At 63.0% G+C, this 56367-nt stretch carries 55 protein-coding genes (1 of these 55 only partly in view); 36 read left to right on the forward strand and 19 right to left on the reverse strand.

The features are described from left to right. Nucleotides 1-75: 75 nt before the first annotated feature. Entirely contained in the window at nt 76-2295 is a 2220-nt protein-coding gene (locus tag QRN51_RS20840) for an NADP-dependent isocitrate dehydrogenase (RefSeq protein ID WP_059388022.1), read from the reverse strand. 210 nt (nt 2296-2505) lie between these two features. On the opposite strand from QRN51_RS20840, the gene QRN51_RS20845 reads away from it, so the two are divergent. Both QRN51_RS20845 and QRN51_RS20850 read left to right on the forward strand, forming a co-directional pair. Continuing rightward, nucleotides 2506-3489, forward strand: coding sequence for a trypsin-like serine peptidase (locus tag QRN51_RS20845; protein ID WP_059388023.1), 984 nt, complete (start codon nt 2506-2508; stop codon nt 3487-3489). A 172-nt stretch (nt 3490-3661) separates the two neighbouring features. Continuing rightward, a complete protein-coding gene (locus QRN51_RS20850; RefSeq protein WP_284991727.1) occupies nt 3662-4693 on the forward strand; it encodes a trypsin-like serine peptidase in 1032 nt (343 codons plus the stop codon). 175 nt (nt 4694-4868) lie between these two features. Here QRN51_RS20850 and purH read toward each other — a convergent pair whose 3' ends face one another. Further along, nucleotides 4869-6539: a bifunctional phosphoribosylaminoimidazolecarboxamide formyltransferase/IMP cyclohydrolase gene (gene purH / locus QRN51_RS20855; RefSeq protein ID WP_284991728.1), complete on the reverse strand. Its 1671-nt coding sequence runs from the start codon at nt 6537-6539 to the stop codon at nt 4869-4871. A 120-nt stretch (nt 6540-6659) separates the two neighbouring features. Between purH and QRN51_RS20860 the strand changes: the two genes are divergently transcribed. Genes QRN51_RS20860 through QRN51_RS20870 form a run of 3 tightly spaced genes read left to right on the forward strand, consistent with a single transcriptional unit; the run spans nt 6660 to nt 9928 of the window. Continuing rightward, complete coding sequence (locus QRN51_RS20860) at nt 6660-7598, forward strand: N-acetylglucosamine kinase (RefSeq protein ID WP_284991729.1); 939 nt, start codon at nt 6660-6662, stop codon at nt 7596-7598. Continuing rightward, on the forward strand, nt 7582-8556 hold the full coding sequence (gene murQ, locus QRN51_RS20865) for an N-acetylmuramic acid 6-phosphate etherase (protein ID WP_284991730.1): 975 nt from the start codon (nt 7582-7584) through the stop codon (nt 8554-8556). The genes QRN51_RS20860 and murQ overlap by 17 nt, the downstream gene beginning before the upstream one ends. 19 nt (nt 8557-8575) lie before the next feature. Further along, nucleotides 8576-9928, forward strand: a complete 1353-nt coding sequence (locus tag QRN51_RS20870; protein WP_284991731.1) for an MFS transporter — start codon at nt 8576-8578, stop codon at nt 9926-9928. A gap of 99 nt (nt 9929-10027) precedes the next feature. Here the strand turns inward: QRN51_RS20870 and purN are convergent, their stop codons facing one another. Further along, nucleotides 10028-10600: a phosphoribosylglycinamide formyltransferase gene (gene purN, locus QRN51_RS20875; protein ID WP_284991732.1), complete on the reverse strand. Its 573-nt coding sequence runs from the start codon at nt 10598-10600 to the stop codon at nt 10028-10030. Between the two features lie 38 nt (nt 10601-10638). Between purN and QRN51_RS20880 the strand changes: the two genes are divergently transcribed. Beyond that, nucleotides 10639-11061, forward strand: a complete 423-nt coding sequence (locus QRN51_RS20880) for a hypothetical protein (protein WP_253257189.1) — start codon at nt 10639-10641, stop codon at nt 11059-11061. Between the two features lie 30 nt (nt 11062-11091). Here QRN51_RS20880 and QRN51_RS20885 read toward each other — a convergent pair whose 3' ends face one another. After that, nucleotides 11092-12423 (reverse strand): cell division protein PerM, encoded by a 1332-nt coding sequence (locus tag QRN51_RS20885; protein ID WP_284991733.1) that lies wholly within the window; start codon nt 12421-12423, stop codon nt 11092-11094. Nucleotides 12424-12836: 413 nt separating this feature from the next. On the opposite strand from QRN51_RS20885, the gene QRN51_RS20890 reads away from it, so the two are divergent. Then, nucleotides 12837-13301, forward strand: coding sequence for a DUF4383 domain-containing protein (locus tag QRN51_RS20890; RefSeq protein WP_284991734.1), 465 nt, complete (start codon nt 12837-12839; stop codon nt 13299-13301). A 155-nt stretch (nt 13302-13456) separates the two neighbouring features. Here the strand turns inward: QRN51_RS20890 and QRN51_RS20895 are convergent, their stop codons facing one another. The 4 genes from QRN51_RS20895 to QRN51_RS20910 form a co-directional block, all read right to left on the reverse strand. Next, nucleotides 13457-14188: a maleylpyruvate isomerase family mycothiol-dependent enzyme gene (locus QRN51_RS20895; protein WP_284991735.1), complete on the reverse strand. Its 732-nt coding sequence runs from the start codon at nt 14186-14188 to the stop codon at nt 13457-13459. After that, nucleotides 14188-15024, reverse strand: a complete 837-nt coding sequence (locus QRN51_RS20900; RefSeq protein ID WP_284991736.1) for a fumarylacetoacetate hydrolase family protein — start codon at nt 15022-15024, stop codon at nt 14188-14190. Before QRN51_RS20900 ends, QRN51_RS20895 begins: the two co-directional genes overlap by 1 nt. Then, nucleotides 15021-16151, reverse strand: coding sequence for a cupin domain-containing protein (locus QRN51_RS20905; RefSeq protein WP_284991737.1), 1131 nt, complete (start codon nt 16149-16151; stop codon nt 15021-15023). Before QRN51_RS20905 ends, QRN51_RS20900 begins: the two co-directional genes overlap by 4 nt. Nucleotides 16152-16374: 223 nt before the next feature. Next, nucleotides 16375-17175, reverse strand: a complete 801-nt coding sequence (locus QRN51_RS20910; protein ID WP_059388029.1) for an IclR family transcriptional regulator — start codon at nt 17173-17175, stop codon at nt 16375-16377. Between the two features lie 48 nt (nt 17176-17223). Between QRN51_RS20910 and QRN51_RS20915 the strand changes: the two genes are divergently transcribed. The 4 genes from QRN51_RS20915 to QRN51_RS20930 all read left to right on the forward strand — a co-directional run bounded on the left by QRN51_RS20915 (nt 17224) and on the right by QRN51_RS20930 (nt 21625). Then, nucleotides 17224-18564: an MFS transporter gene (locus tag QRN51_RS20915; protein ID WP_284991738.1), complete on the forward strand. Its 1341-nt coding sequence runs from the start codon at nt 17224-17226 to the stop codon at nt 18562-18564. Continuing rightward, on the forward strand, nt 18557-19828 hold the full coding sequence (locus QRN51_RS20920) for an FAD-dependent oxidoreductase (protein ID WP_284991739.1): 1272 nt from the start codon (nt 18557-18559) through the stop codon (nt 19826-19828). Before QRN51_RS20915 ends, QRN51_RS20920 begins: the two co-directional genes overlap by 8 nt. A gap of 109 nt (nt 19829-19937) precedes the next feature. Continuing rightward, nucleotides 19938-21374, forward strand: a complete 1437-nt coding sequence (locus tag QRN51_RS20925; RefSeq protein ID WP_284991740.1) for a flotillin family protein — start codon at nt 19938-19940, stop codon at nt 21372-21374. A gap of 8 nt (nt 21375-21382) precedes the next feature. Continuing rightward, a complete protein-coding gene (locus tag QRN51_RS20930) occupies nt 21383-21625 on the forward strand; it encodes an NfeD C-terminal domain-containing protein (protein ID WP_284991741.1) in 243 nt (80 codons plus the stop codon). A 90-nt stretch (nt 21626-21715) separates the two neighbouring features. Here the strand turns inward: QRN51_RS20930 and QRN51_RS20935 are convergent, their stop codons facing one another. Beyond that, nucleotides 21716-23608: a polysaccharide deacetylase family protein gene (locus QRN51_RS20935; protein WP_284991742.1), complete on the reverse strand. Its 1893-nt coding sequence runs from the start codon at nt 23606-23608 to the stop codon at nt 21716-21718. Nucleotides 23609-23980: 372 nt separating this feature from the next. On the opposite strand from QRN51_RS20935, the gene QRN51_RS20940 reads away from it, so the two are divergent. Next, nucleotides 23981-25219, forward strand: a complete 1239-nt coding sequence (locus tag QRN51_RS20940) for a glycosyltransferase family 4 protein (RefSeq protein ID WP_284991743.1) — start codon at nt 23981-23983, stop codon at nt 25217-25219. Next, the gene (locus tag QRN51_RS20945) at nt 25216-26655 is read left to right on the forward strand and encodes a UDP-glucose dehydrogenase family protein (protein WP_284991744.1); all 1440 of its coding nucleotides are present in this window, start codon (nt 25216-25218) and stop codon (nt 26653-26655) included. Before QRN51_RS20940 ends, QRN51_RS20945 begins: the two co-directional genes overlap by 4 nt. Nucleotides 26656-26664: 9 nt before the next feature. On the opposite strand, the gene QRN51_RS20950 is transcribed toward QRN51_RS20945, so the two are convergent. Then, on the reverse strand, nt 26665-27918 hold the full coding sequence (locus QRN51_RS20950; protein WP_284991745.1) for a beta-ketoacyl-[acyl-carrier-protein] synthase family protein: 1254 nt from the start codon (nt 27916-27918) through the stop codon (nt 26665-26667). Between the two features lie 67 nt (nt 27919-27985). On the opposite strand from QRN51_RS20950, the gene QRN51_RS20955 reads away from it, so the two are divergent. The 7 genes from QRN51_RS20955 to QRN51_RS20985 all read left to right on the forward strand — a co-directional run bounded on the left by QRN51_RS20955 (nt 27986) and on the right by QRN51_RS20985 (nt 32898). Then, complete coding sequence (locus QRN51_RS20955; protein WP_284991746.1) at nt 27986-28600, forward strand: TetR/AcrR family transcriptional regulator; 615 nt, start codon at nt 27986-27988, stop codon at nt 28598-28600. Between the two features lie 271 nt (nt 28601-28871). Continuing rightward, complete coding sequence (locus QRN51_RS20960; protein ID WP_059388033.1) at nt 28872-29138, forward strand: uberolysin/carnocyclin family circular bacteriocin; 267 nt, start codon at nt 28872-28874, stop codon at nt 29136-29138. Between the two features lie 4 nt (nt 29139-29142). Further along, nucleotides 29143-29703: a stage II sporulation protein M gene (locus QRN51_RS20965; RefSeq protein ID WP_284991747.1), complete on the forward strand. Its 561-nt coding sequence runs from the start codon at nt 29143-29145 to the stop codon at nt 29701-29703. Nucleotides 29704-29713: 10 nt separating this feature from the next. Further along, complete coding sequence (locus QRN51_RS20970) at nt 29714-30322, forward strand: hypothetical protein (RefSeq protein ID WP_059388035.1); 609 nt, start codon at nt 29714-29716, stop codon at nt 30320-30322. Between the two features lie 36 nt (nt 30323-30358). Beyond that, entirely contained in the window at nt 30359-30766 is a 408-nt protein-coding gene (locus tag QRN51_RS20975) for a hypothetical protein (protein ID WP_284991748.1), read from the forward strand. Between the two features lie 6 nt (nt 30767-30772). Then, nucleotides 30773-32302, forward strand: coding sequence for a hypothetical protein (locus QRN51_RS20980; RefSeq protein WP_284991749.1), 1530 nt, complete (start codon nt 30773-30775; stop codon nt 32300-32302). Then, complete coding sequence (locus tag QRN51_RS20985; RefSeq protein WP_172465515.1) at nt 32254-32898, forward strand: ABC transporter ATP-binding protein; 645 nt, start codon at nt 32254-32256, stop codon at nt 32896-32898. The genes QRN51_RS20980 and QRN51_RS20985 overlap by 49 nt, the downstream gene beginning before the upstream one ends. 20 nt (nt 32899-32918) lie before the next feature. Here the strand turns inward: QRN51_RS20985 and QRN51_RS20990 are convergent, their stop codons facing one another. Then, nucleotides 32919-35279, reverse strand: coding sequence for a helix-turn-helix transcriptional regulator (locus tag QRN51_RS20990; RefSeq protein WP_284991750.1), 2361 nt, complete (start codon nt 35277-35279; stop codon nt 32919-32921). Nucleotides 35280-36444: 1165 nt separating this feature from the next. Between QRN51_RS20990 and QRN51_RS23495 the strand changes: the two genes are divergently transcribed. Next, entirely contained in the window at nt 36445-36849 is a 405-nt protein-coding gene (locus QRN51_RS23495; protein WP_502870889.1) for a hypothetical protein, read from the forward strand. Between the two features lie 328 nt (nt 36850-37177). On the opposite strand, the gene cspE is transcribed toward QRN51_RS23495, so the two are convergent. Then, nucleotides 37178-37381: a transcription antiterminator/RNA stability regulator CspE gene (cspE, locus tag QRN51_RS21000; protein WP_028266315.1), complete on the reverse strand. Its 204-nt coding sequence runs from the start codon at nt 37379-37381 to the stop codon at nt 37178-37180. 364 nt (nt 37382-37745) lie between these two features. Between cspE and QRN51_RS21005 the strand changes: the two genes are divergently transcribed. From QRN51_RS21005 to QRN51_RS21015, 3 genes are all read left to right on the forward strand, one after another. Next, complete coding sequence (locus QRN51_RS21005; protein ID WP_284991751.1) at nt 37746-38510, forward strand: alpha/beta fold hydrolase; 765 nt, start codon at nt 37746-37748, stop codon at nt 38508-38510. A 106-nt stretch (nt 38511-38616) separates the two neighbouring features. Next, a complete protein-coding gene (locus QRN51_RS21010) occupies nt 38617-39405 on the forward strand; it encodes an ABC transporter ATP-binding protein (protein ID WP_084784388.1) in 789 nt (262 codons plus the stop codon). Next, complete coding sequence (locus tag QRN51_RS21015) at nt 39398-40174, forward strand: ABC transporter permease (RefSeq protein ID WP_059388042.1); 777 nt, start codon at nt 39398-39400, stop codon at nt 40172-40174. The genes QRN51_RS21010 and QRN51_RS21015 overlap by 8 nt, the downstream gene beginning before the upstream one ends. 43 nt (nt 40175-40217) lie before the next feature. Here the strand turns inward: QRN51_RS21015 and QRN51_RS21020 are convergent, their stop codons facing one another. After that, nucleotides 40218-40829, reverse strand: coding sequence for a VOC family protein (locus QRN51_RS21020; RefSeq protein WP_284991752.1), 612 nt, complete (start codon nt 40827-40829; stop codon nt 40218-40220). A 642-nt stretch (nt 40830-41471) separates the two neighbouring features. On the opposite strand from QRN51_RS21020, the gene QRN51_RS23445 reads away from it, so the two are divergent. After that, nucleotides 41472-42020: a pentapeptide repeat-containing protein gene (locus QRN51_RS23445; RefSeq protein WP_350225011.1), complete on the forward strand. Its 549-nt coding sequence runs from the start codon at nt 41472-41474 to the stop codon at nt 42018-42020. A gap of 21 nt (nt 42021-42041) precedes the next feature. Here the strand turns inward: QRN51_RS23445 and QRN51_RS21030 are convergent, their stop codons facing one another. Together QRN51_RS21030 and QRN51_RS21035 are read right to left on the reverse strand one after the other, a co-directional pair. Then, on the reverse strand, nt 42042-42401 hold the full coding sequence (locus QRN51_RS21030) for a VOC family protein (protein WP_059388050.1): 360 nt from the start codon (nt 42399-42401) through the stop codon (nt 42042-42044). A gap of 64 nt (nt 42402-42465) precedes the next feature. Beyond that, nucleotides 42466-42744: a hypothetical protein gene (locus tag QRN51_RS21035; RefSeq protein ID WP_284991754.1), complete on the reverse strand. Its 279-nt coding sequence runs from the start codon at nt 42742-42744 to the stop codon at nt 42466-42468. Between QRN51_RS21035 and QRN51_RS21040 the strand changes: the two genes are divergently transcribed. Next, entirely contained in the window at nt 42743-44038 is a 1296-nt protein-coding gene (locus QRN51_RS21040; RefSeq protein ID WP_284991755.1) for a flavin-containing monooxygenase, read from the forward strand. The genes QRN51_RS21035 and QRN51_RS21040 overlap by 2 nt on opposite strands. Nucleotides 44039-44040: 2 nt before the next feature. On the opposite strand, the gene QRN51_RS21045 is transcribed toward QRN51_RS21040, so the two are convergent. Both QRN51_RS21045 and QRN51_RS21050 read right to left on the reverse strand, forming a co-directional pair. After that, nucleotides 44041-44706, reverse strand: a complete 666-nt coding sequence (locus QRN51_RS21045; RefSeq protein WP_284991756.1) for a hypothetical protein — start codon at nt 44704-44706, stop codon at nt 44041-44043. Between the two features lie 38 nt (nt 44707-44744). After that, nucleotides 44745-45335, reverse strand: coding sequence for a hypothetical protein (locus QRN51_RS21050; protein ID WP_284991757.1), 591 nt, complete (start codon nt 45333-45335; stop codon nt 44745-44747). A gap of 900 nt (nt 45336-46235) precedes the next feature. On the opposite strand from QRN51_RS21050, the gene QRN51_RS21055 reads away from it, so the two are divergent. The 9 genes from QRN51_RS21055 to QRN51_RS21095 all read left to right on the forward strand — a co-directional run bounded on the left by QRN51_RS21055 (nt 46236) and on the right by QRN51_RS21095 (nt 54865). After that, nucleotides 46236-46793 carry a hypothetical protein gene (locus QRN51_RS21055; RefSeq protein WP_284991758.1) on the forward strand — a complete coding sequence of 186 codons (558 nt, stop codon included), beginning with the start codon at nt 46236-46238 and terminating at the stop codon, nt 46791-46793. Nucleotides 46794-46824: 31 nt separating this feature from the next. Then, entirely contained in the window at nt 46825-47397 is a 573-nt protein-coding gene (locus QRN51_RS21060) for a hypothetical protein (protein WP_284991759.1), read from the forward strand. Nucleotides 47398-47955: 558 nt separating this feature from the next. Beyond that, nucleotides 47956-48666 (forward strand): hypothetical protein, encoded by a 711-nt coding sequence (locus QRN51_RS21065; protein ID WP_284991760.1) that lies wholly within the window; start codon nt 47956-47958, stop codon nt 48664-48666. 758 nt (nt 48667-49424) lie between these two features. Then, nucleotides 49425-50834, forward strand: coding sequence for an MFS transporter (locus tag QRN51_RS21070; RefSeq protein ID WP_059388057.1), 1410 nt, complete (start codon nt 49425-49427; stop codon nt 50832-50834). Nucleotides 50835-51066: 232 nt separating this feature from the next. Beyond that, nucleotides 51067-51486 carry a YciI family protein gene (locus QRN51_RS21075; protein ID WP_284991761.1) on the forward strand — a complete coding sequence of 140 codons (420 nt, stop codon included), beginning with the start codon at nt 51067-51069 and terminating at the stop codon, nt 51484-51486. A gap of 7 nt (nt 51487-51493) precedes the next feature. Beyond that, the gene (locus QRN51_RS21080; RefSeq protein WP_284991762.1) at nt 51494-52747 is read left to right on the forward strand and encodes an RNA polymerase sigma factor; all 1254 of its coding nucleotides are present in this window, start codon (nt 51494-51496) and stop codon (nt 52745-52747) included. 67 nt (nt 52748-52814) lie between these two features. Beyond that, entirely contained in the window at nt 52815-53957 is a 1143-nt protein-coding gene (locus tag QRN51_RS21085; RefSeq protein WP_284991763.1) for an FAD-dependent oxidoreductase, read from the forward strand. Between the two features lie 83 nt (nt 53958-54040). Beyond that, nucleotides 54041-54331 (forward strand): antibiotic biosynthesis monooxygenase family protein, encoded by a 291-nt coding sequence (locus tag QRN51_RS21090; protein WP_059388060.1) that lies wholly within the window; start codon nt 54041-54043, stop codon nt 54329-54331. A gap of 36 nt (nt 54332-54367) precedes the next feature. Continuing rightward, nucleotides 54368-54865 carry a MepB family protein gene (locus QRN51_RS21095; RefSeq protein ID WP_284991764.1) on the forward strand — a complete coding sequence of 166 codons (498 nt, stop codon included), beginning with the start codon at nt 54368-54370 and terminating at the stop codon, nt 54863-54865. Here QRN51_RS21095 and QRN51_RS21100 read toward each other — a convergent pair. Together QRN51_RS21100 and QRN51_RS21105 are read right to left on the reverse strand one after the other, a co-directional pair. Beyond that, on the reverse strand, nt 54837-55115 hold the full coding sequence (locus QRN51_RS21100; RefSeq protein ID WP_284991765.1) for a DNA gyrase subunit A: 279 nt from the start codon (nt 55113-55115) through the stop codon (nt 54837-54839). The two genes, QRN51_RS21095 and QRN51_RS21100, sit on opposite strands and share 29 nt — an antisense overlap. Nucleotides 55116-55190: 75 nt before the next feature. Beyond that, nucleotides 55191-55940 carry a GAF and ANTAR domain-containing protein gene (locus tag QRN51_RS21105; RefSeq protein WP_284991766.1) on the reverse strand — a complete coding sequence of 250 codons (750 nt, stop codon included), beginning with the start codon at nt 55938-55940 and terminating at the stop codon, nt 55191-55193. 122 nt (nt 55941-56062) lie between these two features. On the opposite strand from QRN51_RS21105, the gene QRN51_RS21110 reads away from it, so the two are divergent. Next, nucleotides 56063-56367, forward strand: partial view of a TfoX/Sxy family protein gene (locus QRN51_RS21110; protein ID WP_284991767.1) — the 5' portion only. It continues 61 nt past the right edge of the window; the window shows 305 of its 366 coding nt (coding positions 1-305); the start codon lies at nt 56063-56065; the stop codon falls past the right edge of the window.

Raw genomic sequence — 56367 nt, forward strand, 5'->3', positions numbered from 1 at the left:
CAAGCCCAGCCCCCTGCAACGCTTGACAACTATAGAAGGGTCAACAACTGCGAGTTAGTTGGGTGGGCGGGGCGCCTAGTTCAGGGTGGCGACAACCTCGTTGAGCTTTGCTGAAGGTCGCATCACGGCCTCCGCCTTGGCGGCGTCGGGGCGGTAGTAGCCGCCGATGTCGGCAGGCGAACCCTGGACTCCGAGCATCTCGGCAATGATGGTGTCCTCGTTGGCCGTCAGGGCCTCGGCGACGGCGGAGAACGCGGCGGCGAGCTCCGTATCGTCGCTCTGCTGGGCCAGTTCCTGTGCCCAGTACTTCGCGAGGTAGTAGTGGCTGCCTCGGTTGTCGAGTTCGCCCACCCTGCGCTTCGGGGACTTGTTGTCGAGCAGGAACGTGCCGGTGGCGCGGTCGAGCGTGTCCGCGAGGACCTGTGCCCGGGCGTTGCCGGTGGTGGTGGCGAGGTGCTCGAAACTGACGGCCAGGGCAAGGAATTCGCCCAGGCTGTCCCAGCGCAGGTGGTTTTCCTGCAGGAGCTGCTGGACGTGCTTCGGAGCCGAGCCGCCGGCACCGGTCTCGAAAAGGCCGCCGCCGTTGATCAGCGGGACCACGGAGAGCATCTTGGCGCTGGTGCCAAGCTCGAGGATCGGGAACAGGTCGGTGAGGTAGTCACGCAACACGTTGCCGGTCACCGAGATGGTGTCTTCGCCCTTGCGGATCCGCTCCAGCGTGAACGCGGTGGCCTTCTCCGGGGACATGATCTCGATCTGCAGGCCCTCGGTGTCGTGGTCCTTCAGGTATTCCTTGACCTTGGCGATCAGCTGGGCGTCGTGGGCGCGGGTTTCATCGAGCCAGAAGACAGCCGGCATCTTGGAGGCGCGGGCACGGGTGACGGCCAGCTTGACCCAGTCGCGGATCGGCACGTCCTTGGTCTGGCAGGCGCGCCAGATGTCGCCCGGGGAGACCTGGTGTTCGATCAACACGGTTCCGGAAGAATCCACAACCTGCATGGTTCCGGCGTACTCAACCTCGAAGGTCTTGTTGTGGCTGCCGTATTCCTCAGCCGCTTGTGCCATCAGGCCGACGTTCGGAACCGTACCCATGGTGGTGGGATCGAAGGCGCCGTGGGCACGGCAGTCATCGATGACCACCTGGTAGACATCTGCATAGCAGCTGTCCGGGATGACCGCGAGAGTGTCGGCTTCCTTGCCGTCCGGTCCCCACATGTGGCCGGAGCTGCGGATCATCGCCGGCATCGAAGCGTCAACAATGATGTCACTGGGAACGTGGAGGTTGGTGATGCCCTTGTCCGAATCGACCATGGCCAGCGCCGGTCCGTCTTCCAGGCCCTTCTTGATGGCCGCCTTGATGCCTTCGCGGACGTCTTCCGGGAGTTCATCGAGGCCGTTCAGGATGGAGGCGAGGCCGTTGTTGGCGCTCAGGCCGGCAGCAGCGATCTGCTTGCCGTAGGTGTCGAAAAGCTCAGAGAAATACGCCTTGACAACGTGGCCGAAGATGATCGGATCGGAGATCTTCATCATGGTGGCCTTCAGGTGTGCCGAGAACAGCACGCCTTCTTCCTTGGCGCGGACCACCTGGGCAGCCAGGAACTCGTCCAGGGCAGCGGCGCGCAGCACGGTGCCGTCCACTACTTCACCGGCGAGGACGGGGAAGGCCGGCTTGAGGACCTTGACGGTGCCGTCTTCGCGGACGATCTGGATCTTGATGGTGTCGTCGGCCGGGATGACCACGGACTTCTCGTTGGAGCGGAAGTCGTTCTCCGTCATGTGCGCAACGTTGGTCTTGGAGTCGGCGCTCCAGGCACCCATGGAGTGCGGATTCTGGCGGGCGTAGTTCTTCACCGACAGGGGCGCGCGGCGGTCCGAGTTGCCTTCACGCAGGACCGGGTTCACGGCCGAGCCCTTGATCTTGTCGTAACGCGAGCGGATGTCCGTCTCTTCGTCGGAGGAGGGGTTGTCCGGGTAGTCCGGAAGCGCGTAGCCCTGACCCTGCAGTTCGGCAATGGCTGCCTTCAGCTGAGGGACGGACGCGCTGATGTTGGGGAGCTTGATGATGTTCGCTTCGGGCTTCTTTGCCAGTTCGCCCAGTTCAGCCAGTGCGTCACTGATCCGCTGCTCTTCAGTCAGGTAGTCACCGAAGACGGCGATGATTCGGCCGGCCAGCGAAATGTCGCGGGTCTCGACCTCCACGCCGGCCGTTGAGGCGAAAGCTTCCACAATCGGCAGGAACGAGTACGTCGCCAGCATCGGCGCTTCGTCAGTGTGGGTATAGATAATCTTTGCCATTGGCGGGGCATCTCCCTGAAAGTCTGCAGATTTCAACATCTCTAACTTACCTGAGGGGGCCGGATTGGCGCGTACCGGGACGGCCTCAAGCGCGCTGTGCAACGTCATACCGGGCCGAACCTTATGTACCTCCGCACCAAATCGGAGTAGGTTCATTGGGTCAAACTGTGGCCGACGACACGTGGCCGCCAAACGATTGGCAGGACAATCATGACAAAGAAATCACTCCCCATCACTGGTCTCCTGAGCCTCATTACCTCCGCCGTTTTGACCCTCTGTGCCGCTGGAGGGGCGGCAGCCGCAACGCCTACTGCGGTTTCGAGCTTCGCAGCGCCTGGGACGCAGCAGCTCGTCAGCCTGGCGACAACAAACACCGACCCCACGGGGTACTGGACTCCCGAACGGATGCAAGCAGCCATCCCGGGCGATGTCCTCGCCCGCAAAGCCCTCGCACGAGGTGGCGCCACCGCCAGCGGCACGGTCGAAACCGGCCCGCCAGTGAAAATCGCCAGCGCCAAGGGCAGCAGCTCGAGCCTGCACCAAGACGAAGACCCTATTGACCACGTCGGCAAGGTCTTCTTCACCATGGGCGCCTTCGCTTACGTCTGCTCCGGCAACGTCGTCGTGTCGGACAACGACAGCACAGTGGCGACCGCGGGCCACTGCGTCAACGAAGGTCCCGGAGCCTTTGTCCAGAACTTCGTGTTCGTTCCGGCCTATCTCAACGGCAATGCTCCTTACGGCATCTGGCCGGCCAAGGCCCTCTACACCACGCCCCAGTGGCGCACCGCCGGCGACATCCGCTATGACACCGGTTTCGCAGTTACTGCTACGGTGAAAGGCAAGCACTTGGCCGACGTCGTTGGCGCGTCCGGCGTGGAATTCAACCAGGACCGGGGACTGAGCTACCAAGCCTTTGGCTACCCTGCCGCCCCGCCGTTCGACGGACAATCGCTGAAGAGCTGTTCGGGTGACGCCACCAAGGACCCCATCAATCCACAGTTCAAGGCGCAGGGCATTCCCTGCGATATGACCGGTGGGTCATCGGGCGGACCCTGGATGGTCGACTCGGGCCGGGATTCCTACCAAAACTCCATTACGAGCTACGGCTACCCTGGTGGCCCGGCTGTGATCTACGGGCCTTATTGGGGCTCCGTCATCCGGGATGCCTACGATACGGCGTCCACATCCTAGGTCTTTCGGCCAGTTGGAAACTAGGCAGAACTCGCATCTTGTCAAACGAAAGTCAAATCTCACAAAACTTGAACAATTTCTTTACATGCTTGTCACGGCTTCGGTAGTTTCGGTTCCGTCAGTCGGCGGCCTCCACAAACCGGCCGCCGTCCGCTCGATATCTAGGACAACTGTGACGAGAACCAAGACCTTGGCCACAAGCCTGCTCGGCCTCACTGCCGCCGCCTTACTCGCGCTGGGCGCCGGCAGCGGGGCCACCGCGGCCCCGTCCATAAGCGATGGCACCGATGCGTCGACCGTGAGCAGCAATTCGGCGTCAGACGCGAACACCGCTGACTATTGGACTCCTGAACGGATGAAGAACGCCGTCTCCGGTGACCTTCTGGTCACCAAGGCACTGACCCGGACACAGGCCGCGGTTGGCCTTTCGGACATACCAACTTCTCCCGATCAGGTTTTTCCCGGGCTTGGCCGCGCACTGACAATCGAAGGCCAGAATGCCACCAGCACTGCAGCGCCGTCCCCCGCCGTGGATCGTAAAGCCAACGCAGGTGAGTCTCCCGTTTCACACATCGGAAAAGTGTTCTTCACACTCGGCGGGGTGAACTATGTCTGCTCCGGCAACTCCGTCACCTCCGCCAACCAGAGCACCGTGTCCACCGCCGGCCACTGCCTCAACGAAGGCCCCGGGGCGTTCGCGGGCAACTTCACGTTCGTTCCCGCCTACCAGGACGGCGCCGCGCCCTACGGAAAGTGGACGGCCAAGGCGCTCTACACAACCAGCCAGTGGTCCTCAAGTGGAAACATCCAGTACGACACCGGATTTGCCGTCATGAACACCCTCAATGGCCAAAAGCTCGCAGCCGTGGTGGGCGCCTCAGGCGTCCAGTTCAACGCTGCCCGAGGACTGGCGTACAAGTCGTTCGGCTACCCCGCGGCATCGCCCTTCACCGGGGAATCGCTCAAGAGCTGCTCAGGCACTGCCACAAACGATCCCAACAACCCTCAGTTCAACACCGAGGGGATCCCCTGCAACATGACGGGTGGCTCCTCCGGTGGCCCATGGTTCCTTGGAAGCAGCGCCAGCGGATACCAGAACTCGGTGAACAGCTACGGCTACGGAAGCAACTCCACCACGATGTACGGCCCGTACTGGGGCACGGTCATCCAAGGCACGTACCAGACAGCGTCCACAGCCCCGTAACCTCCCCGGCGCAGCAGGGACATGCCCCCTGTTCGCTCCCAGGGTTGGACATATTGCGAATATGCCCAGCGCCGACCACCAAAAATGGACATGTCCTCCCGGGAAGGGAGGACATGTCCATTTTTTGGTGCCGCGAGTGGACCCGGTGCGGAGCGCCCGCACCTAGGGAAAGGACCTAGTGGAAGAAGTGCCTTGCGCCCGTGAAGTACATCGTGATGCCGGCGGCGTTGGCCGCAGCAATGACTTCCTCGTCGCGCACCGAACCGCCAGGCTGGACGACGGCGCGCACACCGGCGTCGATCAGGATCTGGAGGCCATCGGCGAACGGGAAGAACGCGTCGGAAGCGGCCACGGCACCGCGGGCGCGCTCGGGTGCGCCAGTCGCGACGGCGTTGGAGGCACCGCCGGCACCGTCGACGTCGGACTCCACCTGGACGCCCAGGGTGTTGGCGCGCTCAACGGCCAGTTTGCACGAGTCGAGGCGGTTGACTTGGCCCATGCCGATGCCGACTGCCGCCCCGTTGTTGGCGAGGAGGATCGCGTTGGATTTGGCGGCGCGGCAAGCAGTCCACGCGAACGCGAGGTCGGCCAGCGTGGCGTCGTCGGCGGCAACGCCTGCGGCGAGGGTCCAGTTGGCGGGGTTGTCGCCGTCGGCGTCCACCTTGTCGGCCTGCTGGACGAGGACGCCGCCCGAGACCTGGCGGAGTTCCGTCGGGTAGCGGCCGTAACCGTCCGGCAGCGCCAGAAGGCGGATGTTCTTCTTCTTGGACAGGATGTCAACGGCTTCCGGCTCGAAGCCCGGGGCGATGACAACCTCGGTGAAGATCCCGGCCACGGTCTTGGCCATACCGGCCGTGACAATGCTGTTGGCCGCGATGACGCCTCCGAAAGCGGATACCGGATCGCAAGCGTGGGCCTTGGCGTGGGCGTCGGCAATGGGGTCGGCGGCATCGGCCGAACCCACGGCCACACCGCACGGGTTGGCGTGCTTGATGATGGCGACGGCCGGCTCGGAGAAGTCGAACGCGGCGCGGAGGGCGGCGTCGGCGTCGACGAAGTTGTTGTAGCTCATGGCCTTGCCGTGCAACTGGTCTGCCTGGGCGATGCCGGCGGGGGCCGCCTTGTCCACGTACAGCGCGGCCTGCTGGTGCGGGTTTTCGCCGTAGCGCAGCACCTCGGAGCGCTCAAGGGCGAGGCCGGCGTAGGCGGGCCAATCGATGACGCCGTCACCGTCTTCGTCGAGGAACTGGCTGGCGGTCCAGGTGGCAACGGCGGTGTCGTACGTTGCGGTGTGGGCGAATGCCTTCGCGGCGAGGCGGCGGCGCGTCTTCAGGTCGAAGCCACCCGCGGCGGCGGCTTCCACGACGGCGCCGTAGAAGTTCGGGTCAACAACGATCGCGACGGCGGCATGGTTCTTGGCGGCCGAACGCACCATGGCGGGGCCTCCGATGTCGATCTGCTCGACGACGTCGTCCTGCGCAGCGCCGGAGCGGACGGTCTCCACGAAGGGGTAGAGGTTGACCACAACGAGGTCGAAAGGCTCGATCTCCATCTTGGCCAGCGTTTCCATGTGGGCAGGAACGCGGCGGTCGGCCAGGATACCGCCGTGCACGCGCGGGTGCAGGGTCTTGACCCGGCCGTCGAGCATCTCCGGGGAACCGGTGACTTCTTCGACTTCCTTGACCGGAATACCGGCTGCGGCGATCTTCTTCGCGGTGGAACCGGTGGAGACGATGGCGACTCCTGCTGCATGCAGGCCCTTCGCGAGCTCCTCCAGCCCCGTCTTGTCGTAAACCGAGATCAGTGCACGGCGGATGGGAACACGGTCAAGCTGCGTCAAGCTCACAAAAGTCTCCGTCTTATATCGCGGGATTCCGCGGTTGCTGGGGATATGGACGAGTTTATCGTGTTGTGGCTCCTCTTCGTTTTTCGAGACGTGGCCGCGTCCGCAACATATGGTTGGGCCATGGATTCCGAGGATGTGATTTTGGTAGCCGACGTCGGCAAGAGCCGATGCCGGGTTGAACTCAGGCAAGGCGATGAGGTGGTGGGCTCGGCGGACCAGCAGGGCTTCCCCGGCCTCGGCATGGACAACGGCGCCCGGCGCGCTTTCGAGCTGCTAGTGGACACCGCGGCCATGCTGCCGCGGGGGCTTCCGGCAGCATTCCCGGAAGGTTCGTTGCTTGGAATCGGCGCCGCTGTGGCCGGGGTCGAGGCCTCAGCGGCGAACTCCCACGAACTCGCCGTCCTCCTTTCCGAGCGCTTCAAGGTCCCGGCCGCGGTTCTCTCGGACGCCACCGCGGCCCAGCTCGGCGCCCTGCACGGCGCACCCGGAACGGTGCTGATTGTTGGCACCGGGGCTGTTGCCTTCCGCTTCGACGACGCCGGAACCCTCCACCGTGCCGACGGTTGGGGACCGCTCTTGGGCGATCGCGGAAGCGGCCGCTGGATCGGCCAGCAGGGCCTTCAGGCCGCACTACAAGCTCACGACGGCGGCCCTGCCACGTCGTTGCTCGGCTCGGCTGCCGCGCTTGTAGGCTCGCCCGCGCAACTTCCGGCGTGGCTCGCCGAATCCGACAACCCGGCACGGACGATGGCGCGTTTCACGCCCGCGGTGCTGAAAGAAGCGGAGGCGGGGGACGCCGTCGCACGCGGCATTGTGGACGAAGCCTGCAGGCTTCTCGTGAACACCGTGGCCCTTGCCGCGGGCGACACGAAGCAGGTGGCGCTCCTTGGCGGCGTCGTGAAATCGGAGTTCTTCGGCGGGCTCTTGCACAACGCCCTCGCTTCGGCTGGGATTGAGGTGGTTGCGGCTCTCGGCGATGGCTTGGACGGGGCCGCCCTCGCAGCGAACCGCCGCGGGCTCCTCCAGGAAAGGTACATTCACCGTGACGGAACAGCCTGACGCTTCTTCCCCCGGTACCCCGGACTCCCCCGACGGCGACGGGCTCGAGGAACTCCGTTCGGAGCTCGCGGGCCTGCAAACCGAAGCCGCGTTGCCCGCGCTCAGTGAGTTGGACACCATGGGCACGGCCGAACTCGTCGCGGCCATGAATGAGCAGAACCGCGGCGTCCCGGCCGCCGTCGAACAAGCCAGCGGGGAAATCGCCGCAGTGGTCGACGCCGTTGCGGAGCGCCTCGCCCGCGGCGGCCGGTTGCTCTACGTCGGCGCCGGAACGGCCGGGCGGCTCGGGGTTTTGGACGCGAGCGAATGCCCGCCCACGTTCGGCACTCCCCCGGGGCTCGTCGTCGGGATCATCGCGGGCGGCACCCAAGCCATCCAGAAGCCAGTGGAGTACGCCGAGGACAACGCCACTGCCGGAGCCCGGGACCTGCACGACATCAGCGTGACCGAGGCGGACGCCGTCGTCGGAATCTCGGCTTCGGGACGCACACCGTACGTGATCGGCGCCCTTGAGGAGGCCCGCAGCCGAGGCGCTTTCACCGCCTCGATCGCTTGCAACCACGCTTCGCCCATCAGCAAACTGGCGGACGTGGCGATCGACGTCGTGGTTGGTCCCGAGTTCGTTGCCGGTTCAACGCGGCTGAAGGCCGGCACGGCGCAGAAACTCGTCCTCAACATGATCAGCACGCTCGCGATGGTCAAGCTCGGGAAGACCTACGGAAACCTGATGGTCGATCTGCGGGCAACCAACAACAAGCTCCTCGCAAGGTCCCAACGGACCATCCAACACGCCACCGGAGTGGACGCAGAGACGGCGATTCGCGCGCTGGATTCCGTGGGCGGATCGGTCAAGGCAGCCATCCTGGTAGTGCTGACGGGGATCGATCCGGGGCAGGCCAAGAGCGCTTTGGACGAGGCCGGCGGCTTCCTGCGAAAGGCGATCGAGAAGCACGGATAGAGTTTCCCCAGGAGGGGAAATGAATACTTACACGACCGTCCCGAGCGGCGAACAGGTTGTCCAGGAGCTGCCGTGGCGGTGGAAGGTCCAGGGCAGGATCTTCCTGATCGGGGGCCTCGGCTTCATGTTCGATGCCTGGGACGTCACCCTCAACGGCATCCTCATTCCGCTGCTTTCCAAGCACTGGTCCCTCCAGCCCGCCGACGCCGGATGGATCGGCACCGCAAACCTGATCGGCATGGCCTTGGGCGCCTTCGCCTGGGGCACCATCGCGGACACCATCGGCCGGAAACGGGCCTTCACGACCACCCTGCTGATCTTCTCCATCTTTACTGTGTTGGGAGCTTTCGCGCCGGACTTCGTGTGGTTCTGCATCTTCCGCTTTATGGCCGGCTTCGGGCTGGGAGGCTGCATTCCCGTGGATTACGCACTCGTCGGTGAATTCACGCCACGGAAGCATCGCGGCAAGGTGCTTACCGCTATGGATGGTTGGTGGCCCGTAGGGGCCGCCCTGTGCGGCTTCATTTCGGCCGGACTTGTTGCGGCCTTTGCCGATTGGCGCCTCACCATGCTCGTGATGGTGTTGCCTGCCTTGCTGGTGTTCTGGGTCAGGCGGAGCGTGCCCGAATCCCCGCTCTTCCTCATCCGCAGGGGCCGGCGCCAAGAAGCCGCCGACGTCATCGACAGCCTCGTCCTGGCCACGGGAGCCGAGCCGCGCGCCTACAGCCTGCCCGCGCCACAAGATGCTCCGCGCCTCTCCGCCGGCAGCGCGTGGCAGCAACTGCGACGGATCTGGCAGTTCAACTGGAAGATCACGACGGCGGCCTGGGCCCTGTTTTTCAGCATCCTTCTGGTCTACTACTTGAGCTTGACGTGGATGCCGCGGATTCTGATCGGCGCCGGGTTCGAGGAGTACAAGGCCTTCGTGACGACAGCCGGGATGGCCGGCGTCGGGCTCCTGGGCGTGGCGGTCGCGGCAGTGCTGGTGGAGCGGGTGGGCCGCAAGTGGATCCTGGCCATCACCGCGCCGCTGTCCGCGTTGGCCCTGGTGATCGTGTCATTGGTGGTGGACATTCCGGACGCGGCGGTGTTCTGGCTCCTGGCGTTCGGCTTCGTCATCCAGGTGGCCATCCCGGTGCTCTACACCTACGTGTCGGAGCTCTACCCCACGGAGCTTCGGGGTTCCGGCTTCGGCTGGGCCTCGACCTTCTCACGCGTTGGTGCCGGGATCGGGCCACTCGTGTTCGCTTCGTATTTCTGGCCCGAGTTCGGCTTGGCCACGTCCTTCGCCCTAGCCGGCGGGCTCATCGTGGTGGCGGTGCTGTGGATGGCGTTGTTTGCGCCGGAGACCAAGCAGCTCGAGCTCGACTGAGCATGCCCCACGGGGGTGCCCAACTGACTCGCATTTGTTGTCGTTATGAGCCGCCAAAACGACATCTAATGCGAGCTAGTTGGGTCGGGCGCCCTGGACTTAGGCGTGCTTTCCCGCCGCGAGCTCTGCGAGCGTCCGGACCAGGAGCCTACGCTCCACCACCTTGATGCGTTCGTGCAGGGTGTCCTCGGTGTCGTCCGGGGCGATGTCCACCGCTTCCTGGGCGATGATGGGCCCGGTGTCCACGCCGGCGTCGGCCCAGTGGACAGTGCAGCCGGTCACTTTCACACCATAGGCCATGGCATCGCGGACTCCATGGGCTCCCGGGAAAGCGGGAAGCAGCGCGGGGTGGGTGTTGAGGTACTTGCCTTCGAAGGCATCGATGAACTCCGGACTCACAATCCGCATGAACCCGGACGAGACCACCACGTCCGGATCGTACGAGGCAACGGCTTTGGTAAGTGCCGCGTTCCAATCGGCCCTGTCCGCGTAGTCCTTGAAGTCCACCACGAAGGTGTCCAGTCCGGCTTCGGCAGAGCGTTCCACGCCGTAGGTACCCGGCCGGTCGGCTCCCACGGCTGCGATCTCAATGTCCAGCTCGCCCGCCTTCACGGCGTCGATTACTGCTTGGAGGTTGGAACCGGTGCCGGAGACGAGGACAACAATACGCATTGCACTAGCTTATGGCTGGCTCGCGTAGGCTGGAAAACATGAATTCCGGCGTTGGACCCACCCCGCAGCATCAGCCTCAGAGCGAGGCTGCCAAATCAGCGCTTGCCGTTACCCACACGCTGTTCAGGACTTTCCTGCTGACCGTGCTTGGCGCCCTGTTCGTCTATATCCTGAACATCAGCTACGTCTGGCTCAGTGGAATCCTCACCGTCATCGCCGCGGTGCTTGGAGTGGTGGTCCTCGTGCGGGCGATCCGGTTCAAGCAGCCGCGCATCGTTCTGTTCGGCACCATTTCCGGGCTCGTGGTCACGGCCATCATGTGCCTGCTGGTGCTCACCGCAGTCGTCTTCTTCCAACAGGTCACCACCTTGGAGAACTGTGCACGAGGCGCACTGACGCTCCACGCCCAGAACTCGTGCCAGGTGGATTTCCAGAATTCCCTTCCCTCCGGATTGCGCTAGCCGGGGCGCAAGCCAGGTGAGGCAGGCACCTTAGCGGCGGTCGCCGTCGTACACGGAATCGTCGAGATCCGCTTCGCGGAGCTTCTGCCGCCTCTCGAGCCAGGGCCCCACCCAATAACCGATCACGACGCCGATCCCCACCTCCGCGGCGATCCAGACTGCCGTCCACCGCGGGTCCGGGCCGATCTCGGTGAGACGCCCGATCCCGGCGGAACCGCGCGCCAGCCAGGCGAGGCCTCCGGCCAAAGCCCCTGCGACGGCCCCGATGAGCGCGCCGAGGATCAGCGTGGAAACAGGAGCCGTGAACCAGCGCGCCTTGATCTTGATGGAGAGCCATTCGTCGAAGTGGTTCTCCCCCGCCCGCAGGAACCACCAGCCCGCCAACACACCGGCGATCACCGGCAGGGCGAGGGCCGCGGCGCCGAAGTCGAGCTGCCCGGTGGGCAGTGCGCCGAAGACGGGGATCGCGGGCAGCGGCCCGACGGCGGTGCCCAGCGGCCCGACGTGTGAGCCGATGCCGAGGGAGAACCCTGCGCCAGAGGACCAAGCCAAAGCGAATACCGCCAGATTGGGGAGGTAGCCGAGCTGGGCGATGGTCAGGACGCCACCGCCGAGGGCGCCGGCTTTCAGGCCTTCGTAGACGGCGATGATGTCCGTCCAGTGGATGACAAGGTCGACGGCGAGCAGCGTCGCTGAGAGTGTCAGGGCTGCCATGATCGCGACGAATCCGGCCTTGATGGCGGAGCCGAAGTAGGAACCGGCCCAGCGGGAATGTTGGCTTGTGCGTGCAAGCCAATCGACGGCGTCGACCCCAATGAGCCTGCTCCACGAGCCCGACTCACGCCGGGCACCCACCACCATGCCGAGACCGAACGGGATTAGCGGAAGTAAGGCAGCGAACCAGATGTTGATGACGACGTCCTGCGTCCGGCACACGAATCCGGTGGCCGCGCCGAACGCCCCGTAGACAAGCAACGCTCCGAAGAAGGCCTGCCACAGCTGGTCCGTGTAGGAAGCCCTGGCCAGCCGGCGGCCCGCGCGCCACGCCAAAAGGAAGGGGACCAGCGTCAGTCCGAGCGGGATAAGGGACAACATCCCGGAACCCGGTAGACCCGCGGTTCCCATGTTCACAGTAGCAAGTTGCAGCGGAACGCCGTGGACCAGCAACCAGGCTTGGCCAGCCAGGCGTGCCAGGAAATCGACGGTGTGGTTCTGGAATCCGTCAGTTGCCCAGACACCGATCAGCGGCAGGACCACCACGAGCGCGGAGATGATGGCGGCCTGGGCCGACTCAAGGGCACCCTGCAGCCACAAAGGCATGGGCAGGCCATGGTTACCAGTCTGATCAGCGCGCAGTTTCATCGTGTTCTATCGTGCCACGGCGTGCCCCGCTCCCCCGGCAGGCGCCCGCACGGCCCGCCAATCCCCCAACGCCCGCTCACTTATGAGGCTTTCCGGGCGGACGCTCGCTCACCAATGAGGTTTTCCGGGCCAACGCGCGCTCACCAATGAGGCACGCCGGGCCAACGCGCGCTCACTCCGGCCGTACCGCCGTCGTCGTATATGTGCGCGAGCGTTGGCAGGAAACCCGACATACGTGAGCGAGCGTCGGGGAAAAACCCACCATAGGTGAGCGAGCGTCCGGGGCGCGCAGTGCCTGTTGGGGCCGCCGGGCACGCCGCCGCCAGGCCGGCCGGACGCCGCCGCTCCAAGCGCTTTTTGCATAAGTCAGACGTAAAATTGGATTGTTCGCAATAGGTGGATGGAGGGCATAAATGACTACCGCAACCCCACATGCACATGGTGTTCACTTTGGACGGACGGACATCCAGAACATCGGCATGGGTGTAGGTATTCTGATGGCGCTGGTGGGCCTTCTCGGATTCATTCCGGGAATCACCATGCGGTACGGGGAATTGCAGTTCTTCGGGCCAAATTCGCACGCAATGCTCCTGGGTGTGTTCCAAGTGTCGCTGCTGCTCAACATTGTGCAGCTCCTCATCGGTGGAACCAGCTGGGCGATGTCCCGCTCGGGCGGCCATAGCGCACGCAATATCCTGATGAGCTTCGGCGCCTTGTACATCGTGTTCAGTGTGTACGGACTGAGTGTCGGGGTTGATTCGGCGGCCAACTTCCTGTCGCTGAACACGCTCGACAATTGGACGTTCATGGTCTTGGGCATCCTGATGATTGCCGCTGGCTGGATGTTTTCACGGCATCTGGCTGACGACGCAAAGTAGCCCTATTCAAAGCCCGGATTGAGTTAGCCCGGGATTACAGGAGCCGCCGATGGGTAGGATCTACAGCTAAATCTGAATAGTCATACAAGCGGTTGGTGCAGTTCCTGCGGTGAAGAAGCCGGGAGCTGTGCCAACCTTCTTTGTGCCCGACGCCGTCAGATCCACTTGGGTGCCGCCGGCACGGGCCCAGCGCCCGCGGTCACCCCGCCGGCCCCGCGTCCGGTGGCCCATTGCACGACGCCGGCGAGAGGCCCGGCGACCACGACGGCGGCGTCCGGATCGCCGAACGTGAGGTCCGTGCCAGCGACGCTGACCAACAACCCGGCGTCGGTGCCCCGGGCGGCCCACGAACCGGCAATATCACGCAGCAGCCGTTCCAGTACCGACGCCGGGATGTCACCGAACGATGCTCCGTTGTAGAGGTCGACGGCGTGCACCCAGACTTCGCGGGTGCGCATCCAGACCGTTTCCGACGCCGGGACTTCCCTGCCCAGGATGGTCCGGACCGTGTGGTGCCAGGCGTCCTCGGGCAGATCCCGCCATTCCACGCTCAGGTGCACGGCGGAGTGGTCAAACAGGTTCCGCAACGCGATGGGAGACAGGGTGGCGCCGAAGTTGATCTCCTCATCCCGCACTGCAATTGAGGGATACATCGGAGTCTCCACGCCGGTCGACGCCCACTCCACGAGGCGGGCGATGGCCCGGGCGTTGTAGCCCACGTGTGCTACAACGTGGCGGCGGCTCCAGCCGGGAAGCAGCGAATCGCCGTCGAGCTCTGCATCGGTGAGTTCGTTGAGCTTGCGGGCGAAGAACGCGGTCCCCCGCCGGGCCTGCAGGAGCTGTTCCTGCAGGCCCGGATCGGTGGTGAGGTCGTGGCGGGCGACCATCAGGCTTCCTTGACCACGCGGTTGCTCAGCTGGCCCAGTCCCTCGATGGTGGTGACCAGGAGCTGACCCTCCTGGAGGTAGCGCTTCGGGTTCTGGGCATGGCCCACTCCGCCGGGCGTTCCGGTCGCGATGACGTCGCCCGGGTTCAGCGTGATGATGGTGGAGATGTAGGACACCAGGAATTCGGGGGTGAACACGAGGTCCCCGGTGGGTGTCTGCTGCTGGATCTCGCCGTCCACTGCGGAGGTCATCAGCGGCCCGGCCTCGAACTCGTCCTTGGTGACCAGGGCGGGCCCGAACGGGGTGGACTTCTCCCAGGTCTTGCCTTGCAGCCATTGGATGGTGCGGAACTGGTAGTCGCGCATGCTGATGTCGTTCAGCACCGAGTACCCGGCTATGTGGTCGGCCGCGTCGGCTTCGCTGATGCGGCGCCCCTTCTTGCCGATCACGACGGCGAGCTCGGCCTCCCAGTCAACCGTGTCCGATTCCTGCGGCAACGCCAGGTCGTCGTTGGGACCGATCAGCGATTCCTGGTACTTCGCGAACAGGGTGGGGTACTCGGGGATTTCCCGGCCCATCTCCTTGATGTGGTTGCGGTAGTTGTGCCCGACGCAGATGATCTTCCCCGGTGAGGGCACGACGGCGGCGAGGTCGGCGCCGTCGTACGCGTGAGTTGCGCCGTTGGCCGCCTCAGCGATGGCCGTCCAGGCGGGGTCCTGCAGGAGGGCGCCAACGTCGGAGAACCCGTCGATCTCGGTCAGGGTGTCGCCGTCCTGGCGGACGGCCACGGTGCCGGTTCCGGTTCCGTCAGAAATGCGGAGGGTGAGGAGTCTCATTTGTTGCGTCCTTCGATGTACGTGCGGTTGAAATTCAGTCGTTCGAAAATGGGGGCGTCGCTGAAGCGGAACAGATCGAACTCACTCTCGGCGTGGAGCGACCATTCCTGCCAGGACGGCACGACAAAGAGGTCGCCCTTTTCCAGGACCTTGGACTCCCCGTTCAGCACCACGGTGCCGCGGCCTTCGAAGACCTGCCAGACACTGGAACCGACTTCGCGCACGGCTTCGGTGGAAGCGCCGGCCCGCAGGCGGTGGAATTCGGCGCGGATGGTGGGCATGACGTCCCCGCCGGTGGTCGGGTTGGTGTAACGCACGGCGGCGTGGCCCTGGGACACCGTGGCCGGGTGGCCCTCGTCCTCGAGAAGCAATTGTTCGCGCAGGGCGGCGTCGGTGTGTTCCCAACGGTAGGCCGCGATCGGGGAATTCACCGTGTCCTGCAGCCCGGAAAGGGGACGGAGGCCGGGGTGAGCCCAGAGCCGCTCGGATCGCGAAACGTCCGGGGTGGCTTCGTCAGTGACACGTTCGGTGCCGAATTCGAAGAACCCGGCGTCCGCGTAGTGCACGAACGGGATGTCCAATCCGTCGATCCACGCCATCGGCTGGTCCGTGTCGTTGTGGTGGCCATGGAAGTTCCAGCCCGGCGTCAGCAGGAAGTCCCCGCGGCGCATCGCCACCGGATCCCCGTTGACGACCGTCCAGACGCCCTCACCTTCGACGACGAAGCGGAAGGCGTTCTGCGAGTGGCGGTGCTCCGGAGCTGTTTCGTGCGCGCCCAGATACTGGATGGCAGCCCACAGGGTGGGTGTGGCATACGGAGTACCGGCGAGGCCCGGGTTTGCCAGGGCGATGGCACGGCGTTCCCCGCCACGGCCAACAGGCACCAGGTCCCCGGCACGGGCCGCCAATGGGTACAAATCGTTCCAGCGCCACACGTAAGGCACGGCCTTCGGGGACGGCACCATCGGCATCAGGTCCGCGATCTCGGTCCAGAGCGGAATCAGGTTCCCGGCCTCGAAATCCTGATACAGCTGCTCCAGCTGGGCGGCTTCCTCGGGAGTCGGTTCCGGAACAGCGTTCTCGGCGGCAACTGATTCGTGGGTTGTGCTATCGGCGCTGATGGACACAGAGGCCTCCTCGGGGGTACGGGACAGTTTTGGCGTACTCCAGACCCTAGGGAAGCCCCCAAGTGATCTCCAGCATATTCTGATAGACAGAATCTTCTGGCCCACCTGACGGACCCGCCGACCCAACTGACTAGCAATAGATGTCGTTATGGGCCCTCAAAACGACATCAACTGCGAGTCAGTTGGGTGGGTCACGGCTTGGGTGGGTCACGGCTTGGGTGGGTCACGGCTGGGACTCGGCCGGATTGGCCGCGATATCGATCTCCAATTGGCGCTGGGTTTCCCGCATGATACCCACAAGACCAGCATCGAAGAGCCTGCGGAACCGTGCCACGGGAGTAGCTACGCTCAGCGCGCCCACGGCGACGCCCCGCCCGTTGTGGAGAGCCACCCCCAAGGCGCTGATCCCTTCCTCGGTGCCTTCGAAATTCGCCGCGAATCCGTTGCTCCGGATCGTCTCAAGCTCGCGCAGGAAAGCCGGATATTCGGCGTCGGGAATGTTGTCGCCGCCGATCTCCGCATTGTGGCTGCGGAACAATTGCTCGATCATGGCGGGCTCCAGCTCTGCCAACAGCGCCTTGCCGCCCGAGGCTTTGTTCGCGGGCAGGACGGTTCCCTGCCTGTCGCCTACCCGCAGGGCGTTGGTCCCCTCCACCGTGGCCAGGAACCTCACCTTGGTTCCCACGCGAACCATGAGATTGACGGTCTCATTGATCCGCCCACTCAGGAGTTCCATGTGCGGCTGCGCCACCGTGCGAAGCAGCCGGCTCCAACTGAGTCCTGCCGGTCCAACCCCCATGGCCGGCCCGGGCACGTAGCGGCGGGTCTCGTCCTGGACCGCGAACCCCCGGTAGACCAGCATGGCCAACAGCCGGTGGGCTGTGGAGGGAGCAACACCCAGCTCCGCGGCGGCGTCCTTGAGTCGCAGGCTGCCGCCGTCGCGCAGGAGCTGAAGGAGATGCAGGGCGTTGTCCACGGCTTCAATGGAATAGGCCGGTTTTTTGCGGGCTGGAAGATTCTGCACGACAGAATTCTATTGGGCTGCATAACCAAACGGCCACACAGTGGTGGGATGAATCACACACCATCCGCTGCAGCGCCGGAGCGGACCCAAGACGGCGTTCACCACCTCCCCAGGGCCTCTGCCCGGTTCTCCAAGCGTTCCGCCGCCGCTGTCCTGGTCTGCTGGTTGCTGGTGGTTTTCGACGGCTACGACCTCATCGTCTACGGCACCGTCCAGAGCGCCCTCATCACCGACACCGGCTGGGGGCTCACGAAAGCCACCGCCGGCACGGTCGGCTCGATGGCGTTCCTCGGCATGATGATCGGGGCCATCTTCGCCGGGAGGATGTCGGACAGCTGGGGGCGCCGCCGGACCATCATCGCCTGCGCCGCACTGTTTTCACTCTTCACCATCTTGTGTGCGTTCTCCCCGAACGCGTTCGTCTTCGGGGGTCTGCGCTTGCTGGCGGGCATCGGCCTGGGCGGACTTGTTCCCTCAGCCAATGCCTTGGTCGCGGAACTGGTCCCCGCCAAATGGCGGTCCACCATCGCCACGCTGATGATGTCCGGAGTGCCGATCGGCGGCTCGATCGCCGCGGTGGCCGGCATTCCGCTCATTCCCGCTTTCGGCTGGCCGGTCATGTTCCTGGTGGCCGCCGTGGCGCTCCTCGTGGTGGTTCCGCTGGGCATGCGCTTCCTCCCGGAGACGCTCCCAGCGACACTCGAAGAACCCCTCCCGGCCGCCAAGAACGCGAACCAAACAGGCGGCTTCAAGTCCCTACTCCGTGCCCCGTACCTCGGCATGAGTCTCCTGTTCGCGGTCTCCACCCTCGTCACGCTCTTTGCTTGGTACGGCCTGGGCACCTGGCTGCCGAACCTGATGCAACTGGCCTGCTACAACCTCGGGTCAGCCCTGACCTTCGCGCTGGCACTCAACCTCGGTGCCGTCGTCGGCTCGGTGGCCACTGCGTGGGCGGGAACCCGCTTCGGTCCGATCCCGACGGCGATCGCGGCAGCCGCCGTCGCCGCCGTCGCGCTGGCCGTACTGGTGGCGGGTCCGCCCGTGGGGCTTGTCTACGTCATGTTGGTCCTGGCGGGGGTCGGCACCCACGGAACCCAATGCCTCATCATCGCGGCGGTGGCCAGCCATTACCCGGCGCATTTGCGGGGCACAGCGCTTGGCTGGGCCCTCGGCGTCGGGCGCATCGGCGCGGTCGCGGCACCCCAGGTAGGCGGGCTGCTGCTCGCGGCCGGCCTGGGCGTCAACTCGAACTTCCTGGCATTTGCCGGGGCCGCCGCCGTCGCGGCCATCCTGCTCGGCGCCATCGGCACCAAGATCAAGACCGCGAAGATCACGGCCGCCAAAAACCAACCCACAAACACCACCTCTGTAGGAGCTAGCAATGTCTGACCGCAAAACGTCCACCGAAGTCCTCGTCGTCGGCGGAGGGATGGCCGGCCTTGCCGGCGCCCTGGCCCTGCGCGCAAACGGCGCCGAGGTGACATTGGTTGAGCGGGCGCCCGAATTCGGCGAGGTCGGAGCGGGACTGCAGATGGCCCCCAACGCCTCCCGCGTCCTGAAGCGTTGGGGCCTCCTCGGGAAGGCGCTCGAGATCGGCGTCCGCCCCAAGCACTTGGTGTTCCGCGACGCCCTCACCGGTGAGGAACTCACCCGGCAGACCCTCGGTGGCGAGTTCGAAGAGCGCTACGGCGCCCCGTACGTGGTGATCCACCGCAGCGACCTGCACCGGATCCTGTTGGAGGCCTGCCAGGATGCCGGCGTGCGCCTCGCGAACGACGTCGTCGTCGAGAAAGTCGAGACCGTGAACCACCGCGGCGTGGCGCACACGTCCAGCGGCGATATTTACGAGGCCGACGTCGTGATCGGCGCCGACGGCCTCAAGTCCACGCTCCGCGCCGCCGTCGCGCAGGACGGGCCGGTGTCGTCGTCGTACGTCGCCTACCGCGGAACCGTGCCCATCACGCCGGAGACCCCGGCCGCCGATCTCGAGGACGTCGTCGTCTACCTCGGTCCGGACTGCCACGTCGTGCAGTACCCGCTGCGCAAAGGCGAGCTGCTCAACACCGTGGCTGTTTTCAAGTCGCCCTCGTTCGAGCGCGGTGAGGAGCAGTATGGCGGCGTCGACGAACTCGAGGCGGCTTACAAGGACTGCATTCCGGCGGTACAGCTTGCGCTGCGGAACCTTGCGACAGGCATCCGCTGGCCCATGTACGATCGCGATCCCATCGAGAACTGGATCCACGGCCGCCTGGTCCTGATGGGCGATGCCGCACACCCCATGCTCCAGTACTTGGCCCAGGGAGCCTGCCAGGCGCTTGAAGACGCCGCGGTCCTCCAGGACTCCACCGTCGGCTCCGTGTTCAACGACGACGGCGTGGACACCGCTGCTTGGGATCGCGCCATCAGCGATTTCAACTCAGCCCGCGCCGCGCGGACGGCCCGCGTCCAACGCACGGCGCGCGTCTGGGGAGAGTCGTGGCACGTGTCCGGCGTCGCACGCGTCTTGCGGAACCTGCTGTTCAAGAGCCGCAAGGACGGCGACTTCCAGTACAACGACTGGCTCTACGGCCAAGAGGACGACGGCGTTCCGGCGGTCCCAGCCGACGGCACCGGCGAGATGAGGACAGTATCGCTCGCGGGAACGCACGCCTAGCAGAATCCGTTGTGTCAATTGTAGGTAAACAAATTGCTGGACTCCTGGAGCAGACCGAAGCAGACTGACTACACGAGCCGCTTGGGTGCTTGCCGTTGAAAGGACAGTCATGTTCGACCTCGTTGCTTATCTCCCGATTCTTGTCACCGTATTGGGGGTAGTTGTCGCCGTTACCGTTATAAGGCTTCTCATCAAATTGATGTGGAAGGTGGCTGAACCAAACGAGGCATTGATCATTTCCGGCCTGACTCGGGGAAGTTTGGACACCAGGGACGGAATGGATTTCAAAATCGTCACGGGAAAGGGCGCCTTGGTGGTTCCCGGGCTCCAAACCGTGAGGACGTTGTCCCTGACGCTGAATGAAACAGAGCTCCAGGTCAACTGCGTGACCTCGCAAGGCATCCAAGTGATCGTGGAGGGCGTGGTGATCTACAAAATCGGTGACGCTGCGCCGTTTATTGCGAACGCCGCAAGGAGGTTTCTCGGCCAACAGCCCAAAATGGAAAGCCAGGTCTACAACGTTTTTGAAGGGCATTTGCGCTCGATCATTGGCAGCATGACCATGGAAGAAATCATCCGCGAGCGCGACAAACTCGCCTCGTTGGTCCGCAGCGCAAGCGGCATCGAAATGGAAAAGCTTGGCTTGGTAGTTGATTCCCTCCAAATCAAGGACCTCCAGGACCCCACGGGCTACATCCAGAACCTGGCCAAACCGCACATTGCGCAGGTCAAAATGGAGGCCCGCATCGCAGAAGCCACCAGGAACCGCGAGGCCGCGGAGAAGGAGGCCGAGGCAGCCGCCCAGATCGCGGATGCCCAGAGCATTTCGGCGATCAAGCAATCAGCGGCCCAAGCCAATGCCGAAACCGCGAGGGCCAACGCCGCGCAGGCCGGTCCGTTGGCCGACGCCACAGCGCGCCAGCAAGTGGTGGTCCAGGAAACCGAGGTGGCCAAGCTGGAAGCGGACCGCGAAGAGCAAAAGCTCCAGACGTCCATCCGGAAGCCCGCCGATGCAAAGGCGTACGCCCAACGCACCGAGGCGGAAGCCCAAAAGGCCGCCGACATCAGTGCGTCCGAGGCGCGGGCACGGCGGACGGAACTCGAAGCTCAAGCGAACGCCCGCAAGGTGGAAGTCGAAGCCCAGGCCAACGCCACGGCGGCCGCCGCCATCGCGGGAGCCACGAAGATCACGGGTGAAGCCGAAGCCGCGGCCACCCGGGCCCGCGGCGACGCGGCAGCCTCGGCCATCAAGGCCAAATCCTTGGCGGAAGCGGACGGCATCAAGGCCCGCGCCGAGGCTCTCGGAACCAACCAAGAGGCCGTCATCTCCCAACAGCTCGCGGAGAACATGCCGGCGATCGTGGCAGCCGCGGCTGAACCCTTTGCCCACGTGGGCAACCTGACCGTCCTCAACGGCGGCGAGGGCCTCAACAGCATGGTGGGTGGGATCCTGTCCCAAGTGGGCAACTACCTGCCATCGATCACAGCTGCGCTCAAGAACGGCAAGGAACCGCCCAAGCGGCCCACCAAAACCCCTGATGCATAGGGACACCGATGCACAAAGAGGTTGATCGGAGCCTGACGGGCAAAATCGGCAGGGTCACGGGTCGTATCGGGCCAGGCACTGTGGGGGAAGTGATGCTGCCGTTCCACGGCGGTACGAGCGCCTTCCACGCGCATCCCTTCGACAAGAGCAGTGTTTTCAACGTGGGTGACGAGGTGCTTGTCATCTATTACGAGCCGCCCGGGACCGTATTCGTTGACGAGTTGCCGGACGTCCTGAAGGCTGCCAGATAGCGCGACCGCCAGCCGGCGCAATAGAGAACCCGACAAAAAGCTGAGGGCGGCTAGTCAGCCGCCCTCAGCTTTTTGTCACTGATCGATTGCTCAGCCCAGCGGCGGAGCTCCTACGCTGTCGTACATCGCGTAATCGTCGGTGGTGACCGATCCGTTGCTGAACAAGCTCAACCCGAAACTGATGGCCGTGGCCCCGGCGGGTAGTGCCGGCGTCGTGAAGCTTGCCTGTGTGTAGGTAGTCGCGGTATTCAGCCACGGTCCGGAGGTCCAGTACACCCAGTTGTTTGAGGCGTCACGGTAATACAAGGCGAACTGTGTGACGGCTGTAGAGGTGTACCAAACACGCACCGAATAGGTGTGTCCGGCGACGGCCGCAGGTGGGCAGGTACTGGTGTCCATTGTTGGAAGCAGTTTCGCGTCACCACTGGAGTATCCCGTGATGGTGAGTTTCTCCGCTTTGGTACCGGTGTGCGCGGTAGCAACCGTGCTGAACGTCGCGGTGTTGGTGCCGTATCCGCCGGCCTGCCAGCACTGCGGGAACGAGCCCGTACCGGCCGTTTCAAGGCTGGGGTTCTGTACCAGGTTGCCGCCGGCTGGTGGCGGCGGAGGAGGCGGTGGCGGGGTGCCGACGTCGAACATCTCGTAGTCGTCGGTGGTGAGCGTGCCGTTGCTGAACAGGTTCAACCCGAAGCTGATGCCGCTGGCGCCCGTGGGTAGTGGAGGCGTTGTCCAGGTGGCCTTTTGGAAGGTCGTGGCCGCTGAGAACCAGGGGCTTGATGTCCAATACTTCCAGGAGCCTACGCCGATCCGGTAGTAGAGCTCGAATTGGGTGCTTGTGGTCGATTTATACCAGGCACCGATTGAATAGGAGTTCCCGGGTGTCGCCGTGGGCGAGCACCCGCCTAGGTCAAGGGTAGGCAACAGCTTGGCGTCGCCGTCGACATAGTTGGTGACCACGAGCTGTTCGGCGACTTTTCCGGTGTGTGCCTGCCTGACGGTGGAAAAAGCTGCCGTGTTGGTGCCATAGCCTGCTGCGGCCCAGCACTGCGGAGCCCCGCTGACCAAGGTTTCAAGGCTTGGGTTCTTGATCAGGTTGCCCGTGCCCTCCGGTGGTGCCGGCGGTCCCGAGACAAGCGGCTTGACGGTTCCGCCGATCACTTGGGCCACCGTCTTGACCGTGGTGGTTGCGGGCCTGGACTTGAGCCACGTGGCGAACTGGTTGAACAGGGTCGGGGTGATGTTCAGCGGATCCGTGCTGGTAGCTGAAATATGGTGGAAGGTGAGCTGGACCCACCCGCCTGCGGGCTCCGCCTGGGTGACCGACTTTTGCAGGTCCGCCAGGGTCCAGGTGTTGTCCACTTCATCCGGGGCCGCCGTGTTGTACGGGTTGGCAGGAGGGATGGTCTCCGCGAGCGGGCACCCCGCGCAGCTGAACCGCGTCTTGATGTCACCAAGGTTGCGGGCGCTATTGAGCCCGCAGTTCTTGACGACGGTTTCGAGGGATGCGTTCTCGGCAGCGAACGGATACGCGAAGTCAGTGATCGTGAATCCAAGGTTTGTGAGGTTGACCCTGTCGTTGCAAATCTGGCGTGTTGCCTCATCCAACGTCACGGTGGTCAGGTCCGGGTGGGTAACAGTATGGCCGGCAATCTCATTGCCGTTTGCCACAAGGCCCTGCATGTCGCTTGTCGTCAGGTAATTGGGGTTGTTGATGAATCCGGACGGCGTGAAGAAAGTACCCACCAGGCCCAGGCTCTGCATGGTCTGCGCGGCGTTGAGTTGGTCGGCATTTGCGTCGTCAAAGGTCAAGGTGACGACGGTTGGATTAGCGGCTTGGGCTGCGGGTGCGGTGATGCCGGCGGTGACGCCGGTGAAAGCAAATACCACCACAACGGTGGAGAACCACGTAAACCATTTACCGGGGATCGTCCCTTTAAACGTCCGGTGCTGGTCAACCTGGTCAGTACGGTTGAAGAGTTTCATAGGGTCTGGCTCGATTCTAGACAACGGCCTGGCCGGACATACGGGCGGCGCAGGGTGAATCACCCAACGTTGTTCAGCATGTGAGGGCGCGCCGCCCAGTCATCGCCCGCTTGCCGAAATACCCCGGTGCCCGGGACAAGCCCCAGTCATGGCCACGAGGTTCACTACCGTTGTCACCGTAAGGCGGGCCGACATGGGGGAATAAGAGTAAGTCCTACCCGTCTTTGAGCTGCGCAATTACCTAGATTTGCGCATGTTCGGTCGCTACGGATCCTCCACTCGGGGAAGCAACGTCAATTTGTTAACCAAACCTTCCCCTTGCGGTCACGCCCATTCCCCCGCTTCGCCAACCGCCGAGCACACCGTGGAGGGGTGAGGATCGCTATCGTTGCCGAATCATTCCTGCCGCTCATGAACGGGGTCACGCACTCCATCCTGCGGGTGCTCGAGCATCTGCAAGAGCGCGGCGACGAAGTGATGGTGATTGCGCCGTCGACGTCGGACACTGCTGTCTCGGACGTCGTGAACGGCGCCTTTGTCCACCGCCTCCCCTCCGTGCCCTTGGCCGGATACACCAATGTGCGGGTGGCGTTGGGCGGTGTGAGCCGGGTCAAGAGAATCCTTGCCGACTACGCACCGGACGTTGTCCACCTCGCATCTCCCTTCGTCCTCGGGTGGCGGGCTGTGCAAGCTGCGCACCAGCTCGGCATTCCGACGGTTGCCATCTACCAAACCGAGGTCCCCAGCTACGCCGCCCGCTATGGGCTCCCCATGCTGGAGAACTGGGCATGGAACCGGGTGGACAACATCCATCTTCGTGCAGACCGGACACTGGTCCCGTCCACGTTCGCGCTCAACCAGTTGCGCGGCCGCGGGATCCTCAGGGTGGGAATGTGGCGGCGCGGTGTGGATACCGCGCGCTTCTCCCCCACCAAGCGCTCGACGGCGTGGCGCACCTCCGTTGCGCCCCACGGCGAGCGCATCATCGGCTACGTCGGCCGCCTCGCGATCGAGAAACAAGTGGAGGACCTCGCCGTGCTGGCGGACCTGCCGGGAACCAGGCTTGTCATTGTGGGCGACGGTCCGCAACGCGCCGCCCTGGAAGCAGCGCTGCCGAATGCCTTCTTCACCGGGTTCCTCGGCGGCGACGAATTGGCCCGAGTCGTGGCGGGCTTCGACCTCTTCGTCCATCCCGGAGAGTTCGAAACGTTTTGCCAGACCATCCAGGAGGCCATGGCCTCCGGCGTTCCCGTCGTGGCCACCGGCCGGGGCGGTCCCCTCGATCTCGTGGAAAACTCGCGCACCGGCTGGCTTTACGAGCCAGGAGACCTCGCGCAGTTACGGGCCTACGTGCAGGACTTGGTGGGCGACGACGCCAAGCGCCGTGCGTTCGGAACGGCGGCACTCGCTTCGGTCCAAGGCCGGACCTGGCCGGTGCTGAGTGCCCAACTCGTCGAGCATTACGAGGCGGTAATCGCGGGGGAAGCGCTCGTAGAACCGGCCGCCGCTCCCAGCCACCCGGTTCAGGCAGCCGAACTTCAGGCGTCCGAACTTCACGCGGCAAAGCCTGCCACCATTTCCGTGACTTCCAGCAAAGGACTCCCAGCATGAAAATCTCCGTTGTAGGCTGCGGCTATCTTGGCGCAGTACACGCCGCCACGCTCGCGTCGATGGGCCACACCGTGGTGGGCATCGACGTCGACGCCCAGAAGGTGGCCCACCTGAACAAGGGTTTCGCGCCTTTCCACGAACCCGGCCTCGACGAACTTCTCCGCGACGGCTTCGCTACCAAGCGGCTCACGTTCTCCACCGATTTCGCCGACGCCGCCGGCGCCCAGACGCACTTCCTCTGCGTGGGCACTCCGCAATCCAAGACCTCCGATACGGCGGACCTCTCCTACGTGATCGCAGCCACGAAGAGCCTGCTTCCGCACCTGGCGAGGGGCGCCGCCGTCGTCGGCAAATCCACCGTTCCCGTGGGAACGGTGGACATGCTCCGCGGCATCCTTGCCCGCAGGCCGGATGTCCTGCTCGGCTGGAACCCCGAATTCCTGCGCCAAGGTACGGCAGTGAAGGACTCATTGGTCCCGGATCGTTTGGTGTACGGCGTGCCGGGCGGCAAGGACTCTGCCGCGGGCGCCCCTGTCACGGCTGCGCTCGACGCCGTCTACGAACCTCTGATTTCGGCCGGGATCCCGCGGCTGGTCTGCAACTTCGCGACCGCCGAGCTCATCAAGTCCGCCTCCAATGCGTACCTCGCCACGAAGCTCAGCTTCATCAACGCCATCGCCGAGCTTTGCGACGCTTCAGGGGCCGACGTTACCGAGCTCAGTGAGGCGATGGGGCTGGATCCGCGCATCGGCAACCGGTACCTCCACGCTGGACTGGGTTTCGGCGGCGGCTGCTTGCCGAAGGACATCCGCTCGTTCCGCGCACAGGCACAAGCGCTGTCCGTGCCTTCCCTCGACGAGTGGATGGGTGTGGTCGATTCCATCAACCTGGGTCAGCGCGCCCGCGCCGTGGACGTCGCCCGTGACATGTGCAAGGGCTTCCTGTCCGGCCGCACCGTCACCGTGCTGGGCGCGGCGTTCAAACCGGACACCGACGACATCCGTGACTCGCCCTCCCTCGACGTCGCACTCCAACTCGCCGCGGCCGGCGCCCACGTTACGGTGACGGATCCCAAGGCGATCAACAATGCCTGGATGCGCTATCCGCAGCTCCGCTTCGAAGCGTCCACCACGCGCGCTCTCGAAGGCGCCGAGTTGGTGCTGCTGCTCACCGAATGGGACGAATACCGCGCCCTCTCACCCGCCGCCGTCGGCTCGCTCGTACGACGCCGGATGGTCCTGGACGCGCGGAACGTCCTGGATGCTCGAGCATGGCGGGCGCAAGGCTGGACGGTTCGCGGGCTCGGAACCGGCTCCCACGATGAGACTTCGGAGCCGCTTACCGAAGCCAAACCTCCCGTCGTTCCCGTCGAACCGCTCAACACACGCCCGTTCATTGTCGGTCCGCCGGCCAAGGCACCCTCCACGCGACGGTAGTCGCGTGGTTCATCGTGTATTCGGGGCTTTGGGGTGCAGTGCATCGGTGATGACGAGGGAGACGTTCTGCCCACCGAAACCGAACGAGTTGCTGAGCACAGCCTGCTGAGGGACGTTCCGTCGTTGGATGCCGACGTCGAGGTTGATGTCGGGATCGACGGCGGTCGGGGTGAGGTTGCGGGTCGGCGGAATGACGTCGTGCTTCACGCTGAGGACCGCTATGAGAGCCTCGATCGCCCCTGCAGCCCCGAAGAGATGGCCGAGCGCCGCCTTGGGCGCCGTCACGGTCGCGTGCCCGAAAACCTCCCTGATGGCACGGGACTCGGCAGCATCTCCCACCGGCGTCCCAGTAGCATGGGCATTGATGTGCCCGATCTGCTCGGGAGCAAGTCCAGCTTGCGCGAGAGCCTTCCGCATTGCCGATATCTGACCGCTGCCTCCGGGAGCGGGGGCGGTGATGTGGTGCGCGTCGGCCGCGATGCCGGCTCCGGCGAGCACTGCGTGGACCCGTGCACCACGGGCGGCGGCGTGTTCCGCACTCTCTAGCACCAAGACTGCGGCTCCTTCTGCCAGGACAAATCCGCTGCGGTCCGCGGCAAACGGTCGAGACGCTGAGGCTGGCTCCGCGGTGTGGCGCGACAGCGCCTGGGTCTGCTTGAAACCGGCGACTGTGACCGGGGTAATCGCCGCCTCCGTTCCGCCCGCGATGACCACGTCTGCTTCGCCGGCACGGATGAGCCTGGCCCCTAGCGCAATCGCCTCGGCGCCGGATGAGCAGGCGGAGACCGGCGTGTATACCCCGGCGCGCGCACCGTAGGCGATGCTGATCAGCGCGGCAGCGGCGTTGGGCATGAGCATGGGTACGGTTCGTGGCGAGACACGGCGGGCACCCGACAGTTCAAGAACGTCGTCTTGCTCCAACAGGGTCTGCACGCCGCCGATTCCGGTGCCGATCGCCGAGGCAAGTCGCTCCGGGTCGACCTCAGGGGCGCCGGCGTCAGCCCAAGCCTCGGCCGCCGCGACAAGAGCTGCCTGCTGCGAGCGGTCCAGGCGTCTGGCTTGCACCGGCGACAAGTACGTGGCCGGGTCGATCGCCATTGTCCCGGCCACGGTGCCGGCCAGTTCGCCGTCCTCATGGCCGGGTAGAACCTTTCCTCGGATGCCGGACTCACCAGCCAGCAGGGCTTCCCAAGTCGATCTGACGTCGCCTCCGAGTGGCGTGATCGCGCCAAGCCCGGTCACTACAACCTCATTCCATCCCATAACCTTCAAGTTCCTCTCTTGTATGTCATACAACTGACCGTACTTTTGTATCACATACAATCGAGAGGTGATTCAGAAGCGAACCGAACCCGAGGCGCAGACCTCGACGCTCGAGCGCGGACGCGCGACCCGGAGGCGACTCATCGAGACCACGGCGCGACTCGGCAAGGAGCGCCACGGAGCCCAGCTGAGCGTCGCGGAGATCGCAGACGCGGCAGGAGTGTTCCCCAACCAGATCACCTACTACTTCGGTTCCAAGGACTCATTACTCGTGCACGCCGCATTCCTTGGTCTGCTCCACGACACCCGGCGGATCGAGCGGATCGGCCGCCAGGCCCCCGACGCTGCGACCTTCCGGCGCAACATCGCCCGTGCGGTCCTCGCCCTGCCCTCCCTCCCTTCGGTCGCGGGAGCACTCGCGACCGGAATCGCCAAGGCCGAGCTCGCCCCCGTGGTCGACGAGCACCTCCAACTGCTGTTCCGCCAATCGGAGCGCTTCGTGACCCAGCTTGTCGGCAGCCGGGGTTGGAGCCTCAAGCGACCCGTCGACGTCGAAGCCAGGACATTCTGGAGCGCCGCACTTGGTGCCGCACTCCTCGCACACGCCGGGGCGCACGGCACCGGCGCAGACCTCGACCTCGCCGGGACATTGACGGTCCACGACCAGACCGGCCACGTCTAAGTTCCTTAGCGTTCCCAGGCCGAGAACGGCTCTCAGTGTTTTTGCCCGGATTACACGTAGACGGGCCACCGCGCACACGGAGATCCGGCTTATTCACACTGAGAAACGGCCTTTTGCACACGGATTTTTCCGTTTTTTACACGGAGACGCCAATTTCACCGAGAGAATCTGAATCGTGGATGGCCTTCCTTTGAGGAGGGTCACCACTCTTCAAGGCCAGCGAAACCGTTGGCCGTTCTACTCGAGAAATGGGGTTGTAGTGGAATCAACAATGACGAAAAGGACCGGCCTTCAGGCTGCGGCCGCGGCTGCGCTGGCCGTGGTTGGCATCTTCGGCGCGAGCTTGGCCGTTTCATGGATCGCGGGGTCCCTTGGGATCTCTGCCGCGGCGGCGTCACAGATCATGCACGCCATTGAGGTCGGAGGCTGGGCTCTCGTTGTCATCGGCACAATTTTCGGGGCAGGAATCACGGGTGCCTTGATCGCAACGGCTCGAGGCATCCTCTTCCGCATCGGCCGGGCGCAAGCAGTCGCCTAAATCGATGCTTGCTAAGACAGCACGCGTGCTTGGGGGTATCCCTGGATGGTTGCTCCCAAGCACGGGCCTCGCCATGGCAGCCATAGCCATCTTCGGCTACTCGTCGGTGGACCTGTCCTGGATTCGGGACGCCAAGGACATGGGTGGGAGTCCCCTCTACAGCAAAGACTTCCTCCAGATCCTTGGGCGAAACATCGGTGCGGCCTTGGTGCTCTATTCGGGGGTCGCGACCCTCGGGATGACCACGCTGCTCGGAGCCGGAATCCTGGCGCTGTATGTCGGGGCGACGGTATCCCTCGGGGTGCATTCCGTCGGCGGTGCGGGCCTGGTTGCGGACGTGATGTGGTACGTCCCGTTCGAGTTCTTCGGCCTGGTAATGGCGGCGACCGCCGGATTCCAGCCCGCCGCGGGCCTGGCTCGGAGGCTGCTGATGAAGAACGAGCCTCCAACCCTGAGGTCGTTCATCGACGACATGGCCCGTTCCCTCGGCACTTTGCTCATTGCCATCGCCCTGATAGTCCTCGGTGCCGTCATCGAGGCCATCGTGATTCAGCTCAAGACCTGAGGAGGAATTCATGACCAGCACGGAAGACGGACGGAAGTCCGAAACCGTCATCAGCGTCGCAAAGGTCGGAAAGTTGCGTCCCGAGCCGTCATCAGCCAGGGAATGGGTCTCGACGTCCCGGGGTCTGTGGATCGCGGGCTACATCCTGCTCATGGCTTTGGTGGCTCTGCGGCTTCCCCTGACCAGAAAGTATCTCAACGCGAACGTTCCGGCGGACGTGCGCTCGGAAATCGGGGACGATCGCCTCCTGAGCCTCTCCATGACCGTGGGCACCGTTTTGTTCTTCCTTGTCTACGCCGTGATCATCGCTTTGTACTTCTCGCTGGCCGCGTTCTTGGACAAACGGGTGATCCCGGGAAAATCGGTGCTCGCGGGCCGCTTCAAGATCGGGGCCTTCTTTGTGATCGCCATTCTCGCCACGATCCCAGTGAATCTCTTCAGCGTGGCCTTTGGTGTCATCCAACCGCGGGAAATCCCCGGATATTGGGCCTATTTCCCCTCGATGGCCGTGCTGGCCCTGGTGATCTTCTACCGACATTGGCGCGAGTTTTCCACAGGCAGGAAGATCCTCGTTGTGCTTTCGGCCATGGGTCTGTCAACAATAGTCGCCATCGGCTGACCTTCCTCAACCACCACCCACGGACAGAAATTCTCAATGACTACTCAGCTCTTCGGCCTGCTTCCACGAATCGTGGGCCTCCTGGTCGCTGCATTCTCCTGCATTTCAGTCGGCCTGATGTGGGCTTCTCCCGCCCCGGAAGGCCTCAAGAACATAGATCCCCTCGCCGTGAAGAACACGATGGTCACCGTGCTTCTCGTCTTCGGAGTGGCGGCACCCTTGATTGCGGCCTTCAGCAAGGCCGGGAAATGGCTACCGCTCAAGGCGGCTGTTTTCGCCGTCGCTGGTTTCGCCAACGCGGCGGCCGTCAGCCCGGTAATAGTCGTCCCGTTCCAGGGCACGACGTCGGCCATCGCCGCGGTCTGTGCGCTCGGCCTCGCGGTCCTCACCATTGTGGCCTTCATGGACTCAGTCCAGAAGAAGAGTCCGCGGAGCAAGTTCTAGGCGCCGATGAGGACCAAAACCCCACCCGCCGACGTCGCAGGCCAAGCTTCTAACGCCAGCGTCCCTGCTGTGTCGGTCCGGAGGTCCGATTACCGAATCCTGCGCGACTTCCGGGCTTTCGAAATCGTCAATGCGATGCGTTTGCCGCTCACACTGGACGGTTTCAGGGCCCTCGCGATCTTCGGATCGATCGCCTTGGTCCTGCTCGGAACAATGGTGTTCGCATCCACGATGTCTGTTCTCCGCGACGGCCCGCTCCGCCAAGTCACGGCTGCTGTGCTCAACTGGGGATTCCTCGCGATCCTCTACTCCGCGGTCGCCTCAGTTCTCACCGAGGTAGTTTCAAGCCGACGGCTGGCAGTATCCGGCACTCCGCATTTGGAGCTCTTCCGGGCGATGGAACTTCCCCTCCCGCAGGTTGTGGTGAGATACGGTCTGGTCCCGGCGTTCCGCCGCACGGGCATCCTTTGGTATTCGGCCGCGGTATTCCTCCTGGTCTTCTTCGAGGAATCGCCGAGCTACTTTGGCGTCGTGGCGGCTTCGGCCTCCGTCCTGGCTCTCGCCTCGTGTGCGTGCGTCTACTGCGTCCTCCATTTCGCTTCAACACCTGCACGAAGGATGGGCCTCCATTGGCGGTATGGCCTTCTGGCGCTCATCCTTGGATTGTTGCTCGGGGCTGCCACGGGATTTCTCCTGCCTCAGCTCTCCCGGCTCGGCGGCCTCGCCGGGGACCCCTCGCGCTTCCTTCCGGCGTTGTACTCCCTGACAGCGGCCGCGTCCGGGATATTGATCCTGCTCAGCATCCGTGCCTGGCGTCGCCTCAGCTACCGCAGGATTTCTTTCAATACGGAGCGGAGCGGCAGCCAACGGCCGGCGACAAGCTTCGGGCTATTCGTTTTCACGGATCTGTTGAGCAGCAAACAGGGCTCGGTGATCGCCACCATCGTCCTTGCCTGGATCGCCGTCGTTGGCATCCTCTTGGGAGCGAGGGGCGTCTTCCCCCTGCAGTCGGCTCTCGGCTCCGGAGAGCTGCACAAATCCTTGATTGGTGCTGCAGTGCTCCTGAGCCTCGGCGTCACGGAACCGATGCTCTATCGGATCGGGCCCACCGCGAAGCTGTACCACTACCGCTTCGCATGGGAGAACGGATTCTCCGCCACCGCGATCGTTGTCCGGCTCGTCGGAATCTACGTCATGGCGGGGGCGGCCATCGGTGGATTTGTTTTCCTAGGCGCATTTCTCGCCCTGGACCTTCCGGCTCCTGGTGCTGTCCTCGCGGGTTTGATCGTCGCGGCGTCCGGAGTCGTCGCGGAATCCCTCTCCCGTCCGCCAACCACCACTGACGGGACCAAGTCCAATGACGTGATGGACGGCCTCTTCACACTCCTCCTGATTTCTCCATGCTCGCTCATTCTTGTTGTCAGCCCCGAGTTCAGCACCGTGTTGTTGTTGGGCTATTCCATCCTCTTGATCCTGGGAGTCGCCGTATGCCTGCATCAACGTCTTTTGAGGCTTCGATCGAAATCGATTCTGTAACCGCCGGCTACCGGCAAGGCACCCCTGTCCTGGACGGACTCAGTCTCAGCATGAACGAGCCCGGGCTTTACCGTGTGGCCGGCAGCAATGGCAGCGGGAAATCGACGCTCCTGGAGCTCATCAGCGGTTTCCTCCAACCTTGGGCCGGAAGCGTTCGGCTTTGCGGTATCGACGCCAGCTCACCGGACGCGCGCCACGTACGGAGCGTCTGCCGTACGACGCCGGCGCTATACCCCTCGATGACGGTTCACGACCATCTGGCTCTGGCGGCACGTAGCCGTCAGGTCGGTCCGGAGGCCGGGCTCGCCCGGCTGGCCAAGTATGGACTGAAGGACTGGGTGGAGCAGCCCGTCTCCATGCTGTCCACGGGCAATATCCGGAAGCTCTGGCTGCTCATGTGCACTGTGGCCGACACCCCTGTGGTCGCCATCGATGAGCCTTTCAACGGCATGGACGTTCGAGGCATCGAGGCCCTGATCGACGAGCTCGGCGACTGGGCACAGCACAAAGTGGTTGTCCTCATTTCGCACACAATTCCGGAGCAACTGACCGTTAGGCATTCCTTCGTCTTCAAGGAGGAAGGAGCAATCGCGTAGACCGAAGCCCACTGGCAGGCTCACTCGGAAAGCCGCTTTTCGCGGAACGGAGACGAATCCCGGACAAGGTCAAAGAGGGCCGTGCGGGAAGGGCTTCCTGTCTTGCGCAGCGCGTTGGAGATGTGGCTTTCCACGGTCCTGATACTGATTCCCAGATGCTCGGCGATCTCCGGGTTGGAGCGATGACCTGCCAGGGCTGCTATCTCGATTTCCCGGACGGTCAGGGGCGAGTAGCTTCCGGAACTAAACGCGACGGGCTCATCCGGCGAAGGAAAACGTGCCGCGAACATGGAGTACGCCCGGTCCATCGCAGCCGCACCGATCGTGTTGTCCACGAACGCATACCGCTTGAAGGCACCGCGGAGCAGCATCCGGACCTGGTAGAAATCGGCGTCGGGCTCGTAATGCTCGAGCAGCACGCCGAGCATTTGGTGGTCGTCCTCCACCACGGCCGCGGCAATTGCCAAGAGTTGATCATGTGAAGCGGCCGGTGCATACTCTTTCAAGGTCTGCCGGAGGAGATCGAGAACTTTCCGGCCCGGGAGAAGGCACGTGAAGAAGAGCGCGGAATAGATCGCCTCGAGGACATAGCCACGTTCGAGCTGCCGTTGAATGAGGTTCGCGGCCTTCCCGTCGAATACAGCGGGAATGAGGGGTCGCGCGGCGACGAGCTCGTACACGCCTCTCGCTGTCCCGGGGAGCGGGCCGATGTCTTCAGCTTCGCGCCGTGCCTGGGTGGCAAGGGTCGCTGCGGGCAAGATCGCGGACGTCGCCGTCCTGAGCCCGGCGAGCCTAAGCATTGCGTCGTGAAGGGAAGCCACCAGGAAGCCTGGCCGCCCCATGGCAAACACACTGCCCATGAGGTACTCGGCGTCGTCGAAATAGCCGCGGTAGATCAGGGCCTGGGCAGCCACATAGGTGTTGCAAACCATCCCGAACTGGTCCAGCTTGCGGCGGGCATCTCCGCGTTGGTCAAGCGCAAAGACAATCGACTCATCGATCCGCCCCGAGCTGAACAAAGCCATTCCACGGATGAACGGTTCGATTCCCGGAATGCCTCTTAAGCCGCCTGAAGTGTCGATGGCTTTGAGCGCGGCGGAAGGGTTGAATCGGTAGAGTTCCAGGATGCCCCGGATGCTGGCTATCACACCGCTTTCGGGGTGACGATCGTGCAGACGCGCGAAGATCCCGTCGAGGTTCTCCGGCATTCTGTCGTAGGACGCCACGAGGAAAAGTTCTGCCGCTTCGGCTTCGGCGGACCATTTGGGACGTTCCTCCCCGAAGCTCCTGAGGGCGCCGGCCGCAGAGTCCAGTCCTTTGCCCTTATGGATCGCCCAAAGCGCTTTGGTAAATGCCAGGAACAGGAGATCGCACGATTCGCCTTCCGAGGTCACGGTCTGGGCAAGGATCCGCTCAATTCTCGATGCGTCAATCGGCGAGCCCCAATAGACCCTCAGAAGTGCCACAGCATTCGATACTGACCTTTCGGCATTCCACAGCTCGTATCGCTTGCGCTCCAGGACGGATACTTGCTCATGAAAATGGCGTGCCGTTGCGGCGTCGTCCGAGCTCCGTTCAAGGCGCAGCGCAGCCAGGACCCTCATCAGAGAATCAGCCGAGTTGAGGTCAACGTGGGATTCCTGTGGCAAACCGCTGAGGGCTCGGGTGATTCGACTCTTCAGGACCCGCCTGCTTGTGAGCACTCTTTGACCACGGAAGTAGTCGGCCAGGACCGGTGGCGTGATCGAAGCGGAGACAGTGTTGTGGAGGTCCTCCACAACGGAAATGAGGCCGCGCTGTTCGAGCCTGTCGAGAACATCGGAATGAACTACCTGTTGCAGTACGTCGAGGGGCGTGGTCCCGGCGATGGCCATGGCTTGAAGGCCCGTGAGTTCGTCGGCTTCGAGTCCTTCGAGGAGGGATTCCACCGTGCCATGAAGGTGCTCGTTCCACAGGGTGTCGCCCGTCATGCGCCATTGACCATGGCGGAGGACAATCAAGCCACTGAGGGAAGCAGTTTCCGCGATGCGAACCACAAGCCGCGGGTTCCCTGCCGATTTCGTCAGGATCCGGGCAGTGGTGTCGGTGTCCGCCGGGGCTCCCAGAATGCCGGTGAGGAGCTCGTTCACTTGCTCGTAGCGAAGCGGATTCAGGTGAACCCTGGCTTCCGGTCCGGGGCTGAGCACCGCTGGCTGTGCCATCGAGTAGATGGATGACTCGCTCATGGTGACGATCATGGGCCGTTTCGTCCGACGCCGGACGGCGTCCAGAACCGCAACAGTCTCCGTGTCGACGAAGTCGAGGTCATCGACCACAAGCACGCGCTCCCCTGGCCTGGAGAGCCGGCTCGCCAGGGTGTCAGCTACACCGAGGACTCCCAATTGGCCTATTCGAATATCCAGGCTCAGGCTATGTATTCCACCAAAGGGTATTTCGCGATGTGAGCGGAGTCCCGAAACGGAGTAAACCGTTGCTCCGGTATTTTCCAGATCGGCGATAGCCTTTTGCACCACACTCGTGCGGCCGCTGCCAGGCGCGCCGACAATTCGAACTATCATTCCGCGAGCAACGTAGTCCAGCGTTCGCCGAACTTCCTGATCGAACACTCGCGATCCAACTTTCTCTGACGCGCTGATCCAGCACTCTCCGGTCCTTAGGTGGTGCGAGGTCCAGACGATTCAACTGTTTCCTGCCCAAAGCCGGGCGTTGGCAGGCGGACTCCCAAGCACTCCCACGGAATCCCCCGGGGTGCGCTGACGAACCTCGTTCCAAGGGAAACCGTAAAGTCCGAAACGGCCATCTAAGTGGTGTTTTGGCAAAACTCAGTGTGCGCGGGGAGCCGTCTACGTGTGCCGACGTGGGGTTTTGTTCCGCATCTCCGTGTGCGCCGAAGAAAACTCAGTGTTCCCCCGGCGTCCAAGGAGGTGGGGTTTCGCGATGAATTTTCCATGGTGCTCCTGGTGGTGGTCTCTTGCTTCCGACGCTACGGGGGTTTCGTGGCCGCCTCTAGATCGAACCTCGCGCATGTGGATATTTATTCGAATCTTGTTTTCATAGATCGAATATAAATTCGAATTTGCAGAATGGACCACAACCTCTTGGGACCCTGTCAAGAGGCTTTCTCGTCCATGTGGACAACTTCTTCTTTTCTCGCATTTCAGATGCTAGGATCTGCTGACATTCGCGTCAAAAACTGAATCATGGGGGCAATAAATGAATACTCGCGCGCCTGAAAACAACGGGGAAATAAAGCACGCGTCGCACGACTTCTTGAAATCTCGGAAGAATATCTTCAAGGTCTTTGCCATCGTCACGTCTACTGCCGCAGCACTCTCCCTTGCCGCCTGCGGCGGAGCCAGCCCAACAACCTCCCAAGCGGGGGCCACTCAATCGGCATCAACTTCCGCCTCGGCGACGCCCACCCCAACTCCCACGCCCACACCGACCGCGCCGAAATCGGTGTCCTGCGTAACGGAGAACACAACCGAGAGCTACCCGCCCAAGGTGTTCATCTGCACAAAATCCGACGCGGGCACCTTAGTTTGGATGGAACGCTCAGAGTCAAAGAAAGTAACCGACGCTCGCGCAGCAGCAGCTGCGGCGAAGGCGGCGGCAGACAAGGCCGCAGCAGACAAAGCAGCAGCTGACAAGGCCGCTGCTGACAAGGCGGCGGCAGACCAAGCAGCGGCCGACGCGGCTGCGGCTCAAGCCGCCGCAGCACAGGCAGCGCAAGCAGCCGCAGCACAGGCGGCCGCAAAGCAAGCGGCTCCCGCAGCGCCGTCGGGCTGTGACCCCAACTATGCCTGGGCGTGCGTCCCGATTGCTTCAGACGTCGACTGCGCAGGCGGTAAGGGTAATGGCCCAGCCTACGTGCGTGGTCCTGTCAAGGTGATCGGGACTGACATATACGGTCTCGACAACGACGGTGACGGCATCGGCTGCGAGAAATAGCCGTCGGATTCTGCTGGATCATTCTCTTCGCCGAAGTTGCCGGTCCCGTGATTCCGCGGGACCGGCGTTTGTCCATTCGAATGATTGAGCAGAATCCGACATCCGAGCGAAGACGATCCAGGGACGGACATGACCAAGCCCAAGGCCGAGCGCTACAGCAAAAGCTAAGCGACACGCCAAATCCCTGTCGCTACCGGAATTCCGGTGTCGACAGGGATTTGGCGTGTCGCCGGGTATATGCGCGTCGAAAGGTCCCCACGCGACCCGGAAATGGGCACAAAAAAGCAGGGCCGGTCAATGACCGGCCCTGCTTTTTGAAATCCGAAGCTTAGAGAGCCTGGATGTTTACTGCCTGGGGACCCTTGGGGCCCTGCTCGACGTCGAAGGAAACCTTCTGGTTCTCTTCGAGGGAGCGGTAGCCGCCCGAGTTAATTGCAGAGTAGTGAGCGAAAACGTCCTGGCTGCCATCTTCCGGGGAGATGAAGCCGAAGCCCTTTTCGGAGTTGAACCACTTGACGATACCTGTAGCCATTTTTTCAGTTTCCTTACTGAAGGTGGAGGTTGTCCCGACTGTCGGGCCTCCGGTGTGGGGTGTTCTCCACCGTTACTTCAGAAGGTCGCGGTTGATGAACCGCGGGAACTGCCTGAACTACCAAATGCCAAACACAACAACAGCTCCAAGCATACAGGCCTTTGGCCGGATGGCTACTATTTGTCGAAATCCTTCATCTGCCGCGCGCCGCCAACCGCGGCAACAGGACACCGCCTCGTCGCTTCGATGCTGCTCTACACCGAGCTCTCGCCGCTGCGCTGGACGCCGGCCTCTCGGTCCTCGGCCCCGGAAAATAGTCCTTCCTCCCCCTCCCTTAGCACCCCAAGAGGCGTAGAGTTCCGCCATGGAGCCGATTCGGGTCGTCCTTCTTCCGGGGAGCGTCCTTCCCGCCGAACCCGCCTACGGGGCGCTGATCGAAGCGCTGGGTCCCGACGTTGACGCCGTCGCGAAGGACCTGGAACTGTACGACGGCGATGAGCCGCCGCCGGGCTGGAGCCTGGACACCGAAATCGATGGTGTCCTCCGCGAGGCCGACGCCCGGGGCTGGGAGACGTTCCATTTGCTCGGCTATTCGGGCGGCGGGGCAGCGTCTTTGGCGTTCACCGCCAAGCATCCACAGCGACTGCTCAGTCTCACGCTCCTGGAGCCCGCATGGGCGGGAAGCTGGGACTGGAGTCCGGCGCACACCCGGCTCTGGAAGGACTATGAGGCGCTGGAATCGCTACCGCCAGATCAATTCATGGCCGCGTTCATGAGGCTGGGAGTGAAGCCCGACGTCGTCCTTCCGCCACCGCCCGAAGGCGGACCGCCGCCGTGGATGGCCAAGCGGCCGGCGGGGATCAGGGCATTCCTGCGTGACTTCAAGATTTACGATCTGGATAGGGCGCGGCTTGCTGCGTTCAATCGGCCGGTGTTCTTCGTCCTCGGCGGCCTGAGCAACCCTGACGACTATGGCGAGGTTGCCGAGCGGCTGTCCACGGTATTCCCTGACTTCCGCCTCGAGGTGTTCCCGGACCGCCACCATTTCGATCCCCCGCACCGGATCGAGCCCGACCGGCTCGGCGCGTTGCTGCGGGACCACTGGGAACGGGCGAATCGGGTCGTTTAGGGCGCGGTGTCGGCTCCCACGAAAACATCAGGTTCCCGCATATAGACTCATCGAAACGGCGCCCTGACATGGGGCGGTTCGGCCAGCCTGAGAGGGATACGGCTCGATGAGTGAAGTGAATGTGCCGGCACAGCCGCCGGTTTTGGACGTCAGCGCGTTGCGCGTCGCGTATGGCGAGCGGACCGTCGTCGACGGCGTCAGTTTTCAGATTCATCGCGGTGAGATCTTCGGCTTGCTAGGGCCGAACGGCGCAGGGAAGACCAGCACACTCAGTGCCATCGAGGGGCTGGTCAAGCCGAAATCCGGGCAACTGCTGGTGGACGGAATCGATGTTCAACAAGAGCCTCTGGACGCGAAAGCGCGCCTCGGGGTGCAACTGCAGTCCTCCAGTTTCCAGGCCGAACTGACCATTCAGCAGATCGCAAGGCTTTACGGCGGGCTCTACGGAGTGAAACTCTCGCGTGAGCAGATCGGTACGAGTATGCGGGCCATCGGGCTCGAACAGGAATTGGGCAAACGGTTCAAACAGCTGTCGGGCGGGCAGCAGCAACGGCTGGCACTGTTCATTGCCACCATCCACAACCCCCTCCTTCTGCTGCTCGACGAGCCAACTGCCGGGCTGGACCCGCAGTCGCGCCGTGGGCTATGGCGCCGAATCGAAGAACTTCGTGGAGAAGGCAACAGCATTCTCCTCACCACCCACTCCATGGAAGAAGCGCAGGCCGTGTGCGACCGGGTAGCGATCATCGACCATGGCGTACTTCTCACGGTTGGAGAGCCCTCGGAGCTGATCGACAAGCACAGGGAGGATCCGCGCGTGCTTTCAGTGGCCCACGGTGCGCCCACTCTGGAAGACGTCTTCATCGGACTGACAGGAAGTGAAATCCGTGACTAACGCCGCCGCGGTCAATACCGCCCGCCCGCCGCTCGGCCTGGCGATGGGCTCGTTGCTTCGCGCGGACTCCATTGTGATGCTCAATAGCAAGACCTCACTTGTCTTGAGCGCCCTGCTGCCGATCGTGATCCTCGTGGCCACAACCTTCGGCAAGGGGCAATCACGCCTCGGAGGATCCACCCTCATCATCGGTTTGGCCTTGACCCTTGGCCTGCTCACGTCGTGCTTGCTCGGTTTCACGCTGGCCCTGGCTCACGATCGGGACATCGGTGTGCTGCAAAGGCTTCGGGTCACACCGGCACCGAACTGGATGATCATGACCAGCCGCCTCATCGTGCAGGTGGTCACCAATCTGGTCGCTTCCATCATCGTGGTGATCGTCGGTGCAATTGTTCACGGCCTGACGCTGAACGTTGGCCAGTACCTTTTGGTCATCGCCGTCGCTATTCTCGGGGCCGCCGTCTTCCTGGCCATTGGACAAGCGCTCGTCGGCTTGATCCGGTCCACCAACGCCATCAGCGCGATCGGCCGACTGCTCATGATCGCCCTGTTGCTCCTAGGCGTCCTCGGCGGAACCGGCATCCTCGGCGACACGATCAAGTCAATTTCGGACTGGTCTCCGGTCGGAGGCCTCATGACACTCTTTTCGGATGTCCTGAACCAGTCGGCCTGGAGCGGCCAGGACACCGGCTCGCTCCTGGCATGCGTCGCTTACGTCGCGGTGTTCGCCTTCATCGGAATCCGCTGGTTCCGATGGGAATCGCGGTAGTGCGGGGCTAGCCGCGGCGTCCCTGGCAGCGCCGCGCGCCCCCTCACGCTGAGGCGGGCTCCCACGCGAACCCGTCCGGGTCGGTGAACGGGCCGGCGTCGCTGCTGATCGCGAGACGGTGCGAACCGGTGCCGTCGGGAGAGACGCCGGCGTCCTTGGCGAGGGCCCGGCGCGCGTAGAGACCCAGCTGGACGGGACTCGACGGCATGGCGAACTCGACGTACTTGCCGAAGCTCTTCCCAACGGCGAGGCCCCGGTCCGCGTAGAACCGTTTGCTAGCCGAAACGTCCGCGACCGCCATTAGGAGCACGATCTTGTCGACCTCCCGGGTGGCCGGACCGCTGTTCTTCTTGGCCGACGTCGCGACCTTCCAGATCGCGCCGTCCGGAGCCTGTACGACGCCGCCGTAGCCCCACAAGGACTTCGCCACTGGTTTGAGGGTCGTGGCACCGGCTTCCACAGCGGAATCGATGAGGCTGCTGACGGTGGACGGCTGCGACACGACGAGCGACAGCGTGAACCCGCGGAAGCCGTCAGTAGGAGCGTTCGAGGCCCGCACGCGCACCCGCTCGCCTAATCCGAAGGCGGCGTCGTAGAAAGCGGTAGCGGCCGCGGGGTCGGGAACTTCGAGGGTGACTGAGTCGATGGCGGTCATGGCATGTCCTTTAGTGGGGTGGGTTGCTTTGTGATTTCGACTTTATGCCGAGGCTCCACTAACCGCTTCTTCAATCCTGACCGATGTGTTTCGCACCCGTGTGCCCTGGCTTCATGTCGATGTCAACCGAGGAATGGCCGAGCGGTAGTCGAGTATTCTGATGTCAGTGATACTTCATTTTTCTCTGTGACCCAGCGTCTTTCAGCGCTTCCAGTTCGCTCCCTAGAGGAGCGGTGATTCCCTGCGCCTGCCAGGGGAACTCCATGTGGATTTCCCCTGCTCACCGGCCCAAAAGCGAACTCACCACTGGAAGATCAAATGGAAACAACATCAACGAACTCAGCCGAGCCCTTTTCGCCTGCCCTAGACCGGCAATCCCTGCGCCCTGACTGCGGAAACTGTTTTGCCCTATGCTGCACGGCCTTCGGATTCTCACGTTCCGCGGATTTTGCGCTCGATAAACCGGCAGGCTCTCCTTGCCAAAACCTCGCGCCTGATTTCTCGTGCAGAATCCACCACAGCCTGGGCCCGAGGGGCTTTCGTGGGTGCACGGTCTTTGACTGTTTCGGGGCAGGTCAAAATGTATCGCAAGGGTTCTTCGCCGGAAAGAGTTGGCTTGAGAACCCTGGCACAAAAGACGAAATGTTTTCCGCGTTCAAAGCTGCCCGTCAGCTTCATGAGATGCTCTGGTACCTGGCCGAGGCACAGAACCGGGCTTTCGATCCCGATACGTCACGCCGTGCGGTTCAACTCCGGAACACCGTCGAGCATGCAGTCCGCGGCGAACTGCCGGAGCTGCTTTCACTGGATATTCGAGATCTTCATTCCCAGGTGAGGTCAACGCTCATGGATGTCAGCGCAGAAGTACGGGCCTCCTATTTTGCCGCCGGTGATGACCACCTGGATCCAGCGCTCACGCCGGGAGCGGACCTGATGGGCAGTAATCTCAGTTCCCGCCGGTTGTGCGGGGCAGACCTCCGCGGGGCCTACCTTATCGCTGCGGATCTGCGGGGCAGTGACTTATCGGGTGTGGATCTGCTCGGCGCAGACCTCAGGGATGTCCGGCTTGAACGCGCCGATCTTTCCAAAGCCTTGTATCTGACCCAACCGCAGCTCAACGCCGCGCAAGGTGGCCGTGCAACTCTTTTGCCTTCGGATCTCGAAATGCCCCCGCACTGGCACAACCGATGATCACCCTCCCCGCCAGGCACGTCAGTCCAGGCAGAGGCACAAAGGATGACCGGCGGGGTCGAGGAACACGCGGAATGTCGTTCCCGGTTGGTTCTCATGCTTGGTCGCGCCGAGTTCGAGCACAGCCGCCTCAGCGGTGTCGAGGTCGTCGACCACGACGTCGAGGTGCATCTGTTGCGGGACGTCCTGGCCTGGCCATTCCGGCGCCCTGTAGGAGTCGACTTTCTGGAAAGCCATCGAATCGCCGTACTCGGCGCGGACGGACCACCAGTCGTCGTCGTTCCGCTCGATTTTCCACTCGAGCAGTGCGCTGTAGAACTCGGCCAGGGTCTTGGGGTCGGGACAATCGAGTACCACGACGGGGAAGCGTGCGATAGCCATGGCCAACACTCTAGGACCGTTTCCGGAGGATCGCATCAAGTTCGACCATCCGAATTAGCCGAAACTACCGGTACCGTGTGGCAAGCTCCGGGCTCTGCGCTCCGAAAGCGGCGAGGTCCGCTTGGAAGACTGCGTCGAGAAGACCGCTGTCCTCTACGCCCGGCGCGCAGACGGTTTCGCCCAGTTCCAGGCCGGGCTGGTTGGCGCAGATCTCGGCGACCGAGCCGATACCCGCCGTCGTGGACAGATCGGCGACGACGGTCCGGACCGTCAGTGCTGTCCACCTCCCGCACCTGAATCTCGGGGCGTAAAGTTCTGCCAAGGGACCGGAAGGATCGCTCATGGAGACTGCCCCGCCCACAGCCGCACAACAGAACAGAGCGGCACAACAAAACCGCCCCCTCGAGATCGACACGCTCGTTGTCGGTGGAGGCCAAGCGGGACTGGCCACGAGCTACTTCCTCAGCCGGGCCGGCGTCGAGCACTTGGTCCTTGAACGGCGATACGCGCTGGGCGGCGCGTGGCAGGATCGCTGGGATGCGTTCGTGCTGAACACGCCGAACTTCTCGCTAGACCTGCCCGGGATGCCATACGCGGGGCCGGAGCCGGAGGCGTTCATGGCCCGTGACGACGTGGTGGACTATTTCCGCGACTACGCGAAGAGGATCGGTGCCCCGGTCCGTACAGGCACGGACGTCACGTGGATCTCGACGTCGGATGGCAGCTTCAGCGTTGAAACGTCCGACGGCGGCTGGCGGGCACGCAATGTGGTGCTGGCGACCGGCGCATATCAAATACCGAAAATCCCGGCACTGTCCGCCGGACTCCCGAAGAGTGTCCTGCAACTCCACACGCACGACTATCGCAATCCGGAGCAACTGCCGGACGGTGCCGCGCTGATCGTCGGGACCGGGCAGTCGGGCGGGCAGATCGCGGAAGACCTGCTCGCGGCCGGGCGCGAGGTGCATCTGGCGGTGTCGACGTGTCCGGAGGCGCCCCGCAGGTATCGCGGGCACGACATCCTCTATTGGCTCCTGCAAGCTGGAATCCATGGGCCGGAGTACGGGATCAACGCCTTGACGGTCGGACAGTTGCCCTCTCCCGCGGCGCGGTTCGCCTGCAACCCCCTGCTCTCCGGCACCGACGGCGGCCACGACATCCACCTCCGCGAACTCGGCCGCCAAGGCGTCCAGCTGCACGGGCACCTGGAAGCAGCCGACGACGGCGAACTCACCTTCACGGACGACCTCCCCCAACGCCTCGCAACAGTCGAGGCCGGGTTCGGCCAGCGCATGGGCCGTGCGCTCGACGCCTACATCGCCGCCGCTGGAATAGACGCGCCTGAGGCTTTGCCAGCGCCCGCGGACGACTGGCTACCTGTCGCCTCGCCCCGGGTCAACCTGGCCGCAGAGAACATCACCTCGGTACTTTGGGCCACCGGTTACCAACTGGACCTCAGCTTCGTGGATATTCCTGTCCTGGACGCCTGGAACTACCCGCGACATACCCGCGGCGTCACCGAACAGCCGGGGCTATACGTAGTGGGGTTGCCGTGGTTGACGGGGCACTACTCGTCGATCGTCGGCGGGGTGGGCGTGGATGCGGAGTATGTCGCGGGGTGCGTGGCGGGGCGGTGAGGCTAGTCTTCCGAGACCAACGTTTGATTGGGCCGGATGTAATAGGCCTCCAATTCAGGATCGCCCAGTATTTCGCCGATCAGGGATGGTGACCCTCCGATGAAGACCGAGAGAGCATGGATGTCATTAGCGACGCACCACGCTCCATCCAGAGGTAGCCAGTTCAAGGGCAGTCTTCCGGCAGGATTGTCCTCGATGGATTCCAGCGCCAGTTCGAGCGGTCCCCGCAACACATGCAGTCCCCGACCAAGGCCATTGACAATGACGGGCGAAGTTCGAACGCGGCCATTGAGGTCGCCATATCCCTCCCACACCAAAAACAAGCATTCAGGTGACGGCCTGGCGCCCTTCGCTATCCTGGAAACCAACCGTTCGGCCACTACGGAATCAACGGAACCGTTCTGGGGTTCGTAGACTTGATTCGGGTCGGGAACGCACGCCGCCACGATCTCGCTCCATTGGGTGCCACCGTCAACCTCCAGCTGATCACCGGCAAGCTGTGACCAGCGCAAACGTCGACCAGTTGGCGACATAGCGGGATTCAGCACCCGGGCATAAGCGGGATAGACGGGAGGGATAAGGCAGGCCAGCGATCCCGCAGGCTTCCCGATGGTCTGCTGTAGGAACCAACGGATGCGCGACTCCGAGTCTGCTTCCCGGCGATCCATCAAACCAAGCGTCCTCTCATATTCGCTTTCCCGGAAATTTAGCTTAGATCAATTTCCAGAACCCATCCAATGATATTAATGAAGCGCTCAGAGTTGAGTTCGGCCTCGGCATAGAATTCTGAACTGACAGATACAACCACTTTTCCTTGTTGAGGAAAAACATCCTCAGTCAACTCGATATGAATCGCTTCTTGATTCCTCGAAGTTCTGCAGTCGCCGATTTGTTCGACATGACAAGTCAAAGTCCTGTCAGGGCGGGTCAATGGATCCACGTCTGAAGCTGGTCGATGGAATATTGCCACTTGCAAAAATACTGGATTCGCTAACCCCTGAAGGAAGAATCGGCGAGCCAATGACGGAGGAGCCTGGAATGTCTCCGGAACCGTTCCAGTCTTGTCAATCCTCAGAGTTCGTTCCCGGGACTTCCAATCGAGTACATAGGCTTCACGCTCGCTGCCTGCATAATTCAGTATCGGCGGTTCACTTGGAACGTTTTTGAACTCTTCAAGACCGACAGCTGCCTCTTCCGCGCGAAGATGGTCTTGCTGACTGCATCCATGGACGGCTCCGGTCGCACAAATAATGGCTGCGACCGACGCGATCGCGAGGGTTGGCCTTAGGAGTCGCACCCGAAGCGTGTTGCTATGTCGCTGGACGTTCGTGCAATGTAGTTGACGCCTCCAATGTTAACCCGGTGGTAACCGTTTCCTCGGTAGGTCTGATCGGAGTTATTACCGCAAATGGCTTTGGCGTTGACATCAAGTTTTGCAAGGCGGTTGTATGCATCGCCGCTCTTGAAGGCCGATCTGTGCCAGAGGCCGAACCATCCGGCTTTCATGATTTCAGCCCCGACGATCTGGTATGAGGGCGCTCTCGAACAGTCCTTGATGCCAGCGTGGACCGATGACATTCCACCACTAAGATGGACCCTTTCTGTGTAGCCCCCGCATCCATAGGGATTGCCGTTGATCGTGGACCTTGTTAGTAGTGATCCGGGTCGTGACCCAGATGTCAGTGCGGAGTATGAGGAGTCGCTAAAGACGTCTTCGGCCTTGCCCGAACCATCAGCCGCAAGCGCTGGTCCCACTCCTGAGCACACAATAATCCCCGCCGTAATGGCGGAGATTATTCCTCGTTTTAAAGTTCGATTCAACGCTCTCTCCTTTGATTCTTGCCAGCCCGGTTAATGTGTGAATCCGCGAGTCTCTGGTCTTGACGACTCACGACCGATTAGAGGGCGGGACAATTCTAGCCACGGATAATGCCACTGAGTGTTGAATCTCCAGGAATTGAGTGGTGATAACCGCAAAATTGAGTGCGTTCGCTAGCAACACCTAGATCTTCTCTTCAGAATCCAGGTCGGGACCGTGCGTTACGTAGTGGGGTTGCCGTGGTTGACGGGGCACTACTCGTCGATCGTCGGCGGGGTGGGAGTGGACGCGGAGTATGTCGCGGGGTGCGTGGCGGGGCGGTGAGGACATGGTTGCAGTAAGCCCCCCTTCACCGTGATTTTGTGTAAGACTTCCCGCATGAACGACCCCCGAAGCCGCCTTCTTCCCCTCCTCCGCCAAGGTGAGCAGTTGTTGTGGGCGGGACAACCCGATCCGAGGGTTCGCTTCACTTCGGCTGACGCCTTCCTTGTACCGTTCAGTGTCCTCTGGGGAGGGTTTGCCGTCTTTTGGGAGGTTACGGCTATCACGGCAGTGAGGCAGCCCCTGTTTATCATCTGGGGCATTCCCTTTGTTCTCGTGGGCCTTTATTTCATTTTCGGGCGTTTCATCTTCAAAAAGCGGCGAAAGAGAGCAACGATCTACGGCCTGACCAATTCTCGTGCAATCGTCTGCACGGGCGACAGGTCGGTAGCCGATTCCCCAGTCATCGGAATGCCTACGAAGGTGGACCGAGCCAGGGACGGACGGCATGTAAACGTGACGTTCGGATACCAAGGACTTATGGGTGTTTTGGGCATGTACCAGAACACAGGGCTCGATTTTTTCAGCCTCGGAATGGGACAGGCGGTCGCCTTCTACGATGTCGATGATACTGACGGGCTAATAAGGGCCTTGGACCAAGCGCGGATCGGATGAGTGGCAGTCGCCTCCGCATGGGAAGGTCGTCATGAAGAAGTGGGTCCGGCGGCACCCGTATCTGGCCTTGGCGTTCGGTTACGTTCTCGTCGTCGTCTTTGCCTTTGCTGCCTGGATGGTCTTTGATGCAAGCGACCCTGCAACTGTTATGTTCAAAACCTTCACGAACACCTTGGTCTACTGGCTTTTCGCACTCTTCCACGTAAGAAATGTGCGTAAAACCAAACGGCGCCTCGACGCACACGGCCAGTTCAGGGCTTTTGTCCGCTACCCGGACTCTCGTCCAGGATCGCTCAGCGCCATCTGGAACCAAGGCATCGCAACGCCGGGTGCGGGAACCATCCGGTTTCAGCCCGCGGTCTACGACAATCTGGAACCGTCCGGGCGGTCGACGGAGTTGAAAGTGCAGGAGGTGCTTCCGGAGCGCCGGAAGGTCGGCGGCAAGGAGCGTAAATATATGCCGGTGTACGGGTTCCAATCCGTGACCTTAGTGACGGACGAAGGCAAGGTTGAACTCGCCGCGAGCCCGGAGTCACTGGATAGGCTAGCCAAGGCTGTACCGCCAGGTCGTAGAAAATCAGCAGGTTCAGAGTCTTCGCCCTGAAAAAGATTCCCTCCAGCTCCTTGTCGGAAGCCCCGCCGGATGGTTCCGTTCTGTCATGCCACGGTCCGCGGGCGCCGGTTTCTGGTGCCCGCCAGTCAGCATCCACTTCAAAAAGTCGTCGATAGAGTTGCTGCTTGGTGAGGCCGGGGCGGGATGCGTGCCAGCCCCATCATCCGACAACATCATTGTCCAATATGGGCTGGTGCCAACTCGATCGACCATTACAACGAAAGCGAATCTTTGTGGGCATCTTCAGGAAGAAGTCTCAGGAACCGGAAACCCCCGATCCGCACCTCGTTCCTCACCTTGTCCGCCGCGAATAGTTTCCGAACGATCACGCGCGAAGTCTTCGCCGAGATGGGACTCGAAGTCCAGCTCCGGTTGCGTCCGCGGGTCCTGAACATACACTGATTCCAGTCGATGATCTGGGGGACGATGCAACCGGAAACCGTTCAGCTGCCTGATGATCTGCTGCTGCCCGCGACCGCCCTGCCTCTTGCGGCCGCCCCCAGATGGGCGGGCTCGCGTCTCCGCCGGCGTCTGCTGTGGCGCACTGGGTTGAGCATGTTCGTCTTCGCCTTCCTGGTCGTTGGCCTGGTTATTCTCTTCGGTTCGATCACCAGGCCATACTGGGGCGGATTCGTTCGTGTCCCAGCGGTCGTAACCAGCCAGCACGCCTACTTCTCCCGAGGTGACCATTGCGACCTGGGCCTGCAGTTCACTATGGACGGGCACCAGCACACGGCCACGTTCGACCCAGCGTCCACGTGTGGGGGGATGCCCAAACCTTGGACCACAGTCACGGCAAGCGTTGACCCGGCCGACCCCTCCCACGTCTTGATTGTCGGCCTCGATCAGTTCCAAAGGAACCGGCCGTTCATCTTCGCGTTCGCGGGCGCCATCTGGCTGGGTATTGCCGGCGCGTTCCTCGGAAATAGCCTGTCGACCTACCGCCACGTCCGGGCACTGGCATGCTCTCAAAAGTGGAAGCAGTTAGGCGCCACCGTCCTCAGGCGCACCGTGTACAAGAACACGACAAATCTGACGATAGGTGCTCCTGGAGCGGAGGGAGTCCAGCAGATTTTTCAGCTGACCTACACAGGCAGCGGCCCGTGGTCGGGCCGGCCCGCTGTAGGGCAGGTGGTGCAGCTGCGGATTCTCGCCAACGGCGGCCAACACGTCCTACTCTCCGGACCGGACAGCAAGAACGCCGCCGCGGGCCGGGTGTTTGTGCCAAACAGCTTCGAACTACGGACACTAGGGCTATAACTGGTGCGGACAGTCCCCCATTCGGCCGGTCCGTGCCGTTGTGGAGATCGTCCGACTCGCCGACGGTGCCTTTCGAATAGAGCCGAGGACCTAGGCGCTCCGGTGAGGGATCCCGGACCGGACGGAAGATGGCCTTTGGGTGCGTGAAGTCCACAATCTCGACCAGGACCAGCCTGCTGAACAACGCGTTGCAGGTCCGAAGTCGTGAGGTCGGGCCAGGGTGCGGCCGCTTGTGCTCACCCGAGCGGCACCTGTACTGGCTTGAACCGCATTGGTCCGCCGTATTCGGGGCCGTCAGGGTGCTTCCCCTGTGGGCTCCGTTTCTATCGGGAGCACGCGCGCCTGCCGATTCATGCAACCATCGCAAATGGCCACGCTGACCGAATTCGAGGCGGCCCACTACGCGCCCCCGCAACTCGTATGACTGCGGCACGGAAGCTGCCCAGGTTCAGACAGACCCCCGTGAGTCGACGGATACAACCAGTTAAGGTGAGCCCACGGATACAACCAATTTACACATCAAACTCTTGACCGGGTGAGGATCGCACCCATAGAGTCTCTGATATATGAGTCATATGTCACATTGGGCAGCAGTGATACATGACGACGCCGAAATCATCTCGCGAGTCCTGCGCGGCCATATCGGCTGGCGTCAAGCCAGTCGGCATCGTCCACCGGTCACTAAGGGCTGCGGCTGTCCGTGCGTCTAGGAAACGGCGTCAGCGGTTTGCGCTGACGTCAGAAGGGAACAAATCTCAATGATCTATCCGACCGGGACGACGGCCTCCGTCGACACCTCCATATCAAGAGAGACCAGCTCCAAGTTCAAACGCCGCTTCATGGTGCGGCTTGTCGCTGTCTTCATCGGCGGGATGTTCCTCGATGGTTACATCCTCGGAATTATCGGCCCCGTCAGCGGACTCATGCGGTCAGATCTCCAGCTCGACGCACTATCTCTGGGCATGATTGCTGCAGGCCCGCTGGTTGGTATCTTCGTCGGCTCCCCGCTGGCCGGTTGGGCTACTGACAAGTTCGGACGAAAGCCCATGTTCATGGTGGACATGGGCCTGTTCCTGGTCGCCTCAGGGGCCCAGTTCTTCGTGACTTCCGGAGAAGGGGCCGTGATCCAGCTGGCCGCCATCCGGTTCTTCATGGGCGTCGCGATCGGCGGCGAGTACTCGATCGGTGGGCCATTGCTATCAGAGTTCTCCCCGCCAAAGCTCCGCGGGCGATTGCTCGGGCTGACTCTGATCGCCTGGTACGTCGGTTTCATGATGGCATTCATCATCGGCACGCTCCTGCACGACGCCGGCACCCCATGGCGCCTCGTAATCGGGACAAGCACGATACTCGCATTCGTCCTGTTCCTCGCCCGCTTGGGCCTCCCCGAATCTCCGAGCTGGCTCATTACGAAGGGACGGCATGAGGAAGCACTCGCGATAGCACGCCGATATGTCGAATCGCCCCAGATGCACGACAGCATCACCGGAGAGATGGATCTGAGGATGATCCAGGAGGCCCAAGCCGCGCAGAGTAGGACCAAAATCAAGGGCGCTTCCTTCGGAATGCTGTTCTCAAGGCAGTACTGGCGCACCACCCTCTTCACCTCAGGTTTTTGGTTCTGCGCGGTCACTCCGTACTTCGCGATCGCGACCTTCGCCGACGACGTGCTCAACCAATTCGGCTTCGGCGGCTGGACCGGTGGAGTCGGCCTGTCCGCACTTGCGGCCGCGGGTGTTGTCACCACCGTGCTTCTGATTGACAAGCTCGGCCGTCGAATTCTCACCGTGCCCGGGCAGTGGCTCTGCGCAGGCATCCTGCTGATCATCGGAGTCTGGGCGAACGCACCAGCGATCCTCGTGCTCGTCCTGTTTCTCGCCTTCTCCTTCTTCAATGCCGGCTACACCACGATGACCCAGGTCTATCCGGCGGAGGTATTCCCCGGCCACCTGCGCGGCATCGGCATGGGCTTCGCCGCGGCCTTCAGCCGCATCGGAGCCGCACTCGGCACCTTTGCCCTGCCATGGGCGATCAGCAACATCGGCCTGGGCCCAAGCATGGTCGTGGCCGCCGCCGTCGCATTACTCGGCGCAGCCCTCTCGCAATGGCTCGCGCCCGAGACAAAGGGGCGCACCCTCGCCGAGATCTCAGCAAACTTCTCCCACTGACGCCGGCGTCCGACTGTCCCGTTCAAGGATCCCCTTACGGGCGGGGGCCTGCGCGTCCTTGACCCTACGGTCAGGCACCGCTGGTCAGCTAGCGTTGGTCAAACGATGGCAAGCAGTCCACCGCGGAAGCAAACAAAAAAGATTCTTCGGTCTGTGTCGATCCGGCCTCGCGCCGTTCGACCTGTGGGTGAGAAGGTCGAAAAAGCGACCTTCCGGAATCAAGGAGCATTCGATGGCCAAGTACATGTTGATCATGCGTCCCACGGACGAGTCCTTCGCGAACTTCGCGAACACGGACTTCGCCGAAATCATGGATGCCATGGGAAAGTTCAACGACGAGTTGATTCGTGCCGGTGTCCTGCTGGCGGCCGAGGGGCTGGACGACGCGAATGAGGGCGTCGTGGTCGACTTCACCGGCGAGACGCCGGTTGTCACCGATGGCCCGTACGGAGAGACCAAGGAGCTGTTTGCCGGCTACTACATCCTTGATGTCGCATCGAAGCAGGAGGCCGTCGAGTGGGCCAAGCGGGCGCCGCTCACGGCGGGTAGCAAGACCGAGATCCGCCGCGTGACGACGATCGATGAGTTCCCGCAGGACAACAAGTGGATCCAGAAGGAACGGGCGTGGCGCGAGCTGACCGGGCAGCTCTGAGCCGACGGTGAGCAGCGCAGAGGCGCGGGGCGCCGTCGAGGCTGTGTGGCGGATGGAGTCCGCCCGCATCGTCGGCGCCCTCGCCCGCTATACGGGGGACTTCTCGCTGGCCGAAGATCTCGCCCAGGAAGCCCTCGCCGAGGCGCTGGTGTCCTGGTCCGTAAACGGGGTGCCGGCCCAACCGGCAGGGTGGCTGCTCACTACGGGCCGCCGTCGTGCCATCGATGCTTTCCGGCGGCGCGCCGAGCGCGACGAACGGTACGCTCTTCTCGCCCGGGGCCTGGACGACTCGACGCCCGGGGCGGACGCGCTGTTCGACCCTGACGCGATTGATGACGACGTGCTCGGGTTGATGTTTATCTCCTGCCATCCCGTGCTGTCGAAGGAGGCCCGGATCGCCTTGACGCTGCGGGTGGTCGGCGGACTGGGCAGCGACGAGATCGCCAAGGCGTTCCTGGTTCCGGTGGCGACGATCCAGGCACGCATCACGCGGGCCAAGAAGACGCTGGCCGCCGCACAGGTGCCCTTCGCTGTGCCCGACCGGCAGGAGTTGAACGAACGGCTTGGCTCGGTGCTTCAGGTCGTCTATCTCATCTTCACGGAGGGCTCGTTTGCATCGGGCGGCGAGGAGTGGATCCGCACCGATCTGGCCAGCGAGGCCCGCCGGCTGGCCCGCGTCCTGATGCGGCTCGCGCCTGAGCCGGAGGTATTCGGGCTTCTCGCGCTGCTGGAACTCACGGCAGCCCGGTTCCCGGCGCGACTTGATGCGTCCGGCCGCCCGGTGCTTCTGGAGGACCAGGACCGGAGGCTGTGGGACCAGGCGGCGATCCGGCGCGGGCGTGCGGCGCTGGCACAGGCTGTGGGGGCTGGACGTGGACTGGGTGCATACGGGATCCAAGCCGCCATCGCCGAGTGTCACGCGGTGGCTCGCTCGGTTGCCGAAACGGACTGGCAGCGGATCGTAATCCTCTATGAAGCCCTCGGACGGCTGACGCCTTCGCCCGTTATCGAACTCAACCGAGCGGTCGCGGTCGCGATGGCCACCGGCCCCGCGGAGGGTCTCGAGCTGGTAGACGCGATCTCGTCACGGGGCGAACTGACGGGTTCGCACCTGCTCCCCGCGATCCGCGGCGAGATGCTCACCCGGCTCGGTCGTCGAGACGAAGCGCGGTCCGCTTTCCTGCAGGCCGTTGAGCTGTGCAGGAACGCCGCCGAACGAGCTGCGCTCGAGCGCAAGATCGACGGCGTCAGCCAACCATAAAGGGGGCCGCCGTCGACCGCGGCAACGCCCGAAGACCACCCCTGGTGTTGAGTGCTTGAATGAGGGCATGGTGGATCGAAGCGTACTTGTCTCCGGTGGCGGCATTGCCGGCTTGACCGCCGCGTACTGGCTGGCGAAGGCTGGTTGGTCAGTCACGATTGTGGAACGATCGGCCGATGCGCGATCTAGTGGCAACCCCATCGACGTACGCGGAGACGCGGTCGCTATTACACGGCAAATGGGCATCTGGTCGCGCCTGGAGGAGGCCGCCACTGGTGTCGAACGCCTGGTCTTCGTCGATGCCGACGGGCGGCCGCAGGCCACCATCCCCACCCGGCAACGCGCCGACCGCGACGGAGAGGTCGAGGTCGAGATCGCACGCACCGACCTCGTCGGCCTGTTGCTTGAGAAGGCCCAGGAGACAAGCCGCATCATCCGGGACGACTCGATCACCGCCTTGCACCAGGACGACGGCGGAATCGACGTCGAGTTTCGGCGGACTCCTTCCCGTCGCTTCGACCTGGTCGTCGGGTCCGACGGACTCCATTCCACAGTTCGGCGCTTGGTATTCGGCCCCGAAGAACGTTTTTCCCGCCCATTCGGCATGTTCGTGGGCACCGTGCGCGCCGCTGCACCGATCCAAGATCCGCGCACCGTGCTGATGTACAACGAACCGGGAACCTCCCTGACCATCCATCCGGCAGGTGGGAAGCCCGGGTTCGCATTCATCTTCCGGGGGCAGCACGATTTCGACTACCGCGACGCGGACCAAGGCAGACGCCTCGTCGAGTCCACCTACGCCGACGGCGGATGGCTCACCCCGCTCGCGCTCGAGGAATGGGGCGCGTCCGACGAAAGGTACTTCGACGCAGTCACCCGCATGGACGTACCGCAGTGGTCTGCCGGCCGCGTGGTGCTGCTCGGTGACGCGGCGAGTTGCATCTCGCTGTTCGGTGAAGGATCCAGCAGCGCGATCGTTGGAGCCAAGACCCTCGCCGATGCGATTGCCGCCTACCCGGATGACCACACCGCCGCTTTCGCCGTCTATGAACGCAGCCATCGCAAACACGTGCACTCGCTACAACGGGGCGCCGGCATCGCATCGCGCCTCCTCGTGCCCAAAACGCAATCGGGCATCACGATCCGCAATGCTGTGTTGAACGCGCTCCCCTTTCGGAACACCCGACAAGCCCCGGATTCGCGGCGATAAGCGACGAACTTTTCCCAACGCTATTTTGTCACCTAGTGACCGTTAGCCGGCCCTCATCTGGACCACCGTGAGAAGCTGAGGGAATGATTCTGGAGCACGCAATCCTCCCCGTCCGTCCCGGCAGCGAGTCCGATTTCGAAGAGGCATTCCGGATGGCGCGACCTCTGATCAGCCGGCAGCAGGGCTTCCGGAGTCTTTCGATTTCACGCTCGATCGAGTCCCCAAACCTGTACCTTCTACTCGTTGAGTGGGATTCGGTGGAAGCCCATTCCGAAGGCTTCCGTGGGTCCGCCGACTATGAGCGGTGGAAGGAGCTGCTGCACCATTTCTACGATCCATTCCCGGTGGTTGAGCACTTCACGACGGTGCGGTAGCCAGCCCCTTACCCGGCATGTGGATACAGTTTGAGAGTGAATTTCCACGCGTTCAAGCGTTTCTTCGATCTTGCGCCTGCTCTTGCCGCTGCACAGCCTGTCATCGAGGTTGAAGAACAGAACAGCGACTACGAATCCGGTGTTGCCCGCATCGGGAATGAGCTATGGCGAATCCGCACCGCCCGGATCACACCGACGAAACCCGGTGCCTTCGTCGCGGTCTGGAAGCGCGGCGAAGGCGGATCGACCAGGCCCTTCACGGCTGACGAGTCGATGTCCGGACTGCTCGTCTTCGTAGAGGATCAGGATCGGTTCGGGTACTTCCAGTTCACCAAAACCCACCTGGTCTCGCTCGGATACGTCAGTTCCGACGTTCATCCCGGCAAACGCGGTTTCCGCGTCTATCCCGCATGGTGCACCGACCTGAATCCTCAAGCGTCACGCACGCAGCGCGCGCAGGGGCCTGCGTTCTCCGAGCTCGCTCCGACAACGGCAGGCGACCACTTCAGCGCCCTTCGGGCAACCTTGATCTGAGTTCTTCTGCATAGGAAGCGATGGCCTGGCGCTGGTCTCGGGTGAATCTTCTGACTTGCATGTCGAGGACTACCCGACTGCCCAGTTCTCCCAGGCCCAACAGCTGACCCACCCGCTGGATTGCTTCGTCCACGTTCTCTGAATCCTCAACCACCTCGAAGACCTCGCCCCGCCGATCCATCGCCTTCACGAGGGCCTCGTGGAGCATCAATTGTTCCCTTGTCCGCCGCTCATCCTCATCCTCATCCATGCCGCGATTCTTGCACGAATGGTTGCGTCAAACTGCCGGTGCTATCCCGCCTGCCGCGGCACCCAAAGCGTGCCCCTACTCGAAGTGTGTTTCGATCCCGCTCCCCGAGACTTGTTCGATCAGTTCGGTGGCTATGTCCCGTAGTTTGCGGTTGCGGTTGCTGGAGACCTTAGTGAGGATTTCCATTGCTTCTGCCTGCGAGCATCGGTTTTGCGCCATGATGACACCACAGGCCAGGTCGATGGCGGTCCTGCTTTGCATTGCTGATTCCAGGTCCTCTGCCCGGTGGTGGGCTGAGTCGATGCGCACGGACAGGTGGAGAATGTTGCGGGCGGCAGCGGCGAAGCCCACGGCCTTGTCGAAGACATCGGGGGTGAACGCGCTTGGCTTGGATGCGAAAAAGTTCAGCGCCGCACTAGCGTCCTCGCTGATTTCCATGGGAATCCCCAACGAGCTATGAACGCCGATCTCGGCGAATTTCTTGGTGAGCGCCGGCCAGCGGAGATCTGTCGAACCGTCGTCGATGATCACGGGAGACATCTCGCGGAGTGCCGCGATACAGGGGCCGTCACCGATAGCCTGCTCAAACCGGTCAATCTGCACGGCGCGTGGGGAGCTGCCCGCTGCAGTGAGGGGCCGGCGTCTGACTTTGACGGTGATGGCGCATTCAATCTCGTCGCCGGAAGCTTCGGAAATCGAGGCAGCGGCGAGCTTAGTGAGCCCGCTCAGGAAATCAGATGCATTCCCTGCGCCGACCAGAACAGACTGAAGGTCCAGAATGCCTTGAAGCAGGTCCGCTGCTTCGTTTTCCGGTGAACTCGACATTCGCCCATCCTACTTTCATCGTTTGCCAAGGAGAACGGTGCGCCGACGCTGGAAGCCCGCATCCCGCCGTCGTATGCTGCATGCAGTCCTAGGCTTTCGATCCCCTACCGCGGAGTACGCACATGCAGATCCCCAAACCGTCCGACGCCGACAAAGACCGCTTCCGCGCGGTGGTGCCGGAGAACCCTGACGTCGTGGTCAAGCCGATGTTCGGGAACCTGGGCGCCTTCGTGAACGGCAATATGTTCGCCGGACTGTTCGGTCCGATGATCGGCGTCAAGCTTTCCGACGCCGACCGCGAGGCACTGGAGGCCAGCCACCAAACGCTCCCGTTCGGCCCGGAAGGCCGCGCCATGGGTGGCTACGTCGGGCTCCCCGAAGCCTTGGCCGGCGACGATGAGCAAACGGCGGAGTGGGTCGAAAAGGC

Origin of the sequence: Arthrobacter sp. efr-133-TYG-120 (assembly GCF_030209785.1) — a bacterium.
Lineage (GTDB): Bacteria > Actinomycetota > Actinomycetes > Actinomycetales > Micrococcaceae > Arthrobacter.

Excerpts from the sequence above, each read along its gene's own strand:
- QRN51_RS20915 (WP_284991738.1), top strand. The coding sequence starts at position 17,224 with ATGAATCACACACCATCCGCTGCAGCGCCGGAGCGGACCCAAGACGGC.
- QRN51_RS20925 (WP_284991740.1), top strand. The coding sequence starts at position 19,938 with ATGTTCGACCTCGTTGCTTATCTCCCGATTCTTGTCACCGTATTGGGG.
- QRN51_RS23495 (WP_502870889.1), top strand. The coding sequence starts at position 36,445 with ATGGAACGCTCAGAGTCAAAGAAAGTAACCGACGCTCGCGCAGCAGCA.
- QRN51_RS20900 (WP_284991736.1), bottom strand. The coding sequence starts at position 15,024 with ATGAGACTCCTCACCCTCCGCATTTCTGACGGAACCGGAACCGGCACC.
- QRN51_RS20930 (WP_284991741.1), top strand. The coding sequence starts at position 21,383 with ATGCACAAAGAGGTTGATCGGAGCCTGACGGGCAAAATCGGCAGGGTC.
- QRN51_RS21055 (WP_284991758.1), top strand. The coding sequence starts at position 46,236 with ATGAACGACCCCCGAAGCCGCCTTCTTCCCCTCCTCCGCCAAGGTGAG.
- QRN51_RS21005 (WP_284991751.1), top strand. The coding sequence starts at position 37,746 with ATGGAGCCGATTCGGGTCGTCCTTCTTCCGGGGAGCGTCCTTCCCGCC.
- QRN51_RS20950 (WP_284991745.1), bottom strand. The coding sequence starts at position 27,918 with ATGGGATGGAATGAGGTTGTAGTGACCGGGCTTGGCGCGATCACGCCA.
- QRN51_RS21105 (WP_284991766.1), bottom strand. The coding sequence starts at position 55,940 with ATGTCGAGTTCACCGGAAAACGAAGCAGCGGACCTGCTTCAAGGCATT.
- QRN51_RS20970 (WP_059388035.1), top strand. The coding sequence starts at position 29,714 with ATGACCAGCACGGAAGACGGACGGAAGTCCGAAACCGTCATCAGCGTC.
- QRN51_RS20845 (WP_059388023.1), top strand. The coding sequence starts at position 2,506 with ATGACAAAGAAATCACTCCCCATCACTGGTCTCCTGAGCCTCATTACC.
- QRN51_RS21090 (WP_059388060.1), top strand. The coding sequence starts at position 54,041 with ATGATTCTGGAGCACGCAATCCTCCCCGTCCGTCCCGGCAGCGAGTCC.
- cspE (WP_028266315.1), bottom strand. The coding sequence starts at position 37,381 with ATGGCTACAGGTATCGTCAAGTGGTTCAACTCCGAAAAGGGCTTCGGC.
- QRN51_RS20920 (WP_284991739.1), top strand. The coding sequence starts at position 18,557 with ATGTCTGACCGCAAAACGTCCACCGAAGTCCTCGTCGTCGGCGGAGGG.
- QRN51_RS21040 (WP_284991755.1), top strand. The coding sequence starts at position 42,743 with ATGGAGACTGCCCCGCCCACAGCCGCACAACAGAACAGAGCGGCACAA.
- QRN51_RS21020 (WP_284991752.1), bottom strand. The coding sequence starts at position 40,829 with ATGACCGCCATCGACTCAGTCACCCTCGAAGTTCCCGACCCCGCGGCC.
- QRN51_RS20880 (WP_253257189.1), top strand. The coding sequence starts at position 10,639 with ATGAATTCCGGCGTTGGACCCACCCCGCAGCATCAGCCTCAGAGCGAG.
- QRN51_RS20975 (WP_284991748.1), top strand. The coding sequence starts at position 30,359 with ATGACTACTCAGCTCTTCGGCCTGCTTCCACGAATCGTGGGCCTCCTG.
- QRN51_RS20870 (WP_284991731.1), top strand. The coding sequence starts at position 8,576 with ATGAATACTTACACGACCGTCCCGAGCGGCGAACAGGTTGTCCAGGAG.
- QRN51_RS21045 (WP_284991756.1), bottom strand. The coding sequence starts at position 44,706 with ATGGATCGCCGGGAAGCAGACTCGGAGTCGCGCATCCGTTGGTTCCTA.
- QRN51_RS21085 (WP_284991763.1), top strand. The coding sequence starts at position 52,815 with ATGGTGGATCGAAGCGTACTTGTCTCCGGTGGCGGCATTGCCGGCTTG.
- QRN51_RS21070 (WP_059388057.1), top strand. The coding sequence starts at position 49,425 with ATGATCTATCCGACCGGGACGACGGCCTCCGTCGACACCTCCATATCA.
- QRN51_RS20860 (WP_284991729.1), top strand. The coding sequence starts at position 6,660 with ATGGATTCCGAGGATGTGATTTTGGTAGCCGACGTCGGCAAGAGCCGA.
- QRN51_RS20895 (WP_284991735.1), bottom strand. The coding sequence starts at position 14,188 with ATGGTCGCCCGCCACGACCTCACCACCGATCCGGGCCTGCAGGAACAG.
- QRN51_RS21035 (WP_284991754.1), bottom strand. The coding sequence starts at position 42,744 with ATGAGCGATCCTTCCGGTCCCTTGGCAGAACTTTACGCCCCGAGATTC.
- QRN51_RS21100 (WP_284991765.1), bottom strand. The coding sequence starts at position 55,115 with ATGGATGAGGATGAGGATGAGCGGCGGACAAGGGAACAATTGATGCTC.
- QRN51_RS21060 (WP_284991759.1), top strand. The coding sequence starts at position 46,825 with ATGAAGAAGTGGGTCCGGCGGCACCCGTATCTGGCCTTGGCGTTCGGT.
- purN (WP_284991732.1), bottom strand. The coding sequence starts at position 10,600 with ATGCGTATTGTTGTCCTCGTCTCCGGCACCGGTTCCAACCTCCAAGCA.
- QRN51_RS20945 (WP_284991744.1), top strand. The coding sequence starts at position 25,216 with ATGAAAATCTCCGTTGTAGGCTGCGGCTATCTTGGCGCAGTACACGCC.
- QRN51_RS20980 (WP_284991749.1), top strand. The coding sequence starts at position 30,773 with ATGAGGACCAAAACCCCACCCGCCGACGTCGCAGGCCAAGCTTCTAAC.
- QRN51_RS20960 (WP_059388033.1), top strand. The coding sequence starts at position 28,872 with ATGACGAAAAGGACCGGCCTTCAGGCTGCGGCCGCGGCTGCGCTGGCC.
- QRN51_RS20840 (WP_059388022.1), bottom strand. The coding sequence starts at position 2,295 with ATGGCAAAGATTATCTATACCCACACTGACGAAGCGCCGATGCTGGCG.
- QRN51_RS20885 (WP_284991733.1), bottom strand. The coding sequence starts at position 12,423 with ATGAAACTGCGCGCTGATCAGACTGGTAACCATGGCCTGCCCATGCCT.
- QRN51_RS20965 (WP_284991747.1), top strand. The coding sequence starts at position 29,143 with ATGCTTGCTAAGACAGCACGCGTGCTTGGGGGTATCCCTGGATGGTTG.
- QRN51_RS20935 (WP_284991742.1), bottom strand. The coding sequence starts at position 23,608 with ATGAAACTCTTCAACCGTACTGACCAGGTTGACCAGCACCGGACGTTT.
- QRN51_RS23445 (WP_350225011.1), top strand. The coding sequence starts at position 41,472 with ATGTTTTCCGCGTTCAAAGCTGCCCGTCAGCTTCATGAGATGCTCTGG.
- QRN51_RS21030 (WP_059388050.1), bottom strand. The coding sequence starts at position 42,401 with ATGGCTATCGCACGCTTCCCCGTCGTGGTACTCGATTGTCCCGACCCC.
- QRN51_RS21075 (WP_284991761.1), top strand. The coding sequence starts at position 51,067 with ATGGCCAAGTACATGTTGATCATGCGTCCCACGGACGAGTCCTTCGCG.
- QRN51_RS20890 (WP_284991734.1), top strand. The coding sequence starts at position 12,837 with ATGACTACCGCAACCCCACATGCACATGGTGTTCACTTTGGACGGACG.
- QRN51_RS21010 (WP_084784388.1), top strand. The coding sequence starts at position 38,617 with ATGAGTGAAGTGAATGTGCCGGCACAGCCGCCGGTTTTGGACGTCAGC.
- QRN51_RS20985 (WP_172465515.1), top strand. The coding sequence starts at position 32,254 with ATGCCTGCATCAACGTCTTTTGAGGCTTCGATCGAAATCGATTCTGTA.